General features: G+C 61.3%; 53 protein-coding genes and 1 pseudogene (2 of these 54 cut by a window edge). 40 read left to right on the top strand and 14 right to left on the bottom strand.

All coding sequences use genetic code 11. The features are described from left to right. Nucleotides 1–294, top strand: the 3' portion of a protein-coding gene (locus I6A82_RS10655; protein ID WP_198094849.1) for a YsnF/AvaK domain-containing protein. Its footprint begins 399 nt before the window's first position; the window shows 294 of its 693 coding nt (coding positions 400–693); its start codon lies beyond the left edge, outside the window; its stop codon occupies nt 292–294. A gap of 84 nt (nt 295–378) precedes the next feature. After that, nucleotides 379–780 (top strand): YsnF/AvaK domain-containing protein, encoded by a 402-nt coding sequence (locus I6A82_RS10660; RefSeq protein ID WP_198094850.1) that lies wholly within the window; start codon nt 379–381, stop codon nt 778–780. A gap of 473 nt (nt 781–1,253) precedes the next feature. On the opposite strand, the gene I6A82_RS10665 is transcribed toward I6A82_RS10660, so the two are convergent. Continuing rightward, a complete protein-coding gene (locus tag I6A82_RS10665; protein WP_332310963.1) occupies nt 1,254–2,366 on the bottom strand; it encodes a YeiH family protein in 1,113 nt (370 codons plus the stop codon). A 109-nt stretch (nt 2,367–2,475) separates the two neighbouring features. Here I6A82_RS10665 and I6A82_RS10670 point away from each other — a divergent pair, with 109 nt between their 5' ends. Next, nucleotides 2,476–3,336, top strand: a complete 861-nt coding sequence (locus I6A82_RS10670) for a LysR substrate-binding domain-containing protein (protein ID WP_198094852.1) — start codon at nt 2,476–2,478, stop codon at nt 3,334–3,336. A gap of 193 nt (nt 3,337–3,529) precedes the next feature. Here the strand turns inward: I6A82_RS10670 and I6A82_RS10675 are convergent, their stop codons facing one another. Continuing rightward, complete coding sequence (locus I6A82_RS10675; RefSeq protein ID WP_198094853.1) at nt 3,530–4,309, bottom strand: alpha/beta fold hydrolase; 780 nt, start codon at nt 4,307–4,309, stop codon at nt 3,530–3,532. A gap of 648 nt (nt 4,310–4,957) precedes the next feature. Here I6A82_RS10675 and I6A82_RS10680 point away from each other — a divergent pair. From I6A82_RS10680 to I6A82_RS10695, 4 genes are read left to right on the top strand one after another with little or no spacing between them, the layout of a single operon-like run. Next, the gene (locus tag I6A82_RS10680) at nt 4,958–5,956 is read left to right on the top strand and encodes a hypothetical protein (protein ID WP_198094854.1); all 999 of its coding nucleotides are present in this window, start codon (nt 4,958–4,960) and stop codon (nt 5,954–5,956) included. Next, entirely contained in the window at nt 5,953–7,038 is a 1,086-nt protein-coding gene (locus I6A82_RS10685; protein ID WP_232343416.1) for an acyl-CoA dehydrogenase family protein, read from the top strand. Before I6A82_RS10680 ends, I6A82_RS10685 begins: the two co-directional genes overlap by 4 nt. Beyond that, complete coding sequence (locus tag I6A82_RS10690) at nt 7,035–7,766, top strand: PIG-L deacetylase family protein (RefSeq protein ID WP_198094855.1); 732 nt, start codon at nt 7,035–7,037, stop codon at nt 7,764–7,766. Before I6A82_RS10685 ends, I6A82_RS10690 begins: the two co-directional genes overlap by 4 nt. Further along, nucleotides 7,759–8,331 (top strand): class I SAM-dependent DNA methyltransferase, encoded by a 573-nt coding sequence (locus I6A82_RS10695; protein ID WP_198094856.1) that lies wholly within the window; start codon nt 7,759–7,761, stop codon nt 8,329–8,331. The genes I6A82_RS10690 and I6A82_RS10695 overlap by 8 nt, the downstream gene beginning before the upstream one ends. 140 nt (nt 8,332–8,471) lie before the next feature. On the opposite strand, the gene I6A82_RS10700 is transcribed toward I6A82_RS10695, so the two are convergent. Then, nucleotides 8,472–8,978, bottom strand: a complete 507-nt coding sequence (locus I6A82_RS10700) for a YciE/YciF ferroxidase family protein (protein WP_115490677.1) — start codon at nt 8,976–8,978, stop codon at nt 8,472–8,474. 182 nt (nt 8,979–9,160) lie between these two features. Between I6A82_RS10700 and I6A82_RS10705 the strand changes: the two genes are divergently transcribed. From I6A82_RS10705 to I6A82_RS10745, 8 genes are all read left to right on the top strand, one after another. Continuing rightward, the gene (locus I6A82_RS10705) at nt 9,161–9,676 is read left to right on the top strand and encodes a hypothetical protein (RefSeq protein ID WP_198094857.1); all 516 of its coding nucleotides are present in this window, start codon (nt 9,161–9,163) and stop codon (nt 9,674–9,676) included. Nucleotides 9,677–9,705: 29 nt separating this feature from the next. Then, on the top strand, nt 9,706–10,788 hold the full coding sequence (locus I6A82_RS10710) for an extracellular catalytic domain type 1 short-chain-length polyhydroxyalkanoate depolymerase (RefSeq protein WP_198094858.1): 1,083 nt from the start codon (nt 9,706–9,708) through the stop codon (nt 10,786–10,788). Between the two features lie 461 nt (nt 10,789–11,249). Continuing rightward, nucleotides 11,250–11,666: a hypothetical protein gene (locus I6A82_RS10715; protein WP_198094859.1), complete on the top strand. Its 417-nt coding sequence runs from the start codon at nt 11,250–11,252 to the stop codon at nt 11,664–11,666. A 188-nt stretch (nt 11,667–11,854) separates the two neighbouring features. After that, nucleotides 11,855–12,109: a cold-shock protein gene (locus I6A82_RS10720; RefSeq protein ID WP_198094860.1), complete on the top strand. Its 255-nt coding sequence runs from the start codon at nt 11,855–11,857 to the stop codon at nt 12,107–12,109. Between the two features lie 75 nt (nt 12,110–12,184). Continuing rightward, nucleotides 12,185–12,394 (top strand): hypothetical protein, encoded by a 210-nt coding sequence (locus I6A82_RS10725; protein WP_198094861.1) that lies wholly within the window; start codon nt 12,185–12,187, stop codon nt 12,392–12,394. Beyond that, nucleotides 12,391–12,588, top strand: a complete 198-nt coding sequence (locus tag I6A82_RS10730) for a hypothetical protein (RefSeq protein WP_198094862.1) — start codon at nt 12,391–12,393, stop codon at nt 12,586–12,588. The genes I6A82_RS10725 and I6A82_RS10730 overlap by 4 nt, the downstream gene beginning before the upstream one ends. A gap of 48 nt (nt 12,589–12,636) precedes the next feature. Beyond that, complete coding sequence (locus tag I6A82_RS14580) at nt 12,637–13,188, top strand: DUF2061 domain-containing protein (protein ID WP_232343418.1); 552 nt, start codon at nt 12,637–12,639, stop codon at nt 13,186–13,188. Between the two features lie 200 nt (nt 13,189–13,388). Next, nucleotides 13,389–14,462, top strand: a complete 1,074-nt coding sequence (locus tag I6A82_RS10745) for a sensor histidine kinase (RefSeq protein WP_198094863.1) — start codon at nt 13,389–13,391, stop codon at nt 14,460–14,462. 339 nt (nt 14,463–14,801) lie between these two features. Here the strand turns inward: I6A82_RS10745 and I6A82_RS10750 are convergent, their stop codons facing one another. Together I6A82_RS10750 and I6A82_RS14740 are read right to left on the bottom strand one after the other, a co-directional pair. Beyond that, nucleotides 14,802–15,536 carry a DNA N-6-adenine-methyltransferase gene (locus tag I6A82_RS10750; RefSeq protein WP_198094864.1) on the bottom strand — a complete coding sequence of 245 codons (735 nt, stop codon included), beginning with the start codon at nt 15,534–15,536 and terminating at the stop codon, nt 14,802–14,804. A gap of 12 nt (nt 15,537–15,548) precedes the next feature. Then, nucleotides 15,549–15,713: pseudogene (locus tag I6A82_RS14740) on the bottom strand (helix-turn-helix transcriptional regulator); the annotation flags it as partial. Between the two features lie 101 nt (nt 15,714–15,814). On the opposite strand from I6A82_RS14740, the gene I6A82_RS10760 reads away from it, so the two are divergent. Next, complete coding sequence (locus I6A82_RS10760; protein ID WP_198094865.1) at nt 15,815–16,612, top strand: S1/P1 nuclease; 798 nt, start codon at nt 15,815–15,817, stop codon at nt 16,610–16,612. Nucleotides 16,613–16,618: 6 nt separating this feature from the next. Here I6A82_RS10760 and I6A82_RS10765 read toward each other — a convergent pair whose 3' ends face one another. Beyond that, on the bottom strand, nt 16,619–17,314 hold the full coding sequence (locus I6A82_RS10765) for an SOS response-associated peptidase (RefSeq protein WP_198094866.1): 696 nt from the start codon (nt 17,312–17,314) through the stop codon (nt 16,619–16,621). Between I6A82_RS10765 and I6A82_RS10770 the strand changes: the two genes are divergently transcribed. The 5 genes from I6A82_RS10770 to I6A82_RS10790 all read left to right on the top strand — a co-directional run bounded on the left by I6A82_RS10770 (nt 17,301) and on the right by I6A82_RS10790 (nt 19,893). Continuing rightward, nucleotides 17,301–17,747: a thermonuclease family protein gene (locus I6A82_RS10770; protein ID WP_198094867.1), complete on the top strand. Its 447-nt coding sequence runs from the start codon at nt 17,301–17,303 to the stop codon at nt 17,745–17,747. The two genes, I6A82_RS10765 and I6A82_RS10770, sit on opposite strands and share 14 nt — an antisense overlap. A 205-nt stretch (nt 17,748–17,952) precedes the next feature. Beyond that, on the top strand, nt 17,953–18,186 hold the full coding sequence (locus I6A82_RS10775) for a hypothetical protein (RefSeq protein WP_198094868.1): 234 nt from the start codon (nt 17,953–17,955) through the stop codon (nt 18,184–18,186). Nucleotides 18,187–18,197: 11 nt separating this feature from the next. Then, on the top strand, nt 18,198–18,623 hold the full coding sequence (locus I6A82_RS10780; RefSeq protein ID WP_198094869.1) for a LexA family protein: 426 nt from the start codon (nt 18,198–18,200) through the stop codon (nt 18,621–18,623). After that, on the top strand, nt 18,620–19,249 hold the full coding sequence (locus I6A82_RS10785; RefSeq protein WP_198094870.1) for a Y-family DNA polymerase: 630 nt from the start codon (nt 18,620–18,622) through the stop codon (nt 19,247–19,249). The genes I6A82_RS10780 and I6A82_RS10785 overlap by 4 nt, the downstream gene beginning before the upstream one ends. Beyond that, nucleotides 19,246–19,893, top strand: coding sequence for a DinB/UmuC family translesion DNA polymerase (locus I6A82_RS10790; protein ID WP_198094871.1), 648 nt, complete (start codon nt 19,246–19,248; stop codon nt 19,891–19,893). The genes I6A82_RS10785 and I6A82_RS10790 overlap by 4 nt, the downstream gene beginning before the upstream one ends. A 163-nt stretch (nt 19,894–20,056) precedes the next feature. On the opposite strand, the gene I6A82_RS10795 is transcribed toward I6A82_RS10790, so the two are convergent. Beyond that, nucleotides 20,057–22,453: a hypothetical protein gene (locus I6A82_RS10795; protein ID WP_198094872.1), complete on the bottom strand. Its 2,397-nt coding sequence runs from the start codon at nt 22,451–22,453 to the stop codon at nt 20,057–20,059. Between the two features lie 1,001 nt (nt 22,454–23,454). Here I6A82_RS10795 and I6A82_RS10800 point away from each other — a divergent pair. The 10 genes from I6A82_RS10800 (at nt 23,455) to I6A82_RS10845 (ending at nt 35,635) form a co-directional block, all read left to right on the top strand. After that, complete coding sequence (locus I6A82_RS10800; protein WP_198094873.1) at nt 23,455–24,342, top strand: exonuclease domain-containing protein; 888 nt, start codon at nt 23,455–23,457, stop codon at nt 24,340–24,342. A gap of 88 nt (nt 24,343–24,430) precedes the next feature. Continuing rightward, nucleotides 24,431–25,330, top strand: a complete 900-nt coding sequence (locus tag I6A82_RS10805) for a hypothetical protein (protein ID WP_198094874.1) — start codon at nt 24,431–24,433, stop codon at nt 25,328–25,330. Further along, on the top strand, nt 25,327–25,887 hold the full coding sequence (locus I6A82_RS10810; RefSeq protein ID WP_198094875.1) for a hypothetical protein: 561 nt from the start codon (nt 25,327–25,329) through the stop codon (nt 25,885–25,887). The genes I6A82_RS10805 and I6A82_RS10810 overlap by 4 nt, the downstream gene beginning before the upstream one ends. A 246-nt stretch (nt 25,888–26,133) precedes the next feature. Next, the gene (locus tag I6A82_RS10815; RefSeq protein WP_198094876.1) at nt 26,134–26,691 is read left to right on the top strand and encodes a hypothetical protein; all 558 of its coding nucleotides are present in this window, start codon (nt 26,134–26,136) and stop codon (nt 26,689–26,691) included. Between the two features lie 125 nt (nt 26,692–26,816). Then, nucleotides 26,817–27,329 carry a hypothetical protein gene (locus tag I6A82_RS10820; protein WP_198094877.1) on the top strand — a complete coding sequence of 171 codons (513 nt, stop codon included), beginning with the start codon at nt 26,817–26,819 and terminating at the stop codon, nt 27,327–27,329. Between the two features lie 91 nt (nt 27,330–27,420). After that, nucleotides 27,421–27,645, top strand: coding sequence for a hypothetical protein (locus tag I6A82_RS10825; protein ID WP_198094878.1), 225 nt, complete (start codon nt 27,421–27,423; stop codon nt 27,643–27,645). A 407-nt stretch (nt 27,646–28,052) separates the two neighbouring features. Continuing rightward, nucleotides 28,053–30,545, top strand: coding sequence for a type I restriction-modification system subunit M (locus I6A82_RS10830; RefSeq protein WP_198094879.1), 2,493 nt, complete (start codon nt 28,053–28,055; stop codon nt 30,543–30,545). Then, entirely contained in the window at nt 30,536–31,843 is a 1,308-nt protein-coding gene (locus tag I6A82_RS10835) for a restriction endonuclease subunit S (RefSeq protein WP_198094880.1), read from the top strand. Before I6A82_RS10830 ends, I6A82_RS10835 begins: the two co-directional genes overlap by 10 nt. Further along, nucleotides 31,836–34,931 carry a type I restriction endonuclease subunit R gene (locus I6A82_RS10840; RefSeq protein ID WP_198094881.1) on the top strand — a complete coding sequence of 1,032 codons (3,096 nt, stop codon included), beginning with the start codon at nt 31,836–31,838 and terminating at the stop codon, nt 34,929–34,931. Before I6A82_RS10835 ends, I6A82_RS10840 begins: the two co-directional genes overlap by 8 nt. Continuing rightward, the gene (locus I6A82_RS10845; RefSeq protein ID WP_198094882.1) at nt 34,931–35,635 is read left to right on the top strand and encodes a M48 family metallopeptidase; all 705 of its coding nucleotides are present in this window, start codon (nt 34,931–34,933) and stop codon (nt 35,633–35,635) included. The genes I6A82_RS10840 and I6A82_RS10845 overlap by 1 nt, the downstream gene beginning before the upstream one ends. Nucleotides 35,636–35,990: 355 nt before the next feature. Here I6A82_RS10845 and I6A82_RS10850 read toward each other — a convergent pair whose 3' ends face one another. Genes I6A82_RS10850 through I6A82_RS10860 form a run of 3 tightly spaced genes read right to left on the bottom strand, consistent with a single transcriptional unit; the run spans nt 35,991 to nt 40,042 of the window. Continuing rightward, nucleotides 35,991–37,304: a PepSY-associated TM helix domain-containing protein gene (locus tag I6A82_RS10850; RefSeq protein WP_198094883.1), complete on the bottom strand. Its 1,314-nt coding sequence runs from the start codon at nt 37,302–37,304 to the stop codon at nt 35,991–35,993. A 12-nt stretch (nt 37,305–37,316) separates the two neighbouring features. Further along, a complete protein-coding gene (locus I6A82_RS10855) occupies nt 37,317–37,886 on the bottom strand; it encodes a hypothetical protein (protein ID WP_198094884.1) in 570 nt (189 codons plus the stop codon). After that, a complete protein-coding gene (locus tag I6A82_RS10860; RefSeq protein WP_198094885.1) occupies nt 37,886–40,042 on the bottom strand; it encodes a TonB-dependent siderophore receptor in 2,157 nt (718 codons plus the stop codon). Before I6A82_RS10860 ends, I6A82_RS10855 begins: the two co-directional genes overlap by 1 nt. Before the next feature lie 288 nt (nt 40,043–40,330). On the opposite strand from I6A82_RS10860, the gene I6A82_RS10865 reads away from it, so the two are divergent. Genes I6A82_RS10865 through pip form a run of 3 tightly spaced genes read left to right on the top strand, consistent with a single transcriptional unit; the run spans nt 40,331 to nt 43,019 of the window. Next, the gene (locus I6A82_RS10865; protein WP_232343419.1) at nt 40,331–40,957 is read left to right on the top strand and encodes a class I SAM-dependent methyltransferase; all 627 of its coding nucleotides are present in this window, start codon (nt 40,331–40,333) and stop codon (nt 40,955–40,957) included. Between the two features lie 50 nt (nt 40,958–41,007). Beyond that, entirely contained in the window at nt 41,008–42,021 is a 1,014-nt protein-coding gene (locus I6A82_RS10870) for a histone deacetylase family protein (RefSeq protein WP_198094886.1), read from the top strand. A 44-nt stretch (nt 42,022–42,065) separates the two neighbouring features. Then, the gene (gene pip / locus I6A82_RS10875; RefSeq protein ID WP_198094887.1) at nt 42,066–43,019 is read left to right on the top strand and encodes a prolyl aminopeptidase; all 954 of its coding nucleotides are present in this window, start codon (nt 42,066–42,068) and stop codon (nt 43,017–43,019) included. Between the two features lie 34 nt (nt 43,020–43,053). Here the strand turns inward: pip and I6A82_RS10880 are convergent, their stop codons facing one another. Together I6A82_RS10880 and I6A82_RS10885 are read right to left on the bottom strand one after the other, a co-directional pair. Further along, the gene (locus I6A82_RS10880; protein ID WP_198094888.1) at nt 43,054–45,351 is read right to left on the bottom strand and encodes a putative bifunctional diguanylate cyclase/phosphodiesterase; all 2,298 of its coding nucleotides are present in this window, start codon (nt 45,349–45,351) and stop codon (nt 43,054–43,056) included. A gap of 46 nt (nt 45,352–45,397) precedes the next feature. After that, on the bottom strand, nt 45,398–46,021 hold the full coding sequence (locus I6A82_RS10885; RefSeq protein ID WP_198094889.1) for a methylamine utilization protein: 624 nt from the start codon (nt 46,019–46,021) through the stop codon (nt 45,398–45,400). 339 nt (nt 46,022–46,360) lie between these two features. Here I6A82_RS10885 and I6A82_RS10890 point away from each other — a divergent pair, with 339 nt between their 5' ends. Continuing rightward, on the top strand, nt 46,361–47,341 hold the full coding sequence (locus tag I6A82_RS10890; RefSeq protein WP_232343420.1) for a DUF3034 family protein: 981 nt from the start codon (nt 46,361–46,363) through the stop codon (nt 47,339–47,341). A gap of 13 nt (nt 47,342–47,354) precedes the next feature. Continuing rightward, nucleotides 47,355–47,894 carry a group I truncated hemoglobin gene (locus I6A82_RS10895; protein WP_232343421.1) on the top strand — a complete coding sequence of 180 codons (540 nt, stop codon included), beginning with the start codon at nt 47,355–47,357 and terminating at the stop codon, nt 47,892–47,894. Nucleotides 47,895–47,902: 8 nt separating this feature from the next. Here I6A82_RS10895 and I6A82_RS10900 read toward each other — a convergent pair whose 3' ends face one another. Continuing rightward, on the bottom strand, nt 47,903–49,192 hold the full coding sequence (locus I6A82_RS10900; protein ID WP_198094890.1) for a cation:proton antiporter: 1,290 nt from the start codon (nt 49,190–49,192) through the stop codon (nt 47,903–47,905). Between the two features lie 124 nt (nt 49,193–49,316). On the opposite strand from I6A82_RS10900, the gene I6A82_RS10905 reads away from it, so the two are divergent. Further along, a complete protein-coding gene (locus tag I6A82_RS10905) occupies nt 49,317–51,464 on the top strand; it encodes an EAL domain-containing response regulator (RefSeq protein ID WP_198094891.1) in 2,148 nt (715 codons plus the stop codon). A 92-nt stretch (nt 51,465–51,556) separates the two neighbouring features. Continuing rightward, on the top strand, nt 51,557–53,950 hold the full coding sequence (locus I6A82_RS10910) for a hybrid sensor histidine kinase/response regulator (RefSeq protein WP_198094892.1): 2,394 nt from the start codon (nt 51,557–51,559) through the stop codon (nt 53,948–53,950). Nucleotides 53,951–53,973: 23 nt separating this feature from the next. Here I6A82_RS10910 and I6A82_RS10915 read toward each other — a convergent pair whose 3' ends face one another. After that, a complete protein-coding gene (locus I6A82_RS10915) occupies nt 53,974–54,900 on the bottom strand; it encodes a crotonase/enoyl-CoA hydratase family protein (RefSeq protein WP_198094893.1) in 927 nt (308 codons plus the stop codon). Nucleotides 54,901–55,265: 365 nt separating this feature from the next. On the opposite strand from I6A82_RS10915, the gene I6A82_RS10920 reads away from it, so the two are divergent. Continuing rightward, nucleotides 55,266–56,906, top strand: coding sequence for a hypothetical protein (locus I6A82_RS10920; protein ID WP_198094894.1), 1,641 nt, complete (start codon nt 55,266–55,268; stop codon nt 56,904–56,906). A gap of 96 nt (nt 56,907–57,002) precedes the next feature. Then, nucleotides 57,003–57,671: the beginning of a TonB-dependent receptor domain-containing protein gene (locus I6A82_RS10925; RefSeq protein ID WP_198094895.1), read on the top strand. It continues 2,124 nt past the right edge of the window; the window shows 669 of its 2,793 coding nt (coding positions 1–669); the start codon lies at nt 57,003–57,005; its stop codon lies off the right edge, out of view.

Consider the following 57,671-nt stretch of genomic DNA (forward strand, 5'->3'; position numbering starts at 1 on the left):
GTCGTAAGCGAGAAGGTCGCCAAAGATCTCAATCTTCGCGACGAGACCGTCCGGGTCGAGACGCGCGAGGTCAACCGCAAGGTTACCCCCGGCCAGGCCGACGCGATGATGAAGGACGGCACTGTCGAAATGCGCGAGCATGACGAGGAAGCCGTCGTGCAGAAGCAGGCCTTCGTCACCGACGAGGTCGTGGTTTCCAAGGATGCGGACATCCGCAAGGAACGCGTCGAGGAGAGCGCCCGCCGGACCGACATCGATGTCGAGAAGGACCGTGAGACGAACAAGCGCCGCTGACCCTTAGCAGTTGCGTAGCCTGGGAGCCGTCAACTGCCGTTGGCGGCTCCCATTTTATTGAATTTCATCGATCAGGAATCCGTGATGACCGATCATGCAAATGAAGAAACGGACGCAAAGGCGTCTGCCGATATGATCCGCATTCCCGTCGTCGAAGAACGTGTCAGCATCGGCAAGCGCGCCGTCGAAACCGGCCGTGTGCAGGTTCACAGCCGCGTCGTCGAGGACCGCACCGCGCTGAGCGAAACGATGACGAGCGAGAGCGTGTCTGTCGAACGCGTGCCGATCGGCCGCGACATCGACGAAGTGCCGCCGGTTCGCGAGGAGGACGGCGTGGTGATCGTGCCGGTGGTCGAGGAACGACTGATCGTCACGCGTCAGCTCGTTCTGCGCGAAGAGATCAGGCTGGTAAAACAGGTGAGCGAGGAAAGGGTCGAGATACCCGTCTCGCTGAAACGCACGGAAATAGAGATCGAGCGCGACTAGCGTCCCAGCCACACATCGATGAGCATTTCGCGGTTGGTCGCGGAGCTAGTTAAACGATGGCTGCATTTGGAAAGCTCAACTCGATGGCTGAACGGCCGAAATTGGGGAGCGCTGCTACGGCTTCACTCACACGAAGCGGAAATGGCGGGTTCCGGCGAAAGTAGTCGTTCATGCGCAGGTCGGGGAGCGACAGTGATGGTCTCCAATTGCTATCGCTGAGGTGTAGATTGATTGGCAGCTATCTGCCTTTCGCCGTCTGCAACCGGATAGTCTACAAACGGCCCAATTCATGCCGGTCTGAGATGCGCCGCACAATCAGTCATTTCGCCCATCGCCGCGCAGCCCTTGAACCGGTCATCGGTTCACATGCCCCATCAGCTATCATGAATGATTGAGATTAAGCGCGGTTTCGGGCATTTCTCAGCCGCGGTAGCATTGCTCGCGCATCCCGCTTCGCCGTGTCGCCGACTTTATCAAAGCCCGACGGAAAAGATCGCGGCGAGCGCGACGGCGCCGAGCGTGACGAGCGAGAGCACCACTGCGGCAGTGACCGGACCACCCGCCTTGGCGACGGTGCGCACATCGACGCCGAGGCCGAGCGCGGCCATCGAGATCACCGTCAGCAGCGTGGCGGCCGTCGCGATCGGGGCCAGCAAGGCTTCCGGGATCAGCCCGAAGGAGCGCGCGGCGGCCAGCGCGATGAAGCCGACGATGAACCACGGCACCAGCCTGTGCAGCGGCGGACGGGTAGGCTTGGCGCGGACGCCATCGCCATCGCGCGCGCCCTCGTCCTCTTCGCGCAGGCGCGGCGCCAGCATAGCGAGGACCACGCAGACCGGGCCGAGCATCAGCACCCGCACCAGCTTCACCAGCGTGCCGATCTTGATCGCGGTCGCCCCGAACGGCGCAGCGGCGGCAATTACCTGCGGCACCGCATAGACGGTGAGGCCCGACAGCGCGCCATATTGCAGATCGGTCAGTCCAATGGCGAAGCCCAGCAGCGGCAGGCCGAGCACCACCACCACGCCGAGAACGGCGGTAAACGCGATGGCGGCGGCGACATCGTCGCTATCGGCATCGATCACTGGTGCGACGGCGGCGATCGCGCTGTTGCCGCAGATCGAGTTGCCGCAGGCGACCAGCATCGCCATTCGCTTGGGCAGGCCTAGCGCGCGGCCGATGAGGAAGCTCGCCGGGATCACCAGCGTCACCACCACCACGACCGCGCCCAGCATGGCAGGGCCGACCGCCAAGATGGTGGCAGCGCTGACAGATGCGCCCAGCAGCACCACCGCTACCTCCAGCAGCGGATGCGCGCTGAAGTCTATCCCCGGCAGCCAGCGGGCATGCGGCGTCCACGCGGTGCGGATCGCAGTGCCGATCAAGATCGCCAGCACCAGTGCCTCGATCCACGCCTTGCCAAACAGATCAGCTTCGAGGCTTGAGCCGCCATAGGCAAGCGCGGTCACCATGCAACACAGGAGGAAGCCCGGTAGAACGCGGCGCGGGTGGTGCAGGGCCCCCGACTCAGCGTGGGCGAAGCTGCTGCGGGGTTTGGTGTGCACGGCGGCGGTGGCAGTCGGCACGGGCTGGTTCTTTCGGGGGCTGGTCATTTGAGGAAGATGCGGTCACTAACTGTTCGATTCCAACGCAATGTTCTTATCATTCCGTTCGCTTACGCTTATGGATCAGCGAATGACCCTCGATCAGCTTCGCATCTTCGTCGCCGTAACCGAGCGCGAACACGTCACTCGCGCGGCGAAGGCGCTGAACCTCACGCAATCCGCGGTCAGCGCTACCGTCTCGACATTGGAGGAGCGACACGGCGTGCGTCTGTTCCACCGCGTCGGGCGTGGGATCGAACTGACGGAAACGGGCCGCGCTTTCCTTGTCGAAGCGCGCGACGTGCTCGCTCGTGCGGACGAGGCGCAGCACATGCTGGACGATGCGGCTGGGCTTGAGCGCGGCCGTCTGTCGCTCGTCGCCAGCCAGACGATCGCGGGTTACTGGCTGCCGCCCATCCTCGCGCGGTTCAAAATGCGCTATCCTGGCATCACGATCGAGTTGGCAATCGGCAACAGCGTGCAGGCTGCTGATCGGGTCCGTGATGGCGATGCAGAATTGGGGTTCATCGAAAGTCCGCTCGACGATCCGGCTCTCGCGCGTTGGCAGGTCGGAGAAGATCGGCTCGCGCTGATCGGCATAGATCCTCCGGACGATCCCGATGCCGATACCTTGCGCGCGCTACCCTGGCTGATGCGCGAGGAAGGATCCGGCACACGCGCCGCGCTGGTTGCGGCCTTGCAGGATAAAGGAGTGAGGCTCGATGAATTGAATGTGGTCCTGACGCTGCCATCCAATGAGGCATTGCTGTCCGCTGCCGCAACCGGCGCTGGCGTAACCGCGCTGTCCACCTTAGTCGCTGGGCCGCTGATCGCCGCCGACACAATCCACGCCGCTGCCTTCGAGATCGCATTGCGCCCCTTCTTCGGGCTGCGGCACAATGAGCGTTATCGCTCCAGGGCCGCCGATGCGTTGCTGGATTTGATGAACTGATAGACTCGACGTGATCGGCAATGACACAGCCTAAGCCTGCCGTCCCCGATAGGCATGCGAATGTCTGCTTCTCTCAATATCCAACAAAAAAGAGACGGTCTGCTCCCGGCTCAACAAAGGACTTTGCAATGGGGCCAGCCCCTGCATTGGCCCTCGACTTGCTAACCGCTCAATTGCAGTATTATTTCGATTCCTAGATGCTCGTTGCATCCAGTATCACGCGGACAGTCTCCTCTGGCCGATCCCACATCGGGAAGTGCCCGCTACGCTCGAACCAGTGCAGCGTCGCTTCAGGGAAAGCTTTCATCGCGCGATCCGCCTGCTGCGGCAGACACAGCCGATCCTTGCGTCCCCAGCCTATGACAACAGGCGCAGCCGTTTTCGCAGGACCCTCCTGCATTGCGCCGTTGGCGAGGTCCTTCACGAGCGAATTGACGGTGCGCGTGTCAGCCAACGACTTCAATTCGCGCGCGACGAATGCCCCGTCGAGCGCCCACGGCCTTGCAGAGAGCTGAGCCAAAAGCGCGGTCCGGCCGGCGACATTTCCGGTGATGGCAGAAAGCGCCGGTCGTAGCGCGCGAACCAGAGCAACCGATGGCATCAAGGTGGCTTTGAAGAAGGTGCGCTCCCACCCTTGCCAGAAGCCGCCCGGATCCAGTGCGACAACCGCGCCCGCTTGGCCGCGCCGCGCCATCTCGAGCACAAGGCGAGCACCCAGCGAACTGCCAACCATATCGATACCTTTGAGGTTCTCCGCGCCGAGCCAGTCGTGCAAACTGCGCGCCAGCCCGTCAAACGTGCCGCTGTCGGCCTCTTCGGGTGTCTGCCCGTGGCCGGGCAGGTCTATGGCAATTACCTCCCTGACTTGAGAAAGCGCAGGCGAGATCGTGTCCCACGAGCCGCAGGTCGCCCCCAGTCCGTGGACAAGGAGGAGGGGTTTTCCGCGCCCCGTGCGCGTATGGTGCATGGTCATGTAACGGCAACGCCTCGCACCGACTTATGGGCCCGTGGATGTCTATATTGCCGAATGTGAGGCCAACAGCGGACGGTCCGCATACGGCCCAGAAGCAGAAGGGCAGCAAGGCGCCCTAATCCCGGTCATTCGAGATGCTCGCGCTCTGACCGGTAAGCTGCCGTTTGTGCAATATTTAGCGGATGACAGTTAGGCGCCCCAATCTTGGTAGGTATTGAATTGTTGAGCCGGCTTGGAAGCAGGCGTCTTTCCAGACCGGAACGCCGCTTGGCTGAACCCATATCGCAATGTCGGGCGTTTATGATCCGACTGTCCCGATAATTGGAAAGGCATCGGCTCTTCCTCGATCAGCCGGAGCCTTCCTATGTTCGAACGAACTGCTTTCCCCAATACCGTTCTGCGAGATGCAACACTCGGGCCGATCACGCACGACTGCTCGATCCTCGTCGATAGTCCGATCGGATGGCGCGGGTTCCCGAACATGACCGCCTTCTGCCATAGTTCGCTTGAGGCGCTCATCGGCCAAGAAAGACCGTGAGCGGCGGGTATCAGTCGGCCCGCGTAGCCTGTTCGCTGCCGCCAGAGGTCCAGCGCAACTTCGTCAGAACTCCTGCGCCACGCCGCGTTTCAATGGAATACGCGGCATGGTTGGCCGCATTGCTCGCAAATTCGCCATTCGATGGCCGGGCGACGCTCCAGCAATTCAGCCTCAACGCGGTGGGAGAATTCACCTTCGCGGTCGCGGTCCCGGTCCGCAACGAAGGGGAAATCCTTCCGCAGATGTTGGCGGCGCTGCTGAGCGCCATGACAGGCATTAGCGAGCGGGGCCTGGCGGTGTTCGCGGTGAACGATACGCAGGACGCGTCGGCGAAACTCATCAGGGACTGGCTCGGGCTCAACGAACTATCGGGCGTGGTAATCGAAGTTGGTTTCGCCCCGGCGATACGCAGCGCTCCATACACACGGCGGCTCGCGCTCGATGTCGCCAGCCGCTTCGCACCGGCAGGCGCGCTGCTGACCACTGACGCGGATAGCGAGGTGGGACCGGGATGGGTCCGCCAGGGCTTGGACGGTCTTGCCGACGGGTTCGATCTGATCTGTGAAGACGTCCGCCTGGACGATGTCGGCCTCGCCGCTCTGCCGGACCAGGTGCGCCTTGCCGGAGATGCCGAGCGCGCCTACTACGCGGCCTGCGACGTCCTCTGGCGCAGATGGAGTGGCGAGACAGGTGCTTTCGCACATCGTGCTTCGGGGGCGAGCCTGGCGATCGCAGCCGCCACATACCGCAAACTCGGAAGATTGCCCGTCCCCCATCACGGCGAGGATGCGGCGCTGTGTGCGATGGTCCTGGCCGACGGAGGGCGTGTGATCACCATCGCCGATGGCGGCACACGCACGTCTGCCCGTCTGGAAGGTCGCGCCGCCGGTGGCTGCGGTGCGGCGTTGAGCAGACGCGCCAGCGAGATCGATCCGGTTTGCGACGCAGCGCTTGTCCCGCTCGCTGAGTTGAGAAGGCTCGCTTCCTTCCGGGTGCGTCATGGGTATCGGGCCAAAAGAGACCGGCCTGAAAGAGCGCTTCGCTACAGCGAGATCCTTGTCCAGCTGGCTCACGCCCGGGCCCTGCTGGCAGAGGAGGCAATCGTTTGACCTTGCTGTCCATAGCCACGGTCGAGAAGGCTGTCGCCGCGCGAGCCTGTGCGGTCGATTGCGACGATGGCGATCTCGCCGCGGATATCGGCGAGTTGCGCGACCATAATTGGCTTGTGTTCTGTCTCCCCCGGGAAGAGGGCGGGCAAGGCTGGGGGACGCAGGACGAGGGAACCTTGCCCGCCTTCGATGCGCTGCGCGCCCTTGGCAGGGCCAACCTCTCGGTCGCTCGGCTGTTCGAAGGACATATGAATGCCGTCAAGCTGGTCGTTCTCTATGCGCGCGGGCCATCGCGGGATGAGGCGTTCTCTGCGATCCGAAGTGGTGCGCTTTTCGGAGTGTGGGGTGCGGACGATCCGAATTGCCCGCTGACGCTCGATCCTGCCGGCGACACCCTGCGCGGAGCCAAGCGCTTCGCCTCCGGCCTCGGGCTGATCGACCGGGCAATCGTCACCGTCGCGCACGAAGCCGGTCCGCAACTTCTTCTCGTGCCGAGCGACGATGCGGAACGGGCCGATGCATCGGGTTGGCGCATGGGCGGCATGCGGGCGACACGCTCAGGGCGTTACGACTTCGACGGGGTCGATATCTCGCGCAGCCAGAAACTCGGTGATCCGGGCGACTATCTGCGCGAGCCGTATTTCGAAGGGGGAATCTGGCGCTATTGCGCCGCCCATCTGGGTGGAGCCGAGGCGCTTTATCGCGCCATGCAACGCGAACTTCTGGATCGTGACCGCGCCGACGATCCTCACCAGCAATGCAGGATGGTGGAAGCGGCAATAGCCGTCGAAACCGCGCGGCTCTGGTTGCTGCGCGCAGCCCGCGCGGTGGAAGCCAAAGACGCCCCGGCCAATGTGGCGGCGCTGTCGCTACTCGCGCGTGAAGTGACGGAGCGAAGCTGCCGCACCGTCATCGAAACGGTCGAGCAGGCGCTAGGCATGGGCTCGCATATCGCCGGTTCGCTGGTCGAACGCATTCGCCGCGATCTGGCGCTGTTCCTGTGCCAGGCGGCGCCCGACGCCAAGCGCGCACGCGCGGCTAAGACACTGTTCCATCTCGAGCACGAACTGGAGTTCCTATGAGCCTGCCTTCTTCTGCGAAAGGCGCGCTCCTCTCGGCGGCTGCCGACTCGCGCCCCGTCGAAATCGACGAACTTGGTCCTCCCGGCGGCCTGCTGATCGTCGCGCCCCATGCCGACGACGAGACCTTTGGTTGCGGGGAAGCGCTCGCTTCTGCTGCTCAGGCCGGGCGAGAGATCGGGATCGTGCTGCTCACCGACGGCGAGGGATCGCATCTGCGTTCGGTTGAATACGGCCGCGACCGGCTCGTCGCGCTCCGCATGAGGGAAATGCGGGCGGCGCTGGAGGTTCTCGCCCCCGGACAGAATATCCCGGTGATGCGCGCCGGGCTGGAGGACGGCAGCAGCGATCTCGAGCGGCTCGGACTGTACCGGCTGCAGCGCATCTTCGCATTCGCTTCGGCGCTCGATACCCGGTCGGTCTGGACGACCTGGAATGGAGATCCGCACTGCGACCACAAGACCGCCGCCACGCTCGGTCGCATGGTCGCGGACGAGATCGGAGCAAAATTCTGGCGGTTTCCCATCTGGGGCCGGTTCGGAGAACGCGGCGTGCCTGACGATCTGCGTATCTTCGCCAATCGGCAATATCGGGCCCGCAAGCTCGAGGCGATCAATGCCTACCGCTCGCAAACGACATCGCTGATCGCCGACGATCCGGATGGCGTCGTGATTCCGCAAAGGCTGCTCGATCACTTCGCCGAGAGCCCGGAGATTTTCATCGGTGGATGAGGGTGACCCAGCCCGCGCGGAGACCTTCGACGCGCTGTTCGCGGACGATTCCGATCCGTGGGACTTCGAGAACAGTGCCTACGAACGTGACAAACGCGCAGCCACCACCGCCGCGCTTGAAGGTGCGCGTTTCACAAACGCTCTTGAGATCGGATGTGCCACCGGGTTCCTGTCTCGTGACCTCGCCGCCCACTGCGATGCGCTTCTCGCGCTCGACGTGTCGGAACAGGCGCTTGCTATCGCCAGGTCGAAGTCCGTCACGAACGACACGGTTCTGTATCGCCGCGCTGAGGCGCCACGCGACTGGCCGGAGGGATCGTTCGACCTGATTGTCTTGTCCGAAGTCCTCTATTTCCTGTCTACGGAGGAGATCGCCACCGTCTCTCGGCGGGCTCACGAAACGCTGGCGGCAGACGGACTTTGCCTGCTGGTCAACTGGACCGGCGCGAACGATCTGGCAGTTGGCGGCGAGGAAGCTGCGCGGCTGTTCGCCCACTCCGCTCGATGGCGTGGCGAGAAACCCCGGGTCGAACCCTCCTACAGGATTGATAGGCTGCTAAAGTAGCCGACCTTGCGGGCACCCTGTCCAACATACGCCAATGCCCTGATCGCAGTTCATGCGATCCAGGTGTTTGCTTTGATGCGGGAAATGAAACCTGATCGGAGGGCGCGGCGGCATCAGCCACCGCGCCCAACGAAATCAGTTCAATTGTCCTGCTTGGCGGCAAGGTTGACCGAGCGTTCGGCCAGTTCGCTGGCGAAATCGTCGGCACCGTAAATGTCGTCGACAATCTCATCGAGCTTTGCGGTATCGTCGTCGCGGCCGAGCGCATCGGAAAACGCCTTGGCAGTGCCGAAGCCGGCAATGCCGTAGTGGCTCATGCGCTGATACTGCGCGATAGCGGCCACGGCGCGGACCTCATCGCTCACATCCTCGTCGATCACGTGGGCGCGGGCTTCGGCGACGAGGCCTTCCATTCCCTTGCAATGTTCCTTGGATTTATCCGCTCCGCCATTGTCGGCGAGCATTGCGCGCAGGGTCTGGGTGTGTTCCTCGATGCCGCCTACTGCATCGTCGAGCATCCCGGACAGGGCCTCGTCCTCGATCTTTTTCGCCATCTGCTTGACGATCTTCTTCATCTGATCATTCGCCGACACCAGGTCTTTGAGTTCCTCAACGTAGAGGTCTGAGAGATTCTTTGGAGCGCTCATGGGTTATCCTTCAAAGGGAGGGGCCGCGCACCGGAGCGGCTGCGTGGACGACTAGGAGTCGAAATAGAAGGAATTGGCGTTTCTCGATCGAACGCCCGAAACCGTCGAAAGCGGCTGGTAGCTGACTTTCCAATGTCAGGCGGGCTCACTCGTTCCTGCGGTGTGAGCGATCAAGGAAAGCAATGCCGGATTTCCGCGAATTTCTCCGGAATATATATATTTATCGGCCCGCGACCCTTGTGGCGGTGCATCAGCGCTACCATCTCTTGACCATCCACTGGGATGACAGAGAGATGGCTGTGACCCGTCCGAACACCGAAACCGAAAAGATCACCGTCAACCTGGGCTTCGTCGATCTCGGCTCGATAGACTTGCTGGTGCGCGAAAGCGTCTTTGCAAATCGCACCGACTTCATCCGCACCGCCATCCGAAACGAGCTTGCCCGGCACGACGAGATTGCCCTGCAGGTGAAGGGGCGAGACACCCCCGTGCTGGGAATCTGCCACGTAGTTCGTGCCGATCTGGAAACGGCGCGCGATGCGGGTGAGATGCTCGATTTTCGCGTGCTCGGTCTGCTCAGCATCGCCAGCGACGTGGATGCGGACCTTGCGCAGGCGACCATTCGATCCCTGTCGATCCTGGGCGCCTTCCACGCGCCTCCAGACGTGAAATCCGCTCTTGCCGACCGCCTTGCGTAATTTTCGCGCGACAACCGAAGGTATTTGAAATGTCCAATCCCCTGAACGCTAGCATGTCGGAGGTTCTCGCTCTGACGCGAGCGGGCAGGCTCCGGCAGGCGACCGATCTTATCCAGCGCAATCTGAGCTTCAGGAATGCCCCGGTTACCGCTAGCGAGACCTCGGTCGACGAGATCGGCGATACCATCGCCTTGCCCGCTCCCGCTGCCAGGTCAGCAACCGAAGCCGGCAGTCGAAGACCCGCGTCGGCCACCCCCGACCCTGCAAGCTTCGATCGGCGCACATTGCGCAATGCTGCCGGCTCTCTCGACTATCTGCTCTACAGGCCGAGCGGCCTGAACGATCCTGCTCCGCTCGTGGTCATGCTGCATGGCTGCACGCAATCTGCGGAGGATTTCTCGCGCGGAACGCGGATGAACGCGCTTGCGGACGAACTGGGATTCATTGTCGCTTATCCCGAGCAACCGAGGTCGGCGAATGTCCAAAAGTGCTGGAACTGGTTCCGGCCTGGCGATCAGGGGAAGGCCTCGGGCGAACCGGCGGTCATCGCTGCGATCACCCGCGAGATCATCACAGCCGAAGGCGTCGACCCCGATCGCGTCTATGTTGCCGGGCTCTCCGCGGGCGGAGCTGCGGCCGCGATCATGGCGAGCGCTTTCCCCGACCTCTATGCCGCGGCCGGTATCCACTCCGGGCTCGCCTGCGGGGCGGCGAAGGACTTGCCGAGTGCGCTCGCGGCAATGCGTGGGAGCGGCGCGGTGCGCCAGCAGTCCTCTTCCCAGAAATATGTTCCGATCATCACCTTCCACGGCGATCGCGACAGCACGGTCCACCCGGTCAACAGCGAACGCATTCACGCGGCCTGGGATGCAGCTTCCGCGATGTCCGGTCTGGAGCGTAGTGTTACCAAAGGATCTGCGCCGTCTGGCGGCTCATATCGCAAGACCGCAATGCTCGCCGCCGACGGGCGCAGCATGTCGGAAAGCTGGTTGCTTGAAGGTGCCGGGCACGCATGGTCCGGCGGATCGGCTGCCGGGTCCTACACTGCACAAGACGGCCCCGATGCATCGCGGGAAATGCTTCGGTTCTTTTTCCAGCATCGGCTGGGGTGACAAGCCTAAGTTCCATTCGCGCCCTTCCCAGCTGCAATCGGTAAGTGCGGAGGGCGGCTCTTGGTGCTTGGCTTTCATAAAGGCCTGCGCTTGTGCGTAAGAATTGATTGCATAGAGTTGTAAAGACGAGACTCCATCGTCATATATGTGATAACTAATAGTCTTAATAGACGGTCTATTGCACTGCGTTATAGGCGGCCATTTCGTTCATCTTATTCTAATAGTCGTTCCGCAGCCTATTATGGCGCGCGGACCTCATTTGAGGAACGAAAATGCGCCGTCTTAACAGGTCATTGCGTCAGCAGGTGTGCCAGTGAACACCCGACGCGCCGACGGCCCTAGCTATTTTGCTGGCATGTTTCCCGTCCTCTTCATCGGAGCGATATTCTGGTGGTTTTCCTACTGATTACCGCAGCCTGCTCCGCCGAGGGTATCTCGCAAGACGCGCAAAGGAAATGATCATGAAGAACCTCCCTCTCCTGACGATCGCTGCATCGTCACTTCTCGCACTTGGTGCGTGCGCTGATAATGCCAAAGCACCGCTGACGACAGGCGAACGAATTTCCGAACGAGGAAGTCAGATCGGACAATATGGCGACGCGTGGTCTGCCGGTCAGGACGACGTGGCGCAGGGCGAGCGCGCAATCCAGAAAAGCAATGAGAGCATCGAGCGAGCGCGGTCGCAGATCGCCGATGCCAACGGAGCGCTGACCAAGGCTGAAAGCAGGCTGCGCGAAGCACAGGAGAATAAGCAAAATGCCGAACGGCAGGTAGCCGATGGCAAAGACCAGATGGATCGCGCCGAGGGGAGTTACGAGGCGGTTAGAGACGGTCCCTCAGCGGGCAATTCACCGCCCGACGAAATACGAGGCGATTAAACTATCTTCAGGCTTGTATGATGCCGTGGCCTTGAATTTCGTATAAAAATCCCCATCTTATTTCCAGCTACCAGTCGCAATCGACGGTCACCGTTTCCACCACTTGGAAACTCTTTCCTTCAGTTTCGCCTCTTAGTCGCAGCCGGGTCAATTCTGGCGCGCTGCACACTCGACCGAAGGAATGACAGATGACACATTACGGCAAGATCAAGAGCTATGACAGCAGCTCGGGCACCGGCTCCATCACCCCCGAAAAGGGTGGCGAAGCGCTTCGCTTCAAGAAGGCAGACCTCCAGCAGGAAGGCCACATGCCGAAGGTCGACGAGCGTTTCAGCTACGAAACCAGCGAAGTCGACGGCGGCAAGAAGAGCGCCGTGAATTTGCAGCACCAGCAGGGTGACGGACAGAGCCAGAAGGGACAGGCCCGCGCCCAGCAGGGCTGACGCCGATAGCAGGGCCGGGGATCCACCTCCCCGGCTCTCGCTACGTCCCCTCTGCCAAGGATCTTTCCGATGCCGATGAACAAGTTTCTCTTCGATCACCAACTCGCGGCCATGAAGGCAGATCGCTCGGGTTCGCCCGAAGAGCGCAAGGAAGCTGCAGAGTCGATGGGACATCGTGCGAAACGGATGGCCGATTGGCGCAGGACGAATAACCTGTCCAATCTTGGTTGGCCGGCTGACGAACGCCCCATTTCCGAAAAGGACGATTTAGGTGAAAAACCGTGACTGATGCAGCAACCCCCAAGCAGCCCGGAACCGGCGACTGGGAAAATGAAGGCGGCGCGCTCGAGCCGAAGCCCGCTCCCTCGCTACCGGAAGGGATCATTGCCGTAACGTCGGTCCACTATCGCGTCGGACCATATTCATACGCCAGGCTCGAAGACGCCTTGGCCGAGCATCGCCGCCAGTCTGGCGAATGACGCTCCGTTCACTCCTGCGAGCGTGACTGCGAAGCGACGGCGCCAGCAATGAAAGAACCTACCCAGAAACCGTTGTTCGGGCCGGGATCGCCGAAGCTCGATCCGCCGGAGAGGCCGAACATAAAGCCCCGGCGCTCTGTCGCCAAGGCCATATCCTGGCGGGCCGTCGGCACGATCGACACGCTCATCCTGTCCTATCTTCTCATCACGTATCTGGGGCCGATGTTCGGGGCGCCGGTCGCTCAGGCCGATGCCCTCGAGACGGCGAGCTATATCGCGATCACAGAGGTTGCGACGAAGCTTGTCCTCTATTTCCTGCACGAGCGTGCATGGTCGCTCACCGGGTGGGGCACCGTGTTCCGCAAGGATCGGCACCGCGAAACCATGCGTCGAACGACCATCAAGACAGGGCTATGGCGCGTAATCGCATCGCTCGACACCTTCGCTCTGGCATGGTTCTTCACCGGGAGTATGGCGACCGCCGCTTCCATTGGGGGCCTGGAAATTTTCACCAAGCTGGTGCTGTATTTCTTCCACGAGCGGGTCTGGGCGCGCATGCCATTCGGACTTGCAGATCAGCGCGCTGAAAGCACTGCATAGCGGTGAGCTGCCGATCGGGTTGCTAAATTCAGTCTTTCCAATGATTCATTCCCGAAATGATAGCTCATAGTGCGCCGGTGCGTGCTACTGGAGAGCTATCGCGCACTGGCGACAACGGCCAGCGACGAGTCGGCCTGAGCCGAAAGACCCGGAATTACACGCAACCTGCGCTGTGCCGGTCAATCAAGGAAGGGGTATTCATGACCCCGCCACCAACCCAAGCTTCCGACCCGGTAACCCGTCTTGCCGATGCAATGGTCGTGAACTCGAACACGCCCTTGATCATGCTCGACGAAGATCTCACCGTGATCGCGGCGAGCCTCTCCTTCTGCCGCGCCTTCGGTCTCGACTGCGCGGTGCTGACGGGCAGTTCCATCCTCGAAATGGGCGATGGCGAGTGGGACGTCGCGCGCCTGAAATCGCTCTTACGAGCGACCGGTTCGGGCGGCGCGAATATCGATGACTACGAGATGGTGGTGCCCGCTGCAAAGGATCGCTCGGAACGTTCGCTCAAGCTCTCGGCTCACAGGCTCGAATATCCGGGGTCGCAAAGCATCCGTCTTCTTCTGACGGTGATCGACACGACCGAAGCCAAGACAGCCAAGAGGGAGATGGAGGACTTGATAGCCAATAACGTGATGCTGATGCAGGAACTCCAGCATCGCGTGGCTAACAGCCTTCAGATCATCGCTTCGGTGCTCATGCAATCCGCCCGCCGGGTCAGCAATGACGAGACTCGCAGCCACCTCCAGATGGCACAGAACCGTGTTCTCTCGATCGCCACGATCCAGAAGCAGCTATCGCAATCGGGATCGGACGAAGTCGAGCTGGGGCCCTATTTGGAACAGCTTTGCGAAAGCATCGGAATTTCGATGATCGCGGATCCCGAGATACTGACGATCGAAGTCGATGCTGTGGAAGGCAGTGTAAGCTCATCCAAGTCCGTGAGCTTTGGCTTGATCGTCACCGAACTGGTGATCAACGCCCTCAAGCACGCCTACCCTGTCGATCAAGGCGGAACTATACGGGTTTCCTACGTCACCGAGGGCAGCGTGTGGACGCTGGAAGTCGAGGATGATGGTGTTGGCATGCCGCTCGATGACAGACCTGCGGCCGTCGCGGGTTTAGGGACCAGCATCGTCGAAGCACTGGCAAGGCAGTTGCAGGCCAATGTTTCCATAACGGACGCCGACCCTGGAACGCGTATAACAATCCAGCATGAAGACGCGGAAAACCCGGAAACCGAGCCCATGCCCACGGTAGCAGCCCTTTAGCCACCGGATGGGGGATGCAGAGGCGCGCCAGAGCGCTCTCAACTGAGATAAATCGGGGCGAACGACCGACAGCCGTCGAATGATGTGACAGCCGGAGCAGGTTGGTCAAAAGCCGTATGGCACCTTTCCGGGTTCGGTCGACCAATACCGGACTGTCCGCTCCCGGCCCAGCTCCCGCCGAACATCAGGCTTCGAACGAACGACCGATTTCGAGATGCACCGAAGGCGCCATTCGCTTCGCCTTCTGCGGAGGTCGGCCTGAATTAGGTTCAGCAAATGCTAAACCAATAAGTGCGCCGCTTTGCAGCAGAATGCCATCGATCGAGCGAGCTTCAATTGCTAACGAGCTAACCAGTATCCGCTCACCAGATCGCTCCACGCTGCTTTCTCTTTCGCGGTCACGCCGAGCGCTACCAGCATGAGAGAGAATGGTGTTGGTTGGGCCCCACCCCGTGAGTCCAGAAAGCGCACCCTGCCCCGTAGGAGGCATATGTCCGCATCTTGGGTCAGGGTATCGTGAAACCAAGCCGAGTCCGTCCGGGCAGGAACGAGACACACCACCGCTTCGACGTTCCCCAATCGCCACTGCTCATGCGCGCGCTGCAACCATTTCAGCTGGGCGGAGAAAGGCGGATTGACGAACGCCAGTCGGCCGGACCAGTCGTCGATTAGTCCGTCGCCGCCCTCATTCAGCAAGATGCGCCGCTTCGCGACGACCGGGCTGAGCCGGTGTGCACAAGGGTCGATATCTACGGAGCCGAATGCCGCGTAGATGTTGTTCATGAACTCGGGTGGCGTGAACCTGCTATCGCGGTCCTCCTTGTCGCCTTGGCCCCAGTAGGCGCGTTCGGGAGCCCGGCGCTTCGCCTGCGGAGCCAGTGCCTCCATCAAGCGCATTAGGCTGGCAATCGAACCGCCACCCTTCTCGATATTCGAGATCGTCTTGTGGGTCAGACCGGTCCTGACCGCCAGTGCATCGAGTGCCATTCCGCGCTTGAGACGGCGAGCGCGGAACTGCTCCGCCAACGTTCTCCCGGGTCCGATACCGGTCAGCCGGAACTCCAGCGCGGTCATGACCGCGTCCAGCGTCGCTACCGAACCGATGCCGCGCTCGAGCCGATAGATTGCCTGCTCGCTCGCTCCCGAACGGTCGGCAAGCGTCTTCTGGGTCCAGCCCTTGTCGCGCCGGGCGTTCCGCAGATCGTCGAGTAATATCGGATGTCTCCCACCATCATATTCTATCCGAGAGATGCTTCATGGCGAGCAATTGGACAAGACCGACCGTTCCGCAAGGCTCCATCTCGCCGCCGTAGTCTCGCAACCGCAACCGAACCGGGCTATCGCTTCCGGCCATGAAGGTATTTCTTATAGCGAGCGCCGCGCTTGCCGTTTGCATTCCGAGCGCCGCGCAGGCGTGGGGTCAGACCGGGCACCGGGTGATTGGCGAGCTCGCCGACCAACGGATCAACGGCAGGACACGCGCCGAGATCGAAATCATCCTCGGCAGCGAGGACCTCGCCGAAGTGTCGACCTGGGCAGACGAGGAGCGATCGAACCCGGACGCGTTCTGGCAGGAAGAGGCTGGCCCATGGCACTATGTGACCGTACCCGCTGGGCGGGCCTATACCGAGGTCGGCGCGCCGCCCGAAGGGGATGCGTTCACCGCGCTGCAGCGATTCACGGACACTCTGCGCAATCCGACGGCGAGCCGTAAAGACAAGGCGCTGGCGCTGCACTTCATCGTTCATATCGTCGGCGATCTTCATCAGCCGCTCCATAACGGAAACGGCGCGGACCGAGGCGCCAACGACGTGCGCGTCACTTGGTTCGGCGATGCGACGAACCTGCATTCGGTCTGGGACAGCCGTCTTATCGACAGCCGCAACCTCTCCTATAGCGAATACTCCAACTGGCTCGGTCGCCGCATCACGCCCGAACAGACTATAGAATGGTGGACTTTCGATCCGCTGGTCTGGATTGGCGAGAGCACCGCGATCAGCGATACGATCTACCCCGAGACCGATGGCTCTGAGCCACCGCGGCTTGGCTACGCCTATCAGTATAAGCATCTCGGCACTGCCGAGCGGCGTTTGCAGCAGGGCGGTGTGCGCCTTGCCGCCTATCTCGACTGGGTATTCGCGGGCGAGTAGCTGGCCTCAGCTTTCGTCTATCGTCACCGTGCGTGAGTCGTCGAACGGCCGCGCAAGTCCGGCCGCCACATCGTAGTCACCGGTCAGCCACCTCTCGTGGCTGTCCGCCTCAAGAATCACCGGTATTGCTCTGGGATGGATCGCGCCAATGGTGTCGTTCACTTCAGTGGTGAGGAACGCCATCCGCGGCCGTTCGCTTGTGTTTCGCGACAGACCTGCGAACGCCGAGACTCCCGTGTCGGTTCGCTCGAACCAGACCTTGCGCTTCGATCCTTTCGGTCCGGTCCACTCGCAGAACTGCGTCCAAGCGACGAGGCAGCGCTGCTGTGGGTTCGTCAGCATCGGTCGCCAAAACGGACTGGAGAGATTGCGGACGTTGGTGACCGATCCGCTTGCGCTCACCGGCGGCGGCACGCCCCATTCGATCTCGTCCAGCGTCAGCATTCCCTTGATCAGTCGCAGGACTGGCGCCTTCTGGCTCGGGTAGATCTCGTCGCGCGGTCCGAGATTGGATCGATCCCCGTCGAACGCGCCGAACGCCTGGCGGAGTTCATCAACGCTGGCCTGCATGCGGTAGAGGTTGCACATGCATGCCGTATGGCTCTGATCGCCGAAGGCGCCAAGGCTTCGGTCACGACGATAGCCGAACGGGCTCGTTCCCCGTGCGACAGTACGGAATACAAGACCCATGAGCTGGCTCACGCTTCTGGCGTCCGTCGCGGTCGTGCCTGCCGGCACGAATTTCGAGTGCACGCCCACCCACGTGTGGGATGGCGACGGTCCAGTCTGGTGTGAAGAGGGACCGCGTCTCCGCCTGAGCGGGATCGCCACGCGAGAGAGCGACGGCACCTGCCGCTCCAATCAGCCCTGCCCCGATGCGTCCGCCGAAGACGCGAAACGTGCCTTGGTCGCTCTCCTCGGTCGTCCGGTCGGTACTAGTCGGCACGGGCACACGCTCATCGAGGGCCCGGCAATGCGCTGCCTCTCAGTCGGCGGCGGCGGTGGCAATCGGACTGCGGCAGGGTGCGTGTCGCCTCTCGGTGGCGACATTGGCTGTGCGATGGTCGCCAGCGGCAAGGCTCTACGCTGGGATCGCTATTGGCTAAATCACAGCTGCGGAACGCGCGGTGGCTAAGCGGCTTAGGTCTCTCGGTGCCTGGAGCCTCTCGGTCGGATTTTACATCCTGCTGATCGGTGGGACGGCCTACGGTTACCTCGCCTCCTGAATCGCTAATGCGCGGTAAATAGCTGGAAGTGCGCGGAACGGTGTCGGGCCTTCCGCAACCGTCAGCCGCACCGGACATCTTGTAAGTCACCGAATGTTCTCATAATGTTCCGGTATGCCCGATGATTCGACGCAGCCGTCCGGCAACCCCGATCAGCTTCGGATCGACATGATCCGCGAAGGCCGCACCGCTTATGATCGCTGCCAGATTCCGGAGCGTGACCGCGATAGCTTTGCCCGCTTGATCGAATTGCGCGATGCGACCCGGAGCCTTCTGACGCTGCTCGAACGCGAGCTACCCGGCGAAGAGAACACCCTGCGCCAGCAACGCGCGTTCGCTTTCGACTGAGCGCAGTCCCCGTGCCCGCCATTCGCCTAACCCAGTTGGACTGGACCGCAGTCCCACGCGAGATTCCGCTATTGCTGGTCAGCACTCCGGCCGGTTTCCCATCGCCCGTGCAGGACGACGTGGAAGAGCCAATCGATCTGGGTGCCTGGCTCATGGAGAAGCCGGCCGCCTCCTATGTCATGCGGGTCGATGGTCATTCGTTAGAAGGCGCTGGTATCGCCGACGGTGACCTGATCGTTGTCAGCCGCGCGGAGCGGCCGGTCCCGGGCCGGATCGTGGTTGCGCTGGTCCATGGCGAACGCACGCTGAAGCGGTTGCGGAAGATGGATGACCGGCTCTGGCTGGTGCCCGAGGCCGAAGGCTATCCGCACACATTGGTGGACGAGTATGTCGAGATCTGGGGTGTGGTCGTCGGCCTCGCCCGCCGCTACCCATGACCGGCGCCATCGCGCTTCAGGACGCGAACAACTTCTACGTCAGCTGCGAGCGCGCATTCGATCCTTCGCTGCGCGGCGTCCCCGCGATCGTGCTGTCGAACAACGACGGCTGCGCCATCGCCCGGTCCGCCGAAGCCAAGGCGCTCGGCATCCGCATGGGCGACCCGATCCATCTGATCCGCAATAAGGTGAAGGCGCACGGCATTGCGGTGCGCTCGTCCAATTACTCGCTTTACGGCGACATGCAACGGCGCATCCTCGCCGCGATCGAGCCGTTCGCGCGCGACGTGGAAATCTACTCGATCGATGAGAACTTCCTCAACCTTGCCGGATTCGCGGATCGCGATCTAGTGGGCCACTGCCAGGCGCTGCGTGAGCGGGTCGAGCAGTGGACGACGATCCCGACCTGTGTCGGTATCGGTTCTACCAAGACTCTGGCGGAGCTGGGCAACGCCGTGGCGAAGAAAAACCCTATTTCGGCGGGGTCGCCGACATGCGCGATCCTGCCATCGCACGCTGGGTCTTGGACCGGTTCCCGGTTGCGGATGTCTGGGGTGTCGGTCGCGCTACTACAGGCAAGCTGGCCGCGCTCGGGATCCATTAAGCCGGCCAGCTTCGCGACATGAAACTTCGGCAGGCTCGCGGGCTCGGCACAGCGGTGCTGGGGCGACTCGTGGCTGAACTTAACGGCGTCCCTGCGCAAGTGGTGGAAGTGCTCGAACCGCAGCGCAAGGGCATGGCGGTGACCCGCTCGTTCGGCACGCCAATCACCACGCTTGAGGTGTTGATGGGCGCGATTGCGCAATACGCCATGCGAGCGGGAGAGAAGCTGCGCCAGCATGGCTTGGTGGCCGGACGGCTGACCGTGTTCTTCCACACCAACCGCCATCGTCCAGACCTCCCGCAATACAGCGCCAGCCGCACGCTTACCCTACATCCGATGAGCGATGACGGGTTCCTGCTGATCGCGGCAGCACGCCGCGGTGCGGAGGCCGCATGGTGTGATGGGTTCGCCTACACGAAAGCCGGGATCGTGCTGGAACACCTTGAGCGCGCTGATCTTCGACCGCGCACGCTGTTCGAATGTGCCGACGGTATCGAGCGCGGCGAACGGCTTATGGGTGCGCTCGATGCCATCAACACACGCTATGGAAAGTTCACGGCTGTGCCCGGCGTTCAAGGATTCAGGCGCAGTTGGACGACGCGGGCCGATATGAAATCGCCGGCCTGGACGACGCGGATCGATGAGGTGCCGCGGGTGGCGGCGTGATAATCTTGAACGCCCGACTGGTCTCCTCGCGCAGCGATACCAACCGAGCGCAGGAAGACAAAACAGCTCGACTCAATCAGAATAGAGGCGAAATCAAAGGGCCCGACCCAGCAGATGCGACGGGTCCGCCCCTTCCAACATCATGCCAAGGTGCCAGGATGGTTTACATAGCCTGACGCCTCATACCGGCCACTACGCCCGCACCGATCGCCCCCTGAAACGGCTCGCCCGTAACAACGGGTGGCAGCTTCCTGACGAGATTAGGGGAGAAGATACCGATGTGTCCTCCCCTGTCCGCTGCACCGAAATCGGCGTTACCCGCAGCATCCACAACGAAATCCGGACCGTGGACCCCCTGAAAGAACCCGTCTATAAACATCTGGTCGAAATTCGCCTGATCATGCCGAGCCAGCAGCACGAAGATCCAGTAACGAGCAAGATCCTCGACGGCCTCGGCACGACGCTCGGCACCAACCCCTGTGTCGGCGAGGAAGTGCCCGGGCACCCTCTGGACCAGCTCGGCCAGGCGCATAGCGGCCACCCCTCGCATAGCGTCTGCCAGCTTCCCGCCATCACCCTTGGGGGCCACCGTCTCCGGTTTGGCAGGGGAGCCAAAGTCGTCCAGCGAACGGATGTCGAGCTCGCTCCAGCCCAGCCTCCTACCATACCAGCTGAGCCTCGAATGCGGGGGAAGCATGAGCGGATGGGACTGACCCAAGATCCGTGAACACCCTGGCACCGTCGCCGCCTTCCACTGACCATCCCCGATCTCCAGGCGACTCAGATCGACCGGTTCGATCGGGCCCTCCCGTCCCTGACGGGCGGAGATATCCGGCTGCAATCGGAAGCCCATGAAGCAGAACGGTGGCGGCTCCGTGGACGGGCGCCACATCGTAAAGGGCCTGTCGAACGTCGAGCGGGATAGACCTGTCGACCTCGCCAACCCCGGAGCGATACGCCGCACCTCCATGTTTTCCGACGGCCAGTTCGTCACGCCCGAAGGATCGAATGCTGGTGCTCCCTCACCCACGGGAGGGAGCACCTCGCCGCCCTCTTCTTTCCGCGATGCGCCATCCTCCAGACCACCACCGCTTCCGGCTACGGTGCCGGCATCAGCGAAGGAATGATCATCGTCCGAGGGCCCCGGCGAACCCTTCCCACCCGGATCATCATCATCTGCAACCAGAGCTTCCGGACCGAATAGGTCGTCCGGAATGTCGGGATCGTAATCCTCCGCGGAAGGCCCATTCAGGACCTCCGCCTGCGCATAGACGTCCCCGGTCGGATCAATCGCTACGTCAACCAGATCATCGACATCGGCATCGACCACGGGCTCCCGTGCCCGGGTAACGTCATCATCTCCTCCGTTATCGACCGCCCCATCCAAGGACACGTTCGCGACTAGCGTTACAGCATCCTCGTCAGCGACAAATCCATCGTGATCGGCAGGCCCGAAATCCCCGGTCACGATGCCGCGGCGAGCGCGGGGGCGAGCAGCGATGGCTTCCATGAAAGTGCCCACCGACGGAAACACGAGCCGCCCTGCGGCATCCATCCCGGCATCAATACTGATCGCCGTCATCAGATGATCGACCCGTATCCTCGCTTCGGACATGTCGTTCTCCTCGGCGCCCAGATCGTCCAAACCCGCCAGGTCGGCACGCGCCTCTTGCAAGGCGAAGCGCAACCTCTCGCGGTATTCATCGAAGGATTCCTCGACCGGTTTATGCGTCTCGGAGGGATCGTTTTCCTTCAGCGCATGGAGGAACTCCTCCTCCGTCCGACGCGCCGCGGCCATGATGTCCTCGCGCGAGACCATGCCATCCGACCACTCCACGATGACGTCCCGGATGCGGTTGAAGAGCGCTGTGTCGACCCGGGCCTGATCCGCCTTCACACCCGCCGCCTCCATCATGGAGAAGAACGGCAGCATGTATTTCGGCAGCAGATATCGCCACTGCTCTACCAGCGTGGAACGCCTGACATATTCTGTCAGAAGCAGTTCCTCCACCGCATCATGTTCCCGTGCCATGCGTTCTGCACCGGCGCGGGCGCGGCGGTTCACGATGATGGCACGCAGGATGCCCTCCTCATCGTCCAGCAGCTTGGCGAATGCTCCCGTCGGATAGAAGTATCGCGAAGGATCCGTGACATCGAGCCCCTTCCCCTCCCGGGTGAAAAGCAGTCTCGGATGACGGTCTTTCAGGTCCTTCATCGCCAGCTCGAGACGCTGGCCCACATGCTTCGCGGTGGACATGCGGGCCCTTTCCGGCAGCAGTTCATCGATGAGCATCATGGTCTGGATCGCATCCTCATCATCCAGCCCATAGGTATTCGCCAGGTCCTCGATCATGCGCTGTCGACGACGCTTCTCACGCCGCTTCTCCGTTGCCGGGACGAGCTCTTCCTCCTTCTCCGAAGACGCATTCAGGGCGTCCTCCGGAAAGGGTTCGAGCGACTCCAGAAGGTTCTCCGGATTGCTGTTCGACATCGAGTCCGAGGTGTCTTCCACACCCTCATCGGTTCCGGGAACTTCGTCAGAATTCTCTTCGATCATCATCAATCCCCGCATCAAACTCGGTCCCGTTCGAGGAGCCCCAGACCAAATCACAACACCCGATGCTCTCGCATAAGCACCCTGAATCGACACCAATTCGCGCAGATTTGGGTCCACCCGTGTTTAAAGATTAAAATCCAACGATTTAAAATTTCCCCCGATGCTCTCGCATATCATCGGCATCCACGGTTTTTCGCCATTCTATGCGTGTCCACAGACCCGATGCTCTCGCATAGGGCCCCGTTTTTATGCGTTTCTCCATATGCTCTCGCATAAAATTCTCCACCCGCCCAAAATCGGTATTTCGGCGTGTTCGTGTCCACTGACCCGATGCTCTCGCATACTTTCTGTCGACTCACGGGAAACCACGCCAAAGCGTGGCCTTCAGGGTGTATGCGAGAGCTTCCGGCTTCCCGATTCCGACCGTTTCAGGCGGAACAAATGCCCAAAATCACAAGGCACCCAGATGCTCTCGCATATGGAAATTGAACCGAGACCGGCGAACCCGGCACCGCGAACCTGATCCAGCTTAACAATCGCGGTGAATTTTCGAGGCGCAATACCTCAATAAGGGCCGCAAAATTGCAGCCCTGATTGAGGCGCAATACCACAAAGTCATATGCAGTGTTGGTTACCAACTACAGCAAACGACTTTGTCCCGCCTTTCCGCCCGTTCCGGGCTGCAAGGTGTAGTTCGCTCCGCTCACACGTCGCACGGGCGCTGCCCCGGGCTCCTCGCCGATCTTCCATCCGGTCGATCGGTTTCAATCCATTCTATGTGCGCAGCTCCGGCGCGCCATCCTGTGCGGACGAACCATCGTCCTGGGGCGGCGTCGGCGACGCCTTGGAAGAGTTGCGGACCCTTCGCTGACAGCTGCGGGCCGGGAGGAATTTTGGTTACTGAAAGGAGGCCTGCCGGGTGAACCGGCTAGGGGAAGGAAAAGAGCGTGAGCGCTCGGCTTCCGCCTCGCCGGTTCGGCAACCGAACCGAAAGGCAAAACCCCATGAACACAGAACATCTCAACCCTGACAGCGAGGCGCTCGCGGGCCGCCTCGCAACCGATGGCAATTATCGCGTCCTCCGCGCGGTCCCGAGGCCCTATTTCGATACGCCAATCGGCGCGCCGCCCGATGCGCGCTGCCTAGCACTGATCGACCTGGAAACCACAGGTCTCGATCCCGCCAGCGATCGCATCATGGAACTGGCGATTATGCTCGTCTGGGTGGACGAGAATGGCGAGGTCGTGAACCACGCCGCGCCGCGCGTCTGGCAGGAAGATCCAGGCGTCATGATCGACCCGCGCATTACCTGGCTCACGGGCCTTGCGAACCACCACCTGATCGGCAAGTCGATCCCCGACGATACGGTCCTGGCCATGCTGGATCGCGCGGACCTGCTCGTGGCGCACAATGCGTCGTTCGAAATTGCCTGGCTGGAGCAGCGGTATCCGCAGCTCGCAGGTGTCGCCTGGGGCTGCTCGATGAAAGATATCGACTGGCTACGCTCCGGGCTCGACGGGCGCGCGCAGCAATGGCTGCTGGCACAGGAGGGCTGGCACAGCACCGCCCATCGCGCAGGTGACGATGTCTGGAGCCTCTTCTTGCTCCTCCAACAGCGCCGCGGAGGCTGGGGCGCCGATCCCGAATGCACGCATTTCAAACGGCTGCTGGAAGGCGCCGACCGGACCAGCACGCTCGTGCGCGCGACCGGCTCGCCGATCGGGAAGAAGGATCTGCTGAAAGCGCGGCAATATCGCTGGAATGCGGGCGCGAGCGTCTGGGAGAAGGAGATCGAGCCCGAGCTGGTCGATCACGAGCGGGCGTGGTTCTATCGCAGCGGCCTTCCGGAGCCCACGCTCGGCACTATGACCGCGCACGAACGGCACCGCTGATCGCAGCTCACCAATTTACCCATCACAAGCTTCACGAAGGCCCGCCCGAACCGGCGGGCCTTCGTGCATCTGCACCAAAGGAAATGAAATGACCGATAACACCCTCAATGTCGCCGCCGACCTCGTCGCGCTGGAGCGCTCACTCGAGCGACAAGCACATGCCGCAATCGCCGCGCACGCGCGAGACGAGACAACTGGTCCGCGCGTCTTTCTCGTCTGCGATTTCGAGTACAAGTTTCGGCGCGACGCGCACGAGGCATGGACCTACGGCCGCGGACCCAAATACGACCAGCGCGGACGGCGCAAGGAAGAGAAGCTCCGCTGGCCCTTCCACATGATTGCCGCCGCCGCCTGGATGGTGGTCCGGTTCGACGGCCAGAGCGACCTTCCCGAAATCAGCGAACCGGTTGTTATGACGCTTGCGGATTACACGGAGACCGACATCCTGCGCGAATTCTTCAACGCGCTCGATGCGATCGGCCGTGATGCGCGGATGGTGACGTGGGGCGGAGAGGCACGCGACCTCGCCGTGCTGCGTTATCAGGCCTCCCGCCACGGCCTTAGCCTGCCAGTCCATCTGCTCGACACCTCGCCTTATGCCCGCGAGCGGATCGACCTGTGCCGCTCGACCGCAGTGCAGGCCGACGCGGTCCATCTCGACGAGTATGCCGCGGGTTGCGGGATCCCCTCCAAGCCCTCGCCGCCCGAGGCCATCGGAAAACTGGTCGAAGCCGACAAGTGGAACGACGTTAAGGATCAGGTCCTCGCCGACGTCCTCACCACCACGATCATCGGCATGCGCTGGCTGGCGGCAATGGGCGCTATCTGCTGCGACCGGGAGCGCAGCGCGACGGCTATCGCCGATGCGGCACTGGCGGTCTGTCCGGACAGCGCGTTCGTGATCCGCGACTTCAAGCCGTGGGCGCGTGACCGGCTGCGCGAAGCCGCCTTGCGGGGGAATGTCTACCGGATGGAGCAGGCGGCATGATCGTGGGCCGCCGCAGGTCGCATCCGCACGTTCTGGTGTCGGTCTGTATCGATCGCGGCGAAACGCCGGGCGCCGCGCTGCTCTTGGTAAGGACAGACCCGTCGAACGGCGCGCGGTTCGAACTCGACCGCCGTTCCTTCGGATCCGGCGAGACGCAAGCCGAGATCACCCAATCTATCGCCGAGCGGATCCCGCGCGATGCGACGGTGCTGTCTCATACCCGGCGCACGCTGGACCACGCGGAACGGCACAACGCCTTGCCCCACCATTTACTGTCGCCCTACCCGCCGGGCTTGGTCGCACGCTACCGTCCCGATCTGACAACGATCTGCCACCCGTGCGGACAACGCGAACTCGCTGAGGTAGCCGCCGCCTATGACATCGTCACCGAGAGCGGTCCCATGTGGACGGCGATGGAAGCCAGCGCAGCGCGCGATGCCCAGGCGCTGTGGCTTCTCTTCCTGTGGACCCATTGCGGGCCAAAGCAGCGCGATCGGCTCGCCTCGGCATGGGAAGCTTGGCGCCTGATCGAGCGAGCGCGCAACGCACCGATCTGAAAGCCAAGCAGCATCGCTTCGTCGCGGCGGTTCAGCGTCGATTGGATCGGCAGCCGTGATGACGACGATGATGATGGAATGAAGAGGGAGGAAAAGATGACCTGATCCAGCAGGATGGCGGGAGCCGACACGGCCCGTCATCCGCAATCTATCGTGCCCATCCGCGCCCGCCATCCGGCGAGCGATCATCAGCCGCTCGTCCAACCGGGACAGCGGCTTTTTTCGTATCAGAAGGACTTATCGAAAATGCCGAAAAAGAAGACCACCACCAGCCAGGCGCTCGTGCCGGTCGGCGAAACCAGAACCTACCAGATCGCGGGCACGCAGATCGAAGCAACGCAGGTGTTCCACGTCCCCGCACGCCATCCTTCGGGCGACGGACCATGGCAGGAGGAGCCCGACAAGCTCGCCTGGGTGGACGCCTCCACCGGTCTGCGCTGCAACATCCTACGGCAGCAGGACGGGGCTCTCGGGGGCTATGTCGGGGTGAACGGGGATCATCCCCTGTCCGGCTTCCAGGTCGACGCCGTGCCGGGTGCGCTTGGCATCAGCCCGCACGGCGGCCTCGACTACGCGGCGCCCTGCGAGGGCGGGCCTGCGGAGATCACCATTTGCCATCCGATCGCGGCTGCTCGGAAACGCCCCGGCCGGAGCGAAGATGGTGATGACGGTCGCAGCAGTCACCAACCGCTTTGGTGGTTCGGGTTTCAGTGCGACCGGAACCACGACCTGGTCCCCGGTCGTCGAGTCAATCCGAACGACCTTGGTGCCGAGAGCGGACGCGTCTACCGTGACCTCGCCTAGGTCTACGAACAGACCTGCAGGCTCGCCCGGCAGCTCAGGGCGACCGTAGATGACAAAGGCCACAGCGACATCCAGCTCGATCCGGCATCACCGCCGCCGGTCGGTCTCGATCCGGAGCGCCGCCGGTGAGCGCGCGCGACTGGGACGAGATCCCCTACTCCGACCGGTTCAATCCCAACCTGTCCTGGGGCTACTGGCTCGTCGCCCAGGGCGAACTCGACGGTTTGCCGCCGCTGACCGACCACACGGGCCAGCGGTGGCCCAGCGTCCGCGAATACTTCTGGGTCTCGCGGCTTGGAATGGCACGGATCCCGCGCGACGATACCCGCAACGAGGAACTCGAGTTTATGCTCGCCACGCTGGTCTCGCTCGATCGCCGCGTGATCCACACCGAGGAACGCGCGCTCGACCTGTTTGGCAGTTGGGACCTGAGCCGGCACTACCTCACCTGGCTCGCCGGCCTGAAGCAGCTGATGCCGCAAACGGTAGCCAAGCCGAACGCCGAGCTGTCCCCCCGAAGGCCACGCGGTGCTGCTGATGCTCGCATCCACCCGGAGCCCCGACGCGGCGCCGCTCGCGATCGGGCTGCCCACGCTCAAATCGTTCCACGGTCTAGCGAGCACGCCGGACCAGGGTGAACGGGATCGCCTAATCGCGGCGCACGAGCGTGCGACCCTGCACCTGCAATACCGGTTCGGTCGCAAGGACATCGCAGGGCAGTCTGCGATCGTGCTGGCAGGGACGGGTCTTGGACCGAACATCCCGCTCACACGCGTTCTGTGGTCGATCACGTTCTCGGACGACTACGCGCGCGACAGGATGCTGTTCTGGCTTCACGAGCGGATCGACCGCTGGCCGGACTGGGGCGAGCTTGCTTACCGGCAAGGCGCCCGCGCGTTGAGCGAGCGGCTGATGCAGCTCGCGTTCGCCGATCGGGAGACCGGCAGCGATTGACACGATACTTGAGGCGGCCTGCTACGGTGGCCCGCCCGCCCACTTTTTTTTACATCCGCATTCGCCGAACCATGTTCTGTGAGTTCGCCGGTCGGCCTGCAGACTAAACTTACCCGGCGCTGCATCAGGTGCGGCACTCGTCCGTCGGCGCCCAACGATCAGCGCCGTGCCTCGCCGCAATACCGAAGTGTTAGGTGCCGGAATACGTTCGGACGCGGTGTTTGCCTACCGAACACCGAGCGCCCCCATGATTGACCCGCTGGCGTTGGGACTGGACGTGGCCGGAGCCCCGGCGTTATCGGCAAAACAAGCACCTTACCTCAAGCCACCGGTAAGCAGAGCAATGGCGCGCGCCTTGTCATGGGCCTACGAACACGGTGAGCCGAGCAATCGCAGAAAGAAGATTTATGGCCGTCAAAAAGTCCGACCTTTATTCATCGCTCTGGGCGTCCTGTAACGAGCTGCGTGGCGGCATGGATTCGACCCAATACAAGGACTACGTCCTGTTCATGCTGTTCATTAAATACGTGTCGGACAAGTATGCGAACAGCGACGACATGGAGCCTCCGATCGTCATCCCCGAAGGCGCATCCTTCGATGACATGGTGGCGCTTACCGGCAACCCGGAGATCGGCGATCTGATCAACACCCAGGTCATCCAGCCGCTAGTCGATGCCAACGAACGGCTCGCTCGTACCGACTTTCCGGACTTCAACGATCCGAACAAGCTCGGGGATGGTAGTGAGAAAGAGAAGCGAATCAGTAACCTGATTGCTATCTTCAACAGTCCCGATCTCGATTTCGCGCAGAACCGTGCCGATCATGACGACATCCTGGGAGATGCCTACGAATACCTGATGCGGCACTTCGCGACGGAAAGCGGCAAAAGCAAAGGCCAGTTCTACACGCCATCCGAAGTCAGCCGCATTATCGCAAAAGTTATTGGTATCTCCCCCCGAAATTCCGTCGCCGGAACCACCGCATATGACCCCACATGCGGCTCCGGCTCGTTGTTGCTTAAGGTTGCAGCCGAAGCGGGCAAACGGATCACTTTGGAAGGCCAGGAGAAGGATGTCACCACCGCCGGTCTTGCCCGCATGAATATGATCCTGCACGACTTCCCAACCGCCAATATCTTGCCCGGCAACACGCTGACAGCGCCCAAGTTCTTGGAAAATGAGCGCTTGCGCACTTACGATTACGTCGTCGCAAACCCACCCTTCTCCGACAAGTCATGGAGCAATGGCTTCTCCTACGACGAGGAGGGAGCGGTCGCGGACATTCATAACCGCTTCGCTTGGGGAGCGCCGCCGAAAAAGCAGGGGGACTACGCCTATCTGCTCCACATCATCCGATCGATGAACAGCACAGGCAAGGCGGTTTGCGTCCTCCCTCACGGCGTTTTATTCCGCGGCAATGCTGAGGCGACGTTGCGCGAGGCGCTTGTGCGATCCGGCTACCTCAAGGGGATCATTGGCCTGCCTGCCAACCTCTTTTATGGGACCGGCATCCCGGCCTGCCTCGTCGTTCTTGACAAGGAGAATGCCACTGCCCGCCGCGGGATCTTCATGATCGACGCCGCGAAAGGGTTCCGAAAGGACGGCGCCAAAAACCGCCTGCGCGAGCAGGACATTCACCGGATCGTCGACACTTTCCGCAAGGGTGCGGATTTGCAGAGATACGCCCGCATGGTCCCGTTTGACGAAATCATGGACGAGCGAAACGCGTTCAACCTGAACCTCGCGCGCTACATCGACACGTCTGAGCCGGAAGACATCCACGATATCGACGCGCATCTCAACGGCGGCATCCCTGTAAGAGACGTCGATGCGCTTCAGCCTTGGTGGGAGGTCATGCCCAGGCTTCGCGGCGAGCTATTCGGAGATTTGCGGCCCGGCTTTCTCGGTATGACGCTCCCCGCTGAACAAGTGAAGGATGCGATCAGCGCCGACACGGAATTCAAGCGTTTCGCGACCTCGGCCGGAGAAGTTTTTACTGCCTGGCGCGAAAGGACGGATGCGACGTGCCGCCGCTTTGCAGCCGGCGATAATCCGAAAGAGCTGATCGAAACAATCTCCGAGGATCTGCTGGACGCCTTCCGGGCTGTCCCGATGCTCAATCACTATGACGTGTATCAGCACCTGATGGATTACTGGGCCGAGACCCTGCAGGATGACGCTTATCTGATCGCGGCTGTCGGCTGGGTGGATGGAGTGCAGCCGCGCGAAATCGTCAAGCGCAAGGGCAAGAGCGGGAAGATGGAATGGCCCGAGCCGGGTGACTACATGCTGGGCAAACGCCGCTTCACGTCCGACCTGGTTCCGGCGCGGCTCATGGTGGATCGCTATTTCGAAGCCGAACAGGCGGCGATCGACGAGCTCGACGGTCGCATCGCCGAACTGGAACAGGATCTTGCCGACCAGATCGAGGAAGGTTCGGGCGAGGACGGACTGCTGTCCGAGGTGATCGAGGGCGAAGGCGACAAGCAGAAGATCGTGGCGAAGGCGCTCAAGGACAGGCTGAAGGAGATCGGCGAAGACCTCGATTTCGCAGATGAGCGAGCCGCGCTGGAAGCCTACAAGAAGGTGATCGATGCGCTCGCCAAGACAAAGAAGCAGCGCAAAGCGGCCCAAGACAAACTCTGGCAACTTGTTCATAAGAGATACGCTGCACTCAGCGAGGATGACGTGAAGACACTCGTAGTCGCTGACAAATGGCTCGCGGTCGTCGAGGAGAGGGTTGCCGGGGAGGTGCAGCAGGTGGCTCAAAAGCTTGCTGCTAGGGTCTGCACCCTTGCCGAGCGTTACGCTTCGCCCTTGCCTCAGTTGGAGCGGGAGGTTGATACGCTTTCATCGCGTGTTGCCGGTCATCTCAAGGCCATGGGTGCGACATGGAAATAAGGCGCGGATACAAGCAGACCGAGATCGGAGTTCTCCCAGCGGATTGGCCTGTTGAACCCCTTGAACGGTTTCTTAAACAGAGAGCGACTTACGGGGTTGTCAAAGCGGGCAAGTTCCAATCTGTTGGGATACCTATGCTAAGGGGTGGAGACATTGCTGAAGGACGCATTGGCTCTGACCAGCCTCTGATCTCAGTTGAGAAAAGCTCCGAATATGCGCGAACCGTCCTTGGGGAAAATGATGTCGTCATCGCCCTGGTTGGATACCCGGGCGAAGCAGCAGTCGTCCCGGCAAGATTGATAGGCGCAAATATATCCAGAGCTGTTGGGCTTTTGCGAACAAAGGCCGAGCTCAATCCAAACTTCCTGGTTGCACTCCTAAACTCGCCTTCTGGTCGGGCCGAGTTTCTGCGGCCTAGTGCCGGATCTGCACAGATCGTTGTGAATCTTAGTGCTCTTAACAAAATGCGCCTTCCCGTCCCGTCACTCCCCGAACAGCGCGCCATAGCGGTGGCGCTGGCGGATGTGGATGCGACGATTTCGGCTATGATCAAGCTGCTCGCCAAAAAGCGCGACCTGCGCACCGCCACCATGCAGCGCTTGCTAACCGGAAAAGAGCGCCTGCCCGGCTTCTCAAAGCCATGGCAAGTAAAAAAATTGGGCGACCATGTGTCCTTCCTGAAGAACGGCACCCATTCTCGCGCACAACTCACAATCGAGGATCCCATCCGCTATCTTCATTACGGAGATATTCACGTATTTCCTGACACCCATCTGGACCTTGATTGTAACGATTTTCCTCGGCTGCCAGAGGGAGAAGCGCGTCGGCTCTCGCGCTTGGAAGACGGCGATCTTGTTTTCGTCGATGCCTCCGAAGATCTTAATGGGATCGGGAAGTCGGTCGAAGTGCGAGGCCTTGATGAAATCGATCTTGTCGCCGGTCAGCACACAATCGCCGTGAGGTTCGATAAAGCTGTTCTTGCTGACGGCTTTAAGGCCTACTTGCAGCATATTCCTGACTTCACACGCCATCTCCGTCGCCTGGCAGCGGGCACGAAGGTTTATGCGACTAACCGCAAGCACATCGCATCTGCAGAAATCCTGCTGCCGGAACCCGAGGAGCAGAGAGCGATTGCCGAAGTCATAGGCGATATGTCTATCGAGATCGCCACGCTTCAACGTCGCTTGTCCAAAACCACCGCGCTGAAGCAGGCAATGATGCAGGCGCTATTGACGGGTCGCGTGCGCCTTCCCGTTGAGACAGAAGAGGACGCCAGCAAAGAATTGGCTCATGCTTGACCGCCCCCGGAGCGAACGGGTGACACAGGATCGCCTAGTGCACTTTATCACCGCGCCCGCAGCGAACGACGGTCTCGGTTATAAATATCTCGGCGACTGGTCCAAGCGCGACAAAAATCGCTGCGTCGAACCCGAGCTTCTGCGCTCGAACCTATCCGAGCGGGGTTACACGCCGGACGAGATCAACGCGGCACTGACCAAGCTGATGCAGGCGATCGAGGTCACCGGCACCACGCTCTACCAGGCCAACATGCGCACCTACACGCTGCTGCGTTACGGAGTGGACGTCCAAACCTCTGCCAGCGAGCCCTTCAAGACAATCCATCTGGTCGACTGGGACAACCCGGAAAACAACGACTTCGCATTGGCAGAAGAGGTGACCATCAAGGGCGGCCACGAACGGCGGCCCGATCTCGTGGTCTATCTCAATGGCCTTGCTGTCGCGGTGATCGAACTCAAGCGCTCCTCGGTCGAGATCGGTGACGGAATCAGACAACTGATCTCGAACCAGGAAGAGATCTTCAACGCCCCTTTCTTCGCTGCCGCGCAATTGCTGCTAGCTGGCAATGACACGCAGGGACTGCGCTATGGGACGATGGGAACGCCAGAAACCTACTTCGTGGAATGGCGCGACGAGGACTCGCCAACCGACGATCTCGCTCCCGGTGCTTTGCTCGATCGACCGATCGGTCAGATGCTGCGCAAGGACCGCCTACTCGATCTCATCCGACACTTCGTCATTTTCGACGCCGGCCAGAAGAAGGTGCCACGGCAGCATCAGTTCACCGGTGTGAAGCTGGCCCAGGAACGGTTGGCAAGACGCGAAGGCGGGGTGATCTGGCACTCGCAGGGTTCGGGCAAGAGTATCCTGATGGTCCTGCTGGCCAAGTGGATACTGGAACACGACCCCGAGGCGCGCGTCCTTATTGTCACCGACCGGGACGAACTCGATAAGCAAATCGAGGGCGTGATGCGAAACGCCGGTGTCACCGCAGCTGACGCACCCTCGCCGCGGGTGACGAAGCGGGACCAGTTCGTGAGTTGGCTGGCCTCCCCCTCGCCCCGCTTGATCTGCGCACTGATTCATAAATTCGACACGACCGACCTATCGGGTCCGCCGCCAAAGGTGCACGGCCGGTTCTACGTCTTCGTGGACGAATGTCACCGCACGCAGGGCGGCGACATGAACAAGCAGATGAAGCGTTGGTTGGAGGGTGCGATCTTCGTAGGCTTTACCGGCACGCCGCTCCTGAAGAAAGACCGGCAGACCACGCGAGACGTTTTCGGGACCTACATCCATACCTACAAGTTTCAGGAAGCCGTGCGGGACAAGGTGGTCCTCGACCTGAAATACGAAGCCCGCGACGTGCCGCAGAAAATGACGGACCCAGCTGCCATCGACGCTTGGTTCGAGAAGCAGACTAAGGGCCTGAACAAATATCAGAAGGCAGTTCTTCGCAAGCGGTGGGCGAGGATGGAAGAGCTGCTCAGTTCGACAGGTCGCAAACAGCGTATCGTTGCTGAGATCGTCAAGGACTTCGATCTCAAGCCTCGCCTGTCAGATGATCGCGGCACAGCGATCCTAGTCGCCGATTCCATTCGCGACGCATGCGAATACTTCCGGCTCTTTCAGGGCACCCGTCTGGCTGGCCAAGTGGGGATTGTCACCTCATTCGAGCCGAACCACAACGCGGTCTCCCGTGAACCTGCCAAGAGCGATGAACGCTACAAATTCGACACTTACACGAATTTTGTGCTCGCGAGCGGTCAGAGCACCGGAGCCTATGAAACGGAGATCAAGCGTCGGTTCATCGAAGAACCTGCGAACATGAAGCTGATCATCGTCGTCTCAAAGCTGCTCACCGGCTTCGATGCCCCAAGTTGCACCTACATCTATCTCGACGACACACTGCGCGATCACAATCTTTTTCAGGCGATCTGCCGCACCAACCGACTCGATGGCGACGACAAGGAATATGGCTACATTGTCGACTTCAAGGAGCTGTTCGGGAAGGTCCAAGAGGCAATTGCAATCTACAGCTCCGACGAGCTCGATGTCGACCAAGGGGACGGCGGCAACAATAACGTCACGATCAAGGAATGGCTCGAAGAAGGTAAGGCGCGACTGGATGCTATCCGCGAGGAACTGCACTATTTATGCGAACCCGTTCCGCCGCCTCGCGAGGTCGAGCAGTTCCTGCGATATTTCTGCGGCGATGCCGGTAGCCCCGAAGCGCTGCTGGAGACGGAACCGTTGCGGATCGCCTTCTACAAGTCGGTTGCCTCGTTCGTGCGAGCGTATGGTGCGCTGGCCGCCAACCTAGAAGAGGCGGGATACTCAGCGACAGAGCAGGCCGAGATCGTTGGAGAAGTCGAGGCGTATGCGGACTTGCGCGCAGCGGTCAAGCGACACTCGGGAGAGGAGCTCGACATCAAGCCCTACGAGGCGGACATGCGGCATCTCCTGAACACTTACATTGAGGCAGAGGCGGCCAACACTCTTGGAACGCTCTCCAAGGTATCGCTCACCAAAGCGATCATCGAAACCGGAATCCACGATGCCATTGCCAAACAGCTCAACGAGAAAGGCAAGCTTTCGAAGAACGCGATCGCCGAGGGGATCATCAATAATATCCGCAAGACGATCATCCGCGAGCAACTAACCGACCCGCGCTTCTATGAGGAGATGTCCAAACTGCTCGAGGACCTAATCAAGCATGCTCGCGAGAGTGCGGAGGCCTACGAAGAGTTTCTTCGCGAAGCCGAGGAACTGGTTCGGAAGCTAGCGGAAAAGGAAGCCGATCCGGGGCTACCGGCGGTGCTTCAAGGCAACCGTGAAGCCGCTGTGATCTACAGCAACTTGACAGCGCTCCCGGCAACGACATTCGTTTGTCCGCCAGATGATGATGAAAGAGCAAATCTAGCACTCGAAGTGGACATCGCTGTCCGCGAGCGCGCGCCCGCAGGATGGAAAGGCGATCCCATCCGAGAAAAGGAAGTTAAAAACACACTGTTCCCCCTCTTCGACCGCGACCGTGATGCTACCATGGCGATCTTCAAAATCATCAAGAGCCAACCGGGGTATTGATGGTCGAGACAATCGAAATCGCTGACTTGTCGATCGCAGTGACCCGAAAGGCAGTGAAGAATGTCCACCTTTCAGTTCATCCTCCGGAAGGTCGCGTCACACTCGTTGCACCGACTGACACACGGATCGAAGTGGCTCGCGCCTACGCCATTACACGCCTTGGCTGGATACGAAAGCAGCAGGAGCGATTCCGGGGCCAAGTTCGCGAGTCACCGCGGCGGTTCGTGACACGCGAAAGCCATTATCTTTGGGGAAGGCGTCACCTCCTAAAGATCGAAGAGCGCGAAGGTCGACAAGGTGTGACCGTTGACCATCGAACCATCCATCTTTGTGTCAGGCCTGGGTCAGACGCATCAAGGCGGGCCGAGATCATTCATCGGTGGCACCTCGGTCTTTTGCACCAAGCCCTCCCGCCCATAATCAAAAAATGGGAGCCTCGTTTAGGAGTGACCGTTGAACGCTATTTCCTACAACGAATGAAAACGAAGTGGGGCAGTTGTAACGCTGCGCAGCGCACGATCAGGTTGAACACCGAACTCGTGAAGAAGCCCCGCGACCTACTCGAATACGTGGTGGTTCACGAAATGATTCATATTCTCGAACCAACCCATAGCCCGAAATTCTTCGAGATTCTCACAAAGAACTACCCGAACTGGGCCGAAGCTCGCTTAGAACTGAACGAGCTTCCAGTCCCTGCGATTTAGAAATAGATTTTTGGGCCGAGTTTAAATGCGATCTGCCCGATGGTCGCGATCAAGGCTCCTTAAGGGAGCAGGATCAAGCTGTGACGGTAACCAACGAGCTTTTCCCGATTGAAAACGTCACCGCTGCCCCTTTTAGCTAGGGATGATCGCTGTCCGCCGTCCAGATAATGCGAGCAACCCGTTGCTAGTTGTGGACATCGATAAGTGGACACTGGACACCCACACATAAGCCCTGCACAAGAGGCACGCAATTCTGCAAAACCCGCGGAAATCTGCGGTTGCGGTCGAGAGCTATTCTGGGTTCGAATCCTCTCTCCCCGACCATCTTCCTTTCGTGACGACCTCAGCGTTTGCCTTAGGCGGCGCTGGTTTTCAGTCGGTCGCTGCGGGACGGCGCGCAGCGTGTGCGGCGTTTTGCCCAGAGAGCTGCGACCAAAACCAGCAAGAGCTGTCCGGTCCAGAAGATCGCGTCGAACGGCGCATCGTCCCCGATGATGATTCGCGCCGCAAAGGTCGTCAGGATCATGGCCGGGCAACCCCATACCACCGCATGCCAGGAAGCACGCAAGGCTTCATCACGGTGCCCGCGTCGGCGGCGCTTGGCCAGCCATATGTAAAAGCCGGTTGCGCTGATCACGCTGACGGCCATACCGAGAATGAAATAAACGATCTTCACCGGCAGCCCGCCATAATTGCCGAAATGCAGATTATAGGTGGAGGCGGCCGCCTGTTGACCGAGGTCCCCATCCGCCAGTCCTGCAGATCCCAGGAAACGGCCGGATTCATCGAAGTTGTAATATTCGCCAAAGATCAGCCGCCGCGGATAACCGCCCAGAATCTGCACATGCTGCCCTGGCTGCAGCGGATCATGGATAATCGCATAGGTCGGCTTGAGATCAGGAAATCGCTCGGCCACATAGGCCAGCGGACCGGCAACGTCCGGGGGGCCGTCTACCGTCTCCTTCCCCTCCATCTCTTCACCGAAGATCGGGGCATAAACGGCCGCGCTGTCACCGTCATAGGCCGTCTTGCCCATGACCAGCGCCCCCAAGCCGCCGAGACCGATCGCTGCGCCGGTAAATGCGATCGCCAGCGAAAAGGGCAGCGTCCAAGTGCTGAGGCGATTGTGCCAGTCTGCGAGCGCCGTGTTGGCCGAGCGCGCATTCAGCCGATAGGCATCGCGAAAGATCCGCGGCAATGCGAGCACCCCGGTAAAGGCCAGAGCCAGCAACATTGCGCCCAAGGCGCCGACCAGGGTCAGTCCCCAGAAATTGGGCAAGCTGAGCTTGTAATGGAGCGCGATGAGAAAATCGGACCAAGCGATCTCTTCCGGCATCGCAATGGCGCCGGACGCATCCAGGTGGAATGCCTGCGTATCGGTGCTGATCGTGGCGCGGGGCAGGTCTTCGGTGGGAATGTGGATGTAAAAATGGGTAGTGGGCGCGAGCCCCTGCGCCTGCTCTTTCTCCAGCACCGCCTCCATCCCCCGCTGCGCGGCGGCCGGATCGATTTGGCTCATCTCCGGGGCGGAGACCTGCTCAAGCCGCTGCAGCTCCGGATAGAAGACCGACAGAGTGCCCGTCACGCAAACGATATAGAGCAGCGCGCCGACGACAAGGCCGATCGCCGAATGGGCCGAAAGGGCGGATTTTGCGGACGGGGACGCCATCAGGACGCTCCTTTACAATAAAGCCGGAAGAGCCGGGACCGCGCAGAAAGCGATGATACCCAACTGACGCTTGCGGGACGGGGTGACGAGCAGCGCGGTGGCGAGAACCGCCCAGGCGATGGGCTGGACGAACAGCATCGTTACATTGGCGTCCGCCTCGCTCCAGCCTGCCAACAGAGCCAGAAAGCGCAGCGCCAGCGCCAGCGCGACGGCACCTGCAAACGCTCCGACGGCAACGAGCAGAAAGGTGGTGATCCTGCCGCAGACGCGGTGCGGCTTCGTTGGCGCGGCCTGCGCTCTGCGCTGCCGTTCCATCGCCGGTCCTGCGGGAGCGGACCAGGCGGCAAAGCCGAGAAGAGCCATGGCCGTCATCATTGCGGCCGTCGCTGCCACCGCGACACCCCAGGCCCCTGCCCCGATCGCAGCGAGAATAGAACCGAGCGCCAAGGCGCACCAACCGCTTGCCACCATAGCGGTGCGCGGCGCGCGCGCGCCCTGCCGCCGCCGCCAAGCGCGCCGCAAAAGCAGGACGCTGAGGCAGGCCAGCAGGACGGCGACGGGCATGGCAAGCGCAGGTTCCATCAGAACCCCTGCGTCAGCGTGACGAAGACGTTACGGACCGCGCCGAGGAAGCAGTCGCCGCGGGCCAGACAGGCAGCGGGGTAGCGTTCATCGGTCAGGTTGTTGGCGTTCAGCGCGATGCTCGTCTTGCCGTAGGTCACTTCGGCGAAGGCATCGAAGGTGCTCACATCAGGCGTGCGGACAATGTTGACCCCGCTGCCACCGCCGGGAAGCGCGACATTGCCACGCGAGATGTTTTCGCCCGCATAATGCGCGCCCCCGCCCAGTTGCAGCGACCACTCGCCCATATCGACCGTCTTGGACAGCCAGAGCGAAGCATTGTGTTTCGGCACATTGTCGAGCTGGAAGCCGATCTGGCGCGGATCGCTCGCTTCGGTTAATTCGGCTTCATTATAGCTGTAGTTCGCCAGCACGGTGAAGTTATGCGGCAGGATACGGCGCGCTTCGAACTCGATCCCGCGCGATTGCAGCTCGCCCGCCTGGATGCGGTTCGTGGGATCATTCGGATCGTTGATCAGCCGGTTCTGCTCGGTGATATCATAGCCGGTGACGGTCACCAGCGTACTGCGATCGGGCCGCCATTTCGCGCCGATCTCATATTGTTTGCCGCGCGAAGGCCGATAGCCCTCCCCGTCCCGATCGAACCCGGCGATCGGCAGGAAGCTTTCAGTATAGCTGAAGAAGGGATGGATATCGAATGCCAGCTCGCCGATAATTCCGGCGCGCCAGGTGAAGGCATTGCTGTCCTGCTGCACGCCAGCCGTACTGATGTCATCGACCCAGTCCTGACGTCCTCCGACGACGACATGCACCCGGTCCGCGATGGAAATCTGATCCTGCGCATAGACGCCGATCTGCTCCTGCGATGCCGTGGCGACCGGACCCAGCGGCGGCGCAGGAAAGCCGTTGCTGATACGATCCGCGTAGAGATCGATCGTATCGAGCGCGAAACTGCTTTGCCGGTTGGTTTCGTTCCAGAGGTAATCGACACCGACCAGAACCTCATGCTCGATCGCAGCGCCGGTGGCGAACTGAAAGCCTAGGCCGGCGTCCGCACTGAACACGTCGATGCCGCCGCGCGCGCCCTGTGTGTAACGCTGGATTTGACGCCGATCGTCATCGAGGAACGGATTGACCGGATTGGAATAGCTGTTGGTGTAGCGCACGACCGAATCGATATCGCTGTCGATATAGCGCGCCCGTGCCTGCAGCCGGACGACATCGCTGAACCGGTGATTGAATAGCGCCGTGCCCGAGAGGATACGCCCGTCATAGGGATCGCCCGGCTCTCCGACGAAGGTGGAATAGGGCAGAAAGCCGTTGGGATTGCGTTCGATATTGCGCGCGCTTTCGCGGTCGTCGTCCGACAGGACGGTGCCGAGCGGCAGGAATTGCGCAACCGATCCGCCGTCGTCTTCCTGATAATTACCGATCAGCGTAAGCGAGGTGTCCATGCTTGGCTGCCAGGTGACCGAAGGCGCAAACAGCACGCGGTCGTCAGGCACGAAATCGGTCTGCGTATTGGCATCGCGCGCCCGGCCCGTCAGGCGCACCGCGATAGTGTCGGACAGCGGCCCGGTTACGTCGGCCAGGACTTCCTTGCGATCGAACGAGCCGTAGCGAAGCGAAATCCCTCCGCCGAATTCGAACTGCGGCGTCTTGGAGACGAGGTTGAGGAGACCGCCGATGCTGCCCTGCCCGAACAGGACCGACGCTGGCCCGCGCACCAGCTCGACGCGCGAAAAGGCATAAGGGTCGGCCGCGATCGAATTGTAGAAGCCGAATAGCTCGCGCATCCCGTCGCGATATTGAACCGGCGAGATGCCGCGCACGAACTGCGAATCGACGCGGCTGTCGAGGCCATAAGCCGATGACTGCACGCCGGACACATAGCGCAGCGTCTGCGCGATATTGAGCGCGCCCTGATCGTTGAACGTATCGTCGGTCACCACCGTGATCGGCTGCGGCACCTCGATCAGCGGCGTATCGGTTTTGGTGCCGGCGGTTACCGTGTCGAAATAGCCGGTCACCACGATTTCGTCGAAATCGGACCCCTCACGATCCGATGCGTCGCTCTCCTGCGCCAGGGCCGCGGGAGCGGTGAGCAGCATCGCGGCGGCAAGGGCGATGCGGGACGCGGAGAGGGAGACAGACATGGACTAGGCTTTCAATTGCATGAACGATTATGCAACCGGACTAGTGATAATGGTAATGACTCGCAATAGGTAATTCGATCATTGTGATCGACGCCGTTCATCAGGCTCTCTGGACCATCGATGCACGAAGCCCCTCTGCGCGCGACCCGCCGGACTGCGTCTGCTTTCGGTTACGCTACCTCGGAATGCTCACCTTGCCCTACGCGGTTGCAATCCGAAGGCGTTTTTGCCAACGCAGCCGCTTGCTTCGCTGCCCTGACCGGGAGCGCGACATGAGGTTATTCCCTTTTGAACGATACAAACCAATTTGCGACGGGACGCGATCGGTCCTTGCGCGAGCGGACGGGCCGCTTGCTTGGCCAATGGGGCGTGTTTGCGCGCGGGTTCCTTGAGCATCCGCGCATGGTCGGCTCTGTCATCCCATCCTCGCGCTTCACTATCGAGAAGATGCTGGAACCGGTGGACTGGGACAGCTGCAAGCTTTTCGTGGAATATGGGCCGGGCGTGGGCACCTTTTGCGAACCGGTGCTCAAACGCCTGCGCGCGGACGGCGCGTTGATCGTGATCGATACCAACCCGCTCTATATCGACTATCTGCGCCGTACGATTCATGATCCACGCTTCACCGCAGTGCTGGGCAGCGCGGCCGATGTCGAGCGGATCGTGGCCGAACATGGCCATGACGCGGCTGACTATGTCCTGTCCGGCCTGCCATTCTCCACCTTGCCTGCCGGCGTGGGTCCGGCAATCGCAGCGGCCACCCACCGCGTCCTGAGGCCCGGCGGCGCATTCCTTGTCTATCAGTTCAGCAAACGCGCGCGCGACTTCATGGCAAAGCATTTCGACCATATCGATAGCGGCTATGAATGGCGCAACGTGCTTCCGTGTGAGCTGTTCTGGGGCTGGAAGACGTGACGCCGCAGCGTCCTTGACCACCCAGGCACAATGGCCGAAACGCCGCGGTCATGAAGCTGTTCTTCGATGATCGTCAGTGCGCGCACGCCCCCGCCCGTGAACTCCACAACGGCGACTGGACCGACTTTGCCGAAACCCCGGCACGCGCGCTTGCTGTCAAAAATCACTTTGCCGACTGGGCGGAGGTTACCGATCATGGCTTGGAGCCCATCCTGGCGGTGCATGATGCGGACTATGTCGCCTTCCTGCAGACCGCACATGACGAGTGGCTCGCGGCGGGCCGGCCCGGCGATGCTATTCCCTACGCCCTCCCGGTCATCCGGCGGCGTCCGCTGGATCTCACACGGATCGATGCAAAGCTGGGCGCCCACTCTTTCGATACGGCGACCCCGATCTCGGCGGGCACCTGGACCGCCGCCTACTGGTCCGCGCAGACCGCGCTGTCGGGCGTCGATGCGCTGGCGGCGGGTGAAGGCAGCGCCTACGCCCTGTGCCGCCCGCCCGGCCATCATTGCGGCGCGGACTATATGGGCGGCTATTGCTACCTCAACACACCCGCAATCGCCGCCAGGGCGGCCGCGGCCCAGGGTCTTGGCCCGGTGGCGATCCTCGATGTCGACTATCATCACGGAAACGGCACGCAGGACATCTTCTATGAAGACGGTAGCGTGCTGTTCTGCTCGATCCATGCTGACCCCAAAACGGACTATCCGTTCTTCTGGGGGCATGCTGATGAAATGGGCGCTGGCGCGGGTGAAGGCGCGACGGCAAATTGGCCGCTGCCGCGCGGCACGACGGCCGAGACCTATATGCCCGCATTGGACGCAGCGCTGGCGCGGATCAGGGAATGGGGCGCGCGCTGCCTGATCGTCAGTTTCGGCGCGGACACCTATGATGGCGATCCGATCTCCTTCTTTGCGCTGACACAGGACGATTATCGCGAAATGAGCCGCCGGATCGCAGCAGTCGACCTGCCAACGCTCGTCGTGATGGAAGGCGGCTATGCGGTGGATGCACTGGGAGAAAATGTCGCCGCATTTCTGTCGGGTTTCGGGCGGGACTGATCGCGCCGCTTTACCGCAGGGCGCAACCGTATATCGTACAAGTCATGACCGATCTTCGCACATTCTATCCGCCCATCGAACCCTATGAAACCGGCATGCTCGATGTCGGCGACGGGCACGAAATCTATTATGAGCGTTGCGGCACGCGCGGCGCAAAACCGGTGGTTTTCATTCACGGCGGACCTGGCGGAGGCTGCTCGCCCGACCATCGCCGGCTGTTCGATCCGGAAGCCTATGACATCATGCTGTTTGACCAGCGCGGCTGCGGACGCGCGACGCCGCATGCAGAGCTGGAAGCGAACACGACCTGGCATCTAGTGGAGGATATCGAGCGGCTGCGGACCATGGCCGGCGCCGAGAAATGGCAGGTCTTCGGCGGAAGCTGGGGGTCCACCCTCGCGCTCGCTTATGCGGAGACGCACCCCGAGCGCGTGAGCGAGCTGGTGCTGCGCGGCATCTATCTGCTCACGCAGGCGGAGATGGACTGGTATTATCGCTACGGCGTGTCGGAGATGTTTCCCGAACGTTGGGAAGCCCTGGTCGGCCCGCTATCGCCGGAGGAGCGCGAAGATGTGCTCGCTTCCTACCATAAACGCCTGACCGAAGGAGCAATGGAGGAGCGGCTGGAGGCCGCCAAACGCTGGTCCGGATGGGAGGGGAACACCATCCGGCTGCTGCCGGACAGACAAGCGGCGGACGCGTTCGAGGAAGACCGCTTCGCCCTGGCCTTTGCGCGTATCGAGACGCATTATTTCGTCAACCGCGGCTGGATGGAGGAAGGCCAATTGCTGCGTGACATCGGCACGCTGCACGGAATTCCCGCCATTATCGTCCACGGCCGTTACGACATGCCCTGCCATGCGCGCACCGCGTGGGAGCTGCACAAGGCGTGGCCGGGATCGGAGCTGCACATCGTAGAGGGCGCAGGCCATACCTATGACGAACCGGGCATCCTCGATCGGCTGATCCGCGCGACGGATCAGTTCGCCAAGAACTGAACCCGCAACTGCTGGAGAAGGACGCGTCCTGCCGTCAGGCGACGGATTGCATGCGCGCGCCGGGATCGCCGAGACGGCTCACGATCCTGCCAACCTCGCCGCCGGGAACGGGCCGGCTATACCAGAAACCCTGCGCCTGCTGGCATCCTTCACGGCGCAGCGATTCGATCTGGTCTTCCGCTTCCACACCCTCGGCCAGCGTTTCCATGCCCAGCGCGCCCGCCAGCGTTGTGATCGCGCGAATGATTGCGCTGGCGCCCGTCCCCTGATCGAGATCGGTCACGAAGCTGCGGTCGATCTTGATCTTGTCGAATGGGAAGCTGCGCAGATAGCTGAGCGAGCTATAGCCCGTGCCGAAATCGTCGAGCGAGATGCGCACGCCCAGGCTGCGCAGCTTATGCAAGAGGTCGAGTGTTTGATCGATATCGGCGATGAATACCGACTCGGTGATCTCCACCTCCAAGAGAGATGGCTCAAGGCCGCTTTGCGCAAGCGCCTGCAGGATCGCATTCTGGAGATTGGTGCTCTTGAACTGGATCGATGAGACATTGACCGCCACGCGAAGCCGCTCCGGCCACTGCGCTGCCTGACGACAGGCCTCTCGGATCACCCACTCGCCGATCGGGATGATGAGCCCCGTTTCCTCTGCTAGAGGGATAAACTCTGCGGGTGAAACCATGCCGCGCTGGGGGTGGTGCCAGCGCAACAGGGATTCGAACCCGACCAGCCGTTCTTCGGAAAGGCTGTAGAGCGGCTGAAAATACAGCTCGAACTGACCTTCACTGAGCGCGATGCGCAGGTCCAGTTCCAGCTGGCGGCGCCGGCGGGCTGCGTCATCCATCGCCTGTTCAAAGAATTGATAGCCGGCCTTGCCTTCCTGCTTCGCCCGATAAAGGGCCAGATCGGCATTCTTGATCAGCGTCTCCGCTTCCATGCCGTCGTCTGGTGAGCAGGAAATACCGATACTGGCATTGATCGGCACCTGCTGCCGTCCGATCGTCACGGGCTCATCGAAGCAGTGGAAAAGCTGCTCGGCATGGCCCAGCATATCTTCGTCCGCTTCGATATCGGCGATCATCACCGCGAACTCATCGCCGCCCTGACGCGACACAACCGCCCCCGGCATGAAGCTGGTCAGGCGCCGCGCAATCTCTTTCAGAACAGCGTCGCCCGCCGGATGGCCGGAGGTGTCGTTGATCAGTTTGAAATTGTCGAGATCAAGATAGCAGACCGCCACTCTCTTGCCATTCGTCATGCGGGCAAGGGCGGAATTGAGCTGTTCGGTGAACAGCTTCCGATTGGGCAGATCTGTCAAGATGTCATGCAGCGCAATATGCGATATCTTGCGCTCACGGTCATGGATCGCCTGGATCATGGTGTTGAAGCTGGTCGCGAGGCGCCCCACCTCGTCACGTGAGCGCACGTTCACAAAAGCATGATGCCCGTCTGCCACGCGCTGAGCGGCCGCATCCAGCTTGGCGATCGGGCGGGTGATTCCACGCGCGATCAGCCATCCCAAGACGATCGTGGCACAAACGCCGATCACACCGAGCAGGGCCAGCAGCCAGATCAGGGGCCGATATTCGGACAAGGCCTCGCTCAGCGAGTGGCGCAGCAGCAAAACCGGCTTCATCGATCCGCTGAGCGATGGAAGCGCCGAAGCGCGATAAAGGATGCGCTCGCCATCTTCGGACCGCTCGATCGGGCTCGTGTCGCTGGAAACCGTAATGTTCTGCGGCAATTTGTTGGCTGCCACGATCCGGCTTTCCAGCGGAATAGCGGAAAGCTCCGAAAGACTGGTCAGCGCGCTTTTGGTCAGCGGTTCTGCCAACACGAGCCATCCGGCGAGGTCCGGAAGTTGAATAGGCGCGGCAACGGCGCTTGCGGGATTGTCCGACACCGTCACGATGCCCGCGCTCTCTCCATTCGAGAGCGCCTGGAACAGCCCGCGTCGCTCCTTTGCGGACAAGGCCCTGGCATCGCCGATGATTGCGCCGCTGGCCTCCACCACAAAAGCCTCCGGCACACCGGCACGGGCTTTCAGGCTATCGAGCGCGCTTTCAATAGTGAGATTATCGCCAAGGGCGACCGCCTTGCGAAAACCGAAATCGCCTGAAAGGACGTCGGCCTGCGCGCGCATCTCGCTGGCGCGCAGTTCGAGTATTTCCTCGAATACATCAGCATTAGCCGCCATGTCGCGCGAGATGACGCGCGCCGCATAGGCCTCGATCCCTCCGCTCGCCACCATGATGACCGCACCGAACGCTGCCGCGAACAGCAGCGCATAGATGACCGCGATGCGCACGCGCAGCGATCCCACGCGAAAATTCATGCTAGCGAAACGGTGTTGTAAACGCGTCAGGTTCATATGACGGACGTCATCCGCGCAGCGGCAGCACGACAGAGCGACTGTTGAACCCGCCGTTCAGGCTGGTGGCGTGTTCGGCCTCATTGTCCGCGGCCACTGCGCTTGGATACCAGATGCGCACCTTGGCCCCGCCTGCCGGCAAGCCATCGAACCGGACACGCCCCTCCCGATCGGTCTTCGCGGCGAAGGGCGTATCGACGACCTTGATATAGCCGCGCATCTGATCGTGGATATTGCAGCCAACCGCTACCGTACCGGCAATCGGAAAGTTCTGCGAGCGCGTCTGATCGCTCCCATAAAGGTTGATCTCGAACTTGGCCGGTTTTGAAAAGCTGTAGACGCTGTGCCTCACCCGGTCAAAATTGGGGAAAGCGACGTTCGATCCTTTAGCGACGATCAATGTTCCCGGAACAAACGCCAGATCCTTCTGGCCCATCGCGTTAGGCCAGGAAAAACCCTTCGGAACGCTCACGCCCGCGGCGGGGTAGATCGTGACAACGGCATCCTTGATCGGAAGACCGCGAGCGTCTTTTACCTGAACCGCTAACGTCGAACCGGGGCCCGCCTGTGCAGATAAAGCAAGCGCGACGGCGCCGGAAAGGGCTGCCGCCGCGATGGAGAGTTTGGCAATCATAGCCGACCGTCTAGTCCGCAATGGCTGACAATTGATTAAGCAGCCTTCCCCAGATCCGCCGAAAAGTCCGGGCGGCGCCGATAGGCTTCCTCCGATGCTTAAAAGCTTTTTTACCCGATCGAACTAGCTCTCGGCGGCATGACTAATGCCTCGACTCCCGGTCTGCGCAAAAAAGGCGGGAGGGTAATTCTCGCCCTCTGCGCCATGGGCCCGGCAACAGCTGTTCATGCCCAGCAAATCGCCCTTGATCTCGCGGCCATCACGCCGACCGAGACGGTTAGCTATGCGGACGGGCGGACAGACCCGATAGCCGTTCAGCCGGTTGAAAGCGCCGGGTTCATGACCGACGACAGCGGCGCGATGATGACGGGCGATGAGACAGCGGCGTCGATGGATGCTCCATCAGGATCGATGTCCGTCGTCAGCTACAACGGCGACACGCTGGAGGTGCCGCCCCCTCCGCCCCCGCCGATCGATGCTTCGGTGCCTGCCGTGCCGGGCCGCAGTCATTATGGCGGCCTTCGCTGGGGCGGAAAGCTGCGGCTGACGAACGGCATCGCCACGCTGGACGGCGCTTCGGGTGGCGGTTTGGCCGGCTGGGGGCTGATCGCGGGCAAGGAGACCGTTCAGGGCATTGGCGGATCAGCGCATGTGACCTATGTGGAACTGCCCGATTACAACTGGCAGAGCCACGGAGCCGCCATCGGATTATTCGACCGGGTGGAGCTCAGCTATGCGCGCCAGAACCTCGATACGCTCGACGTCGGTGCTGCGCTCGGCCTCGGGCGCAGCTATGTGCTCAATCAGGATGTCTGGGGCGCCAAGGTTCGGCTGTTCGGAAGCGCGGTCTACGGGCCGCCCCTGCTGCCCCAAGTTGCCGTCGGTGTGCAGTACAAGAACAATCTGGACGATGCGGTAACGCAGGCTGTCGGCGCGGTGTCCGACGACGGCACCGATTTCTACGTAGCGGCCACCAAGATATTCCTGAGCCAGAGTCTGCTCGCCAACGCCACCGTGCGATTCACCAAGGCGAACCAGCTCGGCCTTCTCGGCTTTGGCGGCGATCGATCGGATAATCGTTCGGTGCAGTTCGAGGGCAGTCTGGGATATATGCTTTCGCGCAACTTCGTGGTGGGCGGCGAGTATCGGACGAAACCCAATAATCTCGGCATCGCCCGAGAGGATGACTGGTGGGATCTGTTCGCCGCGCTGGCGCTGGGCGACCACTTCACGCTGACCGCCGCCTATGCCGACCTTGGCACGATCGCGATCGCCGACAATCAGCGCGGCGGCCTCCTTTCGCTTCAAGCAGCCTTTTAATCAGAGACCGTTTATGCCCATCATCCTTCCCCTCCTGCTCATGTTGCAAGACCCGGCAGCGTCCGCAACGCAGCAACCTGTCGACTGGGCCAAAGCACTCGGTATCGAGGAGGAGAAGCGCGATCCCGTTACCGGCGAATTTCCGGTAAATCCTTATGCGCAGAACAATGCCAATGCCGGAGCCGCTCCGGTGCGAAGCGACACCCTTGCCCACGACTTCGGCGGGCAGCCCGGTATCCGGCAGATGACCGACAGGCTGATCGAGATCAATCAGGCCGATCCGCGTACGGCCGCGATCTTCGAAGGGCATGACATGGTGCGCCTGCGCCGGACGCTGTTCGAACAGTTCTGCTACATCCTGGCTGCCGGGTGCGACTATACGGGCCGCGACATGCGCGCCGCCCACAAGGATATGGGGCTACAGGTCAACGACATGAACGCGCTCGTGGAGAATCTGCAACAGGCGATGCGTGAGCAAGATATCCCTTTTGCCAGCCAGAACCGGTTACTTGCCAAACTTGCGCCGATGCGCGGTGACGTGCTGAAGCGCTGAGAAGACGCTCACTGCGCCGCCTCCGCTGAACCATCGCTGCCGCCCCGGCCGATTTTCTTCACCATGCGGCCGACCGTTGCACCCTGGATCAGTACCGAAAAGAGAACGACGAAGAAAGTCGCGGCGAGCAGCGTGTTGCGAATGTCGCCCGCAGGCAGAGCCAGCGCCAGTGCGATGGAGATGCCGCCGCGCAGGCCGCCCCAGACGAGAATGCGATAGCCGCCCTCACCTACCAGCCCCAGCGGGCGCAGCAGAATCATCGGGCCACCGACCGCAATGGCGCGCCCCGCTAAGACCAGCGGGATCGCAGCTAGCCCCAGTATCGCCAGCTCCGGGCTGATGGCGATCACGATAATTTCCAAGCCGATCAGCAGGAACAGGACGCTGTTCAGCAGCTCATCGATCAGCTCCCAGAATTTCAGCACATAATCGCGCGTCACGTCGCTCATCGCATAGGTCACGCCCTGATTGCCAATCAGCAGCCCCGCCACCGCCATCGCCACCGGCCCGGCGAGATGGAAATTCGAACAGAAGGCATAGCCGCCCATGACCACGGCCAGGCTGATCAGCACCTCCAGCGCATACTCGTCGACGCTGCGCATAGCGCGAAAGGCCACATAGCCGCTGGCTAGGCCCACCAGGATACCGCCGCCCGCTTCCAAGGCGAAGAGCCGTAGCCCCTCTGACAATGAAAAGTCCGCGCCGGTTACGGCAGCGCTGAGCAGGATCGTGAACACCACGACGCCCACGCCGTCATTGAACAGGCTCTCTCCCGCCACGGTCGCCTGGAGAGCCGGCGGCACGGCAAAGCGCTTGAGGATGCCAAGAACCGACACGGGATCTGTGGGGCTGATGAGCGCCCCGAAGACGAGACACCAGATAAACGGTATCGCGATGCCCATCGCGCCGGTCAGCAGAAAGAACGCCCCGCCGACGATGATCGTGGATATCAACACACCCAGTGTGCTGAGCAGCAAGACCGCGAACCAGCCCTTGCGCAATTCCGCCAGATCGACGTGGAGGGCGCCTGCGAACAGCAGGAAACTGAGCATGCCCTGCATCAGCGTCTGCGAGAAATCGATGCGGGTGAGGAAGGCCTCCACCATGTCCGAGATGGCCGTGCCGGGCACGAACTCGTCGATCAGAATCAGGATCACCGATGTTCCGGCACCCATCACGGTAAGCCCGATGACATGCGGCAGCCGAATGAAGCGATGATTGCAGTAAGACAGGACCGCGGCGATTACGACGACGATGGCAGCCGCGTCGAACGCAGATAGAGAGGATGTTTCGTGCATCCCCCACGCCTAGCGCCGCTTAGGGTCTGAATGCCAGCGCGGTCACGACTTGCCACATTAATCAAGATTAGAATTGAGCGCGAATTAACCAAATTTATAGCAACGCCCTCTAGCTGCGAGATCTATGCAGGCCAGAGTTGTCATCATTGATGATCGTCCCACCAATCTGCGCATCTATGCGCAGTTTGTGAAGATGATGGGTACTGGCTTTGAAACCCATTGCTTCAGCAACCCCCTGGACGCATTGGGTTTTCTGGAGACCGAGCGTGCCGATCTGCTGATCGTCGATTACCGCATGCCCGAGATGAGCGGCGCCGAATTCATCCGCAAGGTGCGCTTAATGCCAGCCGGGGGCGATATTCCGGCCATCATCATCACCGCGCATCAGGACCGCGAATGCCGAATCGCAGCCTTGGATGCAGGTGCCACCGATTTTCTGCAAAGCCCGGTTTCCCAGCCGGAATTCAAGGAACGCTCGCTCAAGCTGCTTGAGCAGCGCGCGCGCAAGCGCGAGATCGCTCAGCGCGCAACCGATCTGGGGCGACATGCGCATGCCGTCAAAAGCGGAACTCCGGGAGACGAAGCGGCAAAGTCGATGCTCGAACAGATCATCGACACCATCCCGATCATGATCAACGCGTTGGACAAGGACGGCAAGTGCCTGTTCCTGAACGCTTATCAGGCGGCCATGTTCAATCGTCAGCCGAACCAGCTTGTCGGTCGTGACATGTATTCGCTGTGCCCGAGGAAGTTCGGCGAGCGCGAACGTAGGCGCGACGCGATCGTTCTGGAAAGCGGCGAACCGCTCCCGCATTATGAAGAGCGCCTAAGCAATGACGGCGTCGAGCTGATCTTTCACTGCAACAAGAACCCGCTCCTCAATCGCGAAGGCGAGACGATGGGCGTGCTAACGACCGCGGTCGATATAACGGCGCGCAAATTTGCCGAGGAACACCGGACGCACCTCGCACTGCACGACATGCTCACCGGCCTGCCGAACCGCGCTCTGCTCCAGGAACGGCTGGGACAGGCCATCGACGAGGCTGAGGACAAGCCTGGATGCGCAGCCTTGCTGCTGCTCGATCTCGATCGGTTCAAGATCATCAATGATACGCGCGGCCACCAGACGGGCGACATCCTGCTGCGCGAGGTTGCAGACCGCCTCAACGCGATCATTCAGCCGGACGAGATCGCCGCCCGCATCGGCGGAGATGAGTTTGCGCTGGTCTTTCGCGGGATGACAGGGCCGGACGAAATCAGCCGTCGCTGCGCTGGCCTGCTGCGGGATATCAACCGTCCTTACGAGATCAACGGCGTCGAGCAGGTTGTCGGCGCCAGCATCGGCATTGCGCTGATCCCTGGCGATGGCGACGATGCGGACGAGCTTTTGCGGCTGGCCGATCTCGCCATGTACGATGCCAAGGGACGGGGCCGGAACGGCTACTGTTTCTTCTCGCCCGAACTCAATCAGGTGGCCCAGGCGAACGCGCGCACCGAAATCGAACTGCGCGAAGCGATTGCGGCGGGACAATTCGAATTGGAATTTCAGCCGGTCGTCGAAATCGCCGATCGAAATCCTGTCGGAATGGAAGCGCTCATCCGCTGGAACCATCCCACACGCGGACGCCTGTTGCCCAAAGACTTCCTTCCCGTCGCCAGCGATAGCGGGCTGATGGACATGATCGGAAACTGGGTGATCGATGCGGCCTGCCGCCAGATCGTTCGCCTTCGCGATCGCGGCCTGTTCGTTCCCCGGATTGCCATCAATATCTCGCCGCGCCAATTTCTGACGCAGGATGTGGTCCATGAGATCCTCAGCCGCATCGAACGGTTCGGCGTGGACCCTGCTTATTTATGCATCGAAATAACCGAAGAGGTGTTGCTCGAGCGAAATGGCGAGATCATCAGCGCCCTCAAGACCCTTCGCAAGGCGGGGATCAATATTTCGATCGATGACTTTGGAACCGGATACAGCTCGCTACAATATCTGCGCGATCTGCCTGCCACGCGGCTCAAGATCGACCGGGCCTTCGTCATGCGGATTACGGAAAGCTCGGCGGACCGGGCGATCATAAGCACTATCGCCCATCTGGCGCATGCCTTGCAGATGAAAGTGGTGGCCGAGGGTGTCGAGACGCAGGAACAGTTCGATCTGCTGCGAGCAGCCGGCTGCGACGAAATCCAGGGCTGGCTAACGGGCAAACCTATGGCCAGCGGCGATATCGAGCGCATGCTCGTTGGCTCCACCAACCACCTGCAAAGCCGCCCGTGAACCCTCGCCCACTCTTCACCGGTTTTGAGCCCATCCCAACCAGCGACCGCCGCTGGAAGGGAGAACGCGAGATTCTTAGCAACCGTCTGGTCATGGGTTCGCTCGCCCTGATCGTCTGCTGGCTGACCGGCATTTCTTCTTATGTGATAGCGGCTTTCAGCATCTATCTCAGCTGCAATGCTTTGCTAATGCTCGGGCGGCGCACCGGCATGAAGCCGCAAATGCGCTGGATCAGCTCGATCTTGCTCGATGCCACGATGGCCGCCGTCGCACAGATTCTCGAGCCTGCGCAGATGTCGTTCGCCTGGGTGATCATGATGTGGGCGGTTCTGGGCAACGGGTTTCGCTTCGGCAACAGATGGCTGTTCTTGGCAGCAGGAGCGATGGCTGTTTCTTTTGCCACCGTAGTCGCCGTTTCTCCTTTCTGGCATGACATGCCCGTTCTGGCCGCGGCTTTGCTGGCGGGTCTGCTGATGCTGCCGGCCTATTGCTCCACGCTTATCGCAAAACTCTCTCGCGCTACCGAGCAGGCCACGGCCGCCAACCGCGCTAAGAGCTACTTTCTCGCCAGCGTCAGCCACGAACTGCGCACACCGCTCAATGCGATTATCGGGTACGCGACGCAGCTCGAGGAGGAAAATCTCAGCCCCCGAATTGCCGCAATGGTCGGTAGCAGCCACAAGGCCGCTGAGCATCTGCTCTATCTGATCGAGCAATTGCTTTACGCCTCGCGCAGCGAAAGTGTGCAAGGCCCGGTTTCGGAAAGCGCCTACACCCTGCCGGATCTGGTCGCACAAACACGTGACATCCTGATACCGCAGGCACAGGAAAAAGGCATCGATCTGCACGTCCATGCCGCGCCGGGCAGCGACCAGCAGATCTGCGGCCCCGCGGAAATGGTCCGCAACATGATGCTGAACCTTGCCAGCAACGCAATCAAATTCACTGCCGAAGGACAGGTCATCATCGAATGCGGCATCGCGCAGGCTACGGACGGCCCGGAGCTGTGGTTCGCGGTTGAAGACAGCGGGGTCGGCATCGCGCCGGAAGCACAGCAGCGCATTTTCGAGCCCTTTGTCCAAGCGGATGAGAGCGTTCTGGATCGGTTCGGCGGCACCGGACTAGGGCTCGCGATCTGCCGGCAATTCGCTGATCGCATGGGCGGTGTCCTCTCGGTCGAGAGCGAACCTGGCGTTGGCAGCCGCTTCACCTATCGCGGCCCCGCCAGCTTTGTTCAGCAAAGCGATGGTGAGAAAGAAAGCGCGGAGACCGAAGCCGCGGCGATCATCCATCTCGGCGGTAAGGAATTGGAAAATTCCGACCCCCGCTATCGAATCGACTGGAAACCGTGCGTAGATGCTGACGATCTGCGGGCGGCGCTGAAGAGCGCAGAGCTTCAAAAATATGAAATCGCCGTCATCGACGAAGCGATCGCAAATATGGTCTCGAGCGCCGATCCGCTTTGGCAGCAATTCATCGAAGCACGAACCCCGGCGGTTCTTCAGTCCGCAGACCGCTCCGCCAATCTGGAAGATATTGCCCTGCGCGCGGCGTTCGCCACCGTTATCCCGCACCAGCCGGACTTTGCCGCGCTCCGCAGCGCAATCCGGATCGGCTGCTCGTTCCGCGGAACGCCCCCGTCCGATGCGCAGGCGGAGCTGGCACCGGCCGCGCAGATCCTCATGTCGCCGCGCCGTGTCCTCGTCGCCGACGATAATCGTACCAATTGCGAGGTATTGAAAACCATCCTAGAATCCATCGGCCATGAAGTGCATTTTGCCGTCGATGGTGAGGAGGCGCTTGAGGCGCTGGAGAACCTCAACTTCGACATCGTCTTGCTGGATGTGAACATGCCCAAGCTATCGGGCATCGAAGTCTGCGCTCTCTGGCGGCAGATCGAAGGCCCGCGTCGGCGCCTGCCGATCCTTGGCCTGACCGCCGATGCCACCGATGAGACCGCGCAGAAATGTCTCGATGCGGGCATGGACGCGCGCTTCACTAAGCCCATGCGGCGCGGGGAACTGATCCGCGCGATGGAACAATTTTGTCCCGAACCCGAAGGCAGTTCGCGCAGTGGAGCCGCTGAGCCCGGCAAACTGATGGCGGTGCCGGACGGACTGTCATCGTCCGATAGCGTCCTGGATCCCGCGCAGATCGAAAGCCTTTTGGAAATGGGCGGTACCGAATTTCTCGAATCGCTCTGCCTCAGCTATTGCGAGGATGTCGAGCAGTTGATCGTCGATCTTGAGCGCGCGGCAAACCAGCAAGAGCTTGAGGCTTTTTGCTTTGCCGCGCATGCCATCAAGAGTTCTGCTGCCAATATCGGCGCGAGCGATTTGCGGACGCTGTGCGGACGGCTTGAGACGATTGCAGCGCCAGAATTCCACGCAAATGGCGTAAGTCTGGCCGAAACGGTCAAGCAGCAAGCCCGCCTCGTAGAGGAGCAGCTTTCCGCCATGACCGCCGGGGCCATCCGCGCGGCCTGATTAGCCGCGCGGCTTCCAAACGGTCAGACGGGGCGCGGCATTCGCTTGGCGATCCGGCGCTCCTGCGCGTCGGCCAGGCGTTCCATCTTGCGCACGTCGGCATCGGTCAGATGCATTGCGGTCTCGGCCCAGATATTGGTGATCTCCAGAAGCTCATCCAGACTGACCGGATGCGAAGCCTTGCGCGCCGAATAGACCGCCCGCTCGGCATGAAAACGTGATCGATTACGACGGGTATAGTCGATCACGGTCGCCTCCCCTTCGCCATCTTCGGCCAGAATATCGACGATGCCCATGTCGTACAATTCCTCGGCCCCGTAAATCTTTCCGCCAAGGATAAATTCTTCCGTCATCTTGCGGCCAACGCGCCGCAGCAGGAAGCTATAGGCGCCCATGCCAGGGAAGAGGTTGAAGATGATTTCCGGCAATCCGAGCCGCGCGCTTCGTTCGGCCACCAGCAGATCGAAGGCCAGCGCATGCTCGAACCCACCGCCCAGCGCATCGCCCTGCACCAGCGCCATGGTGATGATTGGCGCGCCAAAACCAGTAGCATGCGAATATTGCATCCGTGTGCAGGTTTCCGCGTAAGCGCGCATCGCCGGCAGATCGCGGTTACGGATATTGGCGGCGAAATGGCGCAGATCGCCGCCGAGGTTGAAGATGCCAGGTGTTTTCGATGCGCCGACAAAATAGCGCATGCCGGACAGTTCAGGGGAGGCACCAGGCTTCGCGCAGCGCGCAATCCAGTCATGCACTTCCTGGATTTCCGCACCCAGCTCATAGGTATAGCTGGGGCGCCCCTTCTGATCCATGTAACACCATATGATGCCGTCCTCGGCATCGTGGCGCAGCGAAATCTGCCCGAACCGCCGCTCCAGCAGGTTCGGTGCGGTGCCTAGATCGCCGCGATCATCCGATTGATCATTGGCAACACGGGCGTGGAGTACCATGGTTCATTCCCCCATTGATGGTCATGTTTATCGTCATGAACCGGCCACCCCTGCCAGCTGGCTCAGCATAGCAGAAAATCGAGCGGTGCAAGAATGAACTGTTCGTTAGTTTCAAACTGTGACGCTTTGGCATCATATTTATAACCGTCGAAATAAACAGCGCGTGGCGCGCCAGGCGGCTTCCGGCGCAAGAGTCTCCTGCCCGTCATAATTCGTTCGTCAAACTGCCTTCCCGGCTGCATCTGCCCGTCATGAAGCCTGCCTATAGGCTGCCCTCACGGCGGTGGGGGCAAGGGATTCGTCTCCGCATCGTCATGTCAGCGCCCGTCTTTGGCGGGCACCAGATTTCCATGCGGAGAATTTACATGATCAACTCCAAGCTTCGCGGCATCCTCTACGCCACCGCGGCGGCCGCGGTTCTCAGCGCTTGCGGTGCTGATGACATCGCCCAGCCCGACATCGTGATCACCCCGCCGGCACCCAGCCCGGCCCCTGCGCCTACCCCCACTCCCACCCCGACGCCGACCCCCGCGCCGCCGTCCGGCAAAATCACGGCGGCCGCTGCTTCGGCCTGCACCACCGGCACGGTGGACAACGGCATCATCACCTTGGCGGGCGATGCCGGTACGGTGCGCAACTGCCGTATCAACAGCAGCGTGATCACGCAGAACATTACCCTGTCCGGCCGCCGCGATAGCGGTCTTGTCTACACCCTGCCCGGTCGCACCGAAATCGGCCTGGATCGCGGCTTCAACGGCACCGCCAATTCTGAAGTCGTTATGACCATCAATCCCGGCGTCACCGTGGTTGCCACCGATCTCAGCTCGTTCCTGGTCGCCAACCGCGGCTCGCGCCTGGAAGCAGTGGGCAATTCCGACGATCCCATCATCTTCACGCATATCGACCAGCTGACCGGCAATGTGACGGACACGACCAATCGTCTGTGGGGCGGCCTCCAGTTGCTCGGCCGCGCACCCGTCGCCGATTGCGGCAGCGGCACCTCGCTTGCCGCGGGCAATTGCGAACGCTCGGTCGAAGGTCCGGTCGGCCAGCCGATCTTCTACGGCGGCAATGATCCGACCTGGGATGCCGGCACCATCCGTTTCGTGCAGATCCTCTTCACCGGCGTCGGCTCGGGCGGCAACGAGCTGCAGGGCCTCACCACCGGCGGCGTCGGATCGAACACGCAGATCGACTATGTCCAGGTCCACAACAGCGCCGATGACGGCATCGAAAGCTTCGGCGGCCGTCAGGACATGTCGCATCTTATCTTCACCGGCGTATCCGACGATTCGGTCGATCTCGACACCGGTTATCAGGGTGCCATCCAGTTCGTTCTGGCCATCCGTCGTCAGGGTACCAACACCGGTGAAGCCGGCGACAGCACGATCTTTGAGATCGACAGCTCGACCAGCGACCCCGCAGCGGCCAACCAGGCACCGCGCACCGATGTGGTGATCGCCAACTTCACGCTCATCAGTCCGGAAACGGATTCGCCCGTCATCAAGCTGCGCGGCGGCGCGGATATCGCGCTGATCAATGGCGTGGTCGTCGGCCAATCCGCCGCAGCCAGCAATTCGGGCTGCCTTGATGTGGACAACAGCTTCACCGTGCAGGCTTCCGGCTCCACCCAGACCGGCAACAATACCCCGTCTGCCAATGACAAGGGCCCGCCGGTGTTCCAGTCGGTCGTGTTCGACTGCCCGACGCTCTATGATCCCGATAGCGACGATTTCGAAGCGCAGGCGTTCACGGCGGCCGGCAATGCCAACAACAATGGCGATTTCACCAACTCGCTCCAGTCGGTGTTCATCAACGGCGCGAACGAGAACGGCGTAACGGCGACCGGCAACCTCAGCCAGGCCTATGACGCCTTCCTTCAGAGCCCCAACTATATCGGCGCGGTGAAGGACGCCAATGACACCTGGTACAAGGGTTGGACCTGCAACACCGATGTCGCTTCCTTCGGCAGCGCGCAGGACTGCAAGACCTACCGCGTAAGCTGATCGGCCGACGCGGATGCGGGGCGGCGGCTGCACGATGCGGCCGCCGCCCTTCCGTCATTAAAAATAACAAGCATTTGTAAAACAGGGATCATGTCTATGCCGACGCTGCGCACCCTTGGCTGCCTCCTGCTGGCCTCGACCGCCCTTTCCGCGGTTCCCGCATTCGCCCAGTCCACCACGCAGTCGGTGCCGCGCACGCAGCCGCCCTCGGGTGAGACCGCGGCCGACGCGCCCGATCCGGATGAGGATACCATCGATAGCGCAACGCCCGGCGCCCCCCAGGACGCAGGCGATGACAATGTCGATATTTCCGCGCCAGGCTCCAGCGATTTCGGCAACGAAATCATCGTCCAGGGCCGCTATATCCCGCAGCCGGTCCGCGACAGCGGGCAGGTGGTGAACGTGCTCTCCACCGAAGAGATTGCCCGCGCAGGCGACGGCGATATTGCTGGCGCGCTCGGCCGCGTGACGGGTCTTTCGGTCACCAATAACGGCTTCGTGTTCGTTCGCGGCCTGGGCGATCGCTATTCGCTCGCGCTGCTGAACGGCCTTGCCCTCCCCTCTCCCGAGCCTCTGCGCCGCGTGGTGCCGCTCGATCTGTTCCCCACCAGCGTCGTCTCCAGCGCGGTGGTGCAGAAGAGCTATTCGGTGAATTATCCCGGTGAATTCGGCGGCGGCGTAATCAACCTGACCACGCCGGCCATTCCGGACGAAAATTATTTCACCATCGGCGCCGGCATCAGCGGTGATACCGAAACCACTGCC

The organism is Novosphingopyxis sp. YJ-S2-01 (assembly GCF_016093175.1).
In the GTDB taxonomy this organism is placed as follows: domain Bacteria; phylum Pseudomonadota; class Alphaproteobacteria; order Sphingomonadales; family Sphingomonadaceae; genus Novosphingopyxis; species Novosphingopyxis iocasae.

Coding starts and splice junctions, on each gene's coding strand:
- I6A82_RS10660 (WP_198094850.1), top strand. CDS start 379: ATGACCGATCATGCAAATGAAGAAACGGACGCAAAGGCGTCTGCCGAT.
- I6A82_RS10670 (WP_198094852.1), top strand. CDS start 2,476: ATGACCCTCGATCAGCTTCGCATCTTCGTCGCCGTAACCGAGCGCGAA.
- I6A82_RS10675 (WP_198094853.1), bottom strand. CDS start 4,309: ATGACCATGCACCATACGCGCACGGGGCGCGGAAAACCCCTCCTCCTT.
- I6A82_RS10690 (WP_198094855.1), top strand. CDS start 7,035: ATGAGCCTGCCTTCTTCTGCGAAAGGCGCGCTCCTCTCGGCGGCTGCC.
- I6A82_RS10700 (WP_115490677.1), bottom strand. CDS start 8,978: ATGAGCGCTCCAAAGAATCTCTCAGACCTCTACGTTGAGGAACTCAAA.
- I6A82_RS10705 (WP_198094857.1), top strand. CDS start 9,161: ATGCCGGATTTCCGCGAATTTCTCCGGAATATATATATTTATCGGCCC.
- I6A82_RS10710 (WP_198094858.1), top strand. CDS start 9,706: ATGTCCAATCCCCTGAACGCTAGCATGTCGGAGGTTCTCGCTCTGACG.
- I6A82_RS10715 (WP_198094859.1), top strand. CDS start 11,250: ATGAAGAACCTCCCTCTCCTGACGATCGCTGCATCGTCACTTCTCGCA.
- I6A82_RS10720 (WP_198094860.1), top strand. CDS start 11,855: ATGACACATTACGGCAAGATCAAGAGCTATGACAGCAGCTCGGGCACC.
- I6A82_RS10725 (WP_198094861.1), top strand. CDS start 12,185: ATGAACAAGTTTCTCTTCGATCACCAACTCGCGGCCATGAAGGCAGAT.
- I6A82_RS14580 (WP_232343418.1), top strand. CDS start 12,637: ATGAAAGAACCTACCCAGAAACCGTTGTTCGGGCCGGGATCGCCGAAG.
- I6A82_RS10745 (WP_198094863.1), top strand. CDS start 13,389: ATGACCCCGCCACCAACCCAAGCTTCCGACCCGGTAACCCGTCTTGCC.
- I6A82_RS10750 (WP_198094864.1), bottom strand. CDS start 15,536: ATGACCGCGCTGGAGTTCCGGCTGACCGGTATCGGACCCGGGAGAACG.
- I6A82_RS10760 (WP_198094865.1), top strand. CDS start 15,815: ATGAAGGTATTTCTTATAGCGAGCGCCGCGCTTGCCGTTTGCATTCCG.
- I6A82_RS10770 (WP_198094867.1), top strand. CDS start 17,301: ATGAGCTGGCTCACGCTTCTGGCGTCCGTCGCGGTCGTGCCTGCCGGC.
- I6A82_RS10775 (WP_198094868.1), top strand. CDS start 17,953: ATGCCCGATGATTCGACGCAGCCGTCCGGCAACCCCGATCAGCTTCGG.
- I6A82_RS10785 (WP_198094870.1), top strand. CDS start 18,620: ATGACCGGCGCCATCGCGCTTCAGGACGCGAACAACTTCTACGTCAGC.
- I6A82_RS10790 (WP_198094871.1), top strand. CDS start 19,246: ATGAAACTTCGGCAGGCTCGCGGGCTCGGCACAGCGGTGCTGGGGCGA.
- I6A82_RS10795 (WP_198094872.1), bottom strand. CDS start 22,453: ATGATGATCGAAGAGAATTCTGACGAAGTTCCCGGAACCGATGAGGGT.
- I6A82_RS10800 (WP_198094873.1), top strand. CDS start 23,455: ATGAACACAGAACATCTCAACCCTGACAGCGAGGCGCTCGCGGGCCGC.
- I6A82_RS10805 (WP_198094874.1), top strand. CDS start 24,431: ATGACCGATAACACCCTCAATGTCGCCGCCGACCTCGTCGCGCTGGAG.
- I6A82_RS10810 (WP_198094875.1), top strand. CDS start 25,327: ATGATCGTGGGCCGCCGCAGGTCGCATCCGCACGTTCTGGTGTCGGTC.
- I6A82_RS10815 (WP_198094876.1), top strand. CDS start 26,134: ATGCCGAAAAAGAAGACCACCACCAGCCAGGCGCTCGTGCCGGTCGGC.
- I6A82_RS10830 (WP_198094879.1), top strand. CDS start 28,053: ATGGCCGTCAAAAAGTCCGACCTTTATTCATCGCTCTGGGCGTCCTGT.
- I6A82_RS10835 (WP_198094880.1), top strand. CDS start 30,536: ATGGAAATAAGGCGCGGATACAAGCAGACCGAGATCGGAGTTCTCCCA.
- I6A82_RS10840 (WP_198094881.1), top strand. CDS start 31,836: ATGCTTGACCGCCCCCGGAGCGAACGGGTGACACAGGATCGCCTAGTG.
- I6A82_RS10845 (WP_198094882.1), top strand. CDS start 34,931: ATGGTCGAGACAATCGAAATCGCTGACTTGTCGATCGCAGTGACCCGA.
- I6A82_RS10850 (WP_198094883.1), bottom strand. CDS start 37,304: ATGGCGTCCCCGTCCGCAAAATCCGCCCTTTCGGCCCATTCGGCGATC.
- I6A82_RS10855 (WP_198094884.1), bottom strand. CDS start 37,886: ATGGAACCTGCGCTTGCCATGCCCGTCGCCGTCCTGCTGGCCTGCCTC.
- I6A82_RS10860 (WP_198094885.1), bottom strand. CDS start 40,042: ATGTCTGTCTCCCTCTCCGCGTCCCGCATCGCCCTTGCCGCCGCGATG.
- I6A82_RS10870 (WP_198094886.1), top strand. CDS start 41,008: ATGAAGCTGTTCTTCGATGATCGTCAGTGCGCGCACGCCCCCGCCCGT.
- pip (WP_198094887.1), top strand. CDS start 42,066: ATGACCGATCTTCGCACATTCTATCCGCCCATCGAACCCTATGAAACC.
- I6A82_RS10880 (WP_198094888.1), bottom strand. CDS start 45,351: ATGAATTTTCGCGTGGGATCGCTGCGCGTGCGCATCGCGGTCATCTAT.
- I6A82_RS10885 (WP_198094889.1), bottom strand. CDS start 46,021: ATGATTGCCAAACTCTCCATCGCGGCGGCAGCCCTTTCCGGCGCCGTC.
- I6A82_RS10890 (WP_232343420.1), top strand. CDS start 46,361: ATGACCGACGACAGCGGCGCGATGATGACGGGCGATGAGACAGCGGCG.
- I6A82_RS10895 (WP_232343421.1), top strand. CDS start 47,355: ATGCCCATCATCCTTCCCCTCCTGCTCATGTTGCAAGACCCGGCAGCG.
- I6A82_RS10900 (WP_198094890.1), bottom strand. CDS start 49,192: ATGCACGAAACATCCTCTCTATCTGCGTTCGACGCGGCTGCCATCGTC.
- I6A82_RS10905 (WP_198094891.1), top strand. CDS start 49,317: ATGCAGGCCAGAGTTGTCATCATTGATGATCGTCCCACCAATCTGCGC.
- I6A82_RS10910 (WP_198094892.1), top strand. CDS start 51,557: ATGGGTTCGCTCGCCCTGATCGTCTGCTGGCTGACCGGCATTTCTTCT.
- I6A82_RS10915 (WP_198094893.1), bottom strand. CDS start 54,900: ATGGTACTCCACGCCCGTGTTGCCAATGATCAATCGGATGATCGCGGC.
- I6A82_RS10920 (WP_198094894.1), top strand. CDS start 55,266: ATGATCAACTCCAAGCTTCGCGGCATCCTCTACGCCACCGCGGCGGCC.